This window comes from Streptomyces naganishii JCM 4654 (assembly GCF_014650575.1).
Classification (GTDB): domain Bacteria; phylum Actinomycetota; class Actinomycetes; order Streptomycetales; family Streptomycetaceae; genus Streptomyces; species Streptomyces naganishii.
Map to the genome: position 1 here is coordinate 173015 of NZ_BMVF01000012.1, position 56611 is coordinate 229625.

Consider the following 56611-nt stretch of genomic DNA (forward strand, 5'->3'; position numbering starts at 1 on the left):
CACATCCACCCGAGGCTCCCCGGCGACTGCTCCCTCACCGGGTCCCGCATGAAGTGCCGGGTGCCGAACGTGCAGTTCGGCAGGGTCGCCGAGGTCAGCCCCTTCTACGTGCTGCCCGGCCCCGGCGCGGTCCTCGGCCGGACCGGAACCATCCCCCTCACCGTGCGCGCCGCGAACGCCCCCGCCATCCGCCACACCACCCGCCTGGTCGTCGGCTCGCCGCAGCTGACCCTGCGCCCGAGCGGGAAGCGGCTCACCGGTGTGAGACCCGGCGACGCGATCCGGCTCACGCCCGCCTTCGGCAACAAGGGCGACACCGGCATCGACGGCGGCGTCAGCCTCCTGGTGACGGCCCAGGGCGCCACCCTGTCGACGCGCTACTCCAACTGCCGCTACGACAAGCCGACGGGGGCCACCAAGGCGCAGTGCGACTTCCCCGGCCCGCTGCCCGCGGGGACGGCCTTCGAGACCGACGGCCCGGTCACCGCCAAGACCGGCGCGGACGCGAGGAACGGGCTGATCCAGGACAGCGTGTGGCGCACCGCCGACATGCCTTACTTCACGGCGCTGCCCACCTCCGCCCCGCACGGCACCGGCGCTCCGCTCGGGCTGAGGCCCGTCGACGGCGGGGCCTTCGTCCGCAACGACGACGAGTACAGCGAGGTGGCGAGCGGTGACGCGCTGGCCTTCGAGACCTCGCTCCACGACGACGTGGCAGCGGTCGGCTTCACCATCCGGGGCAAGGTGGGCGCCACGGTGGACGTCACCGTGCCGTATCCGCAGGGCGACGGCTGGAGCGGGCCGGATGACCGGGGCACGCTCCACGTGACCCTCCCGGCGGGCGTCAGCCTCGTCGAGGTACCCCCGGAGCAGCACGAGAGCGACATCCTGTACTGCTACCCGAGCCCTCGGAAGGACGGCACGGTCGCCTGTCCCGGCCCCGCGCCGCCGGGCACCGTGATGCGCGTGCACATCGACAGGCGCGTCGACGGGGCCCGCGGCAGCGTCCGCGCCGACTCCGACCCGGCCCTCGACCCGGACCGCACCGACAACACGGCCCCGGTGACGGTCACTTACCTGCCGTGAGACCCAGGCCTTAGGGCCTCTCGTCTGGATCACGCCGGGCTCGCGGGGCCTGGCACCGCGCCTCGCGGCGTTGTCGTCGGTTGCCATGGCTCCGCCATGACGCCCTCCTCCGCCTTGCGATGCACGGCACCAGACCCCGCTCCCTGATCCGGCCTGATCCAGACGAAAGACCCTAACCGGCCTGGCCCATCCCCGCCGCGTCGGGCCAGTTCTGCGGGCTGGGCCAGCCCGTCGCCGGGGCCGGGGTGAGCGCGCCGGGGCCCCCGGGCGGCGGGGCCGTCATGCCGCGCACCTGGGCCGCGGTCAGGCCGCCGCGGGCCGGTACCCCGGGCGGGGTGAGCCCGGTCTGCGCGGCGGGGGCCGGAGCGGGCACAGGAGCCGGGGCCGGCATGGGAGCGGGGGCCGGCACGGGGGCGGGCGTGGGCATCGGCGCCGGGACCGGCACGGGTACGGGCATCGGGGCCGGCACCGGGGTCATCACGGCGGGCTGGGGCGGCAACTGGGCCGCCGGGGCGAGAGGCTGCATCGCCGGCTGGGGCGCGGGAGCCGGGGCGGGCGCCGGTACCGGCGCCGGCATCAGGGGCTGGGCCGGCGGCTGGGCCGGCGCCGGCATCATGGGCTGGGCTGCCGCCGGCATCGGCATCCCGGCGGCGGCCGGACGCGCTGCGGGCGCGGCGGACGCGGCTGCGGGGAGCGGCATGCCGTTGCCGGCGGCGAGCCCGGGAGCGGGACCGGCTGCGGCGGCCTCGGCGGCCAGCCCGCGGGTTCCGGCCCCGTTGGTCTCGCTCATCAGCCGGTCGATCGCCGCCGTACCCGAGCTGTAGCTGGTCCCAGTGCCCTGCTCGGGTACGGCGGCTCCCCTCCTGGTCCCGTAGAGCACCTGCTCCATGGCGGACACCAGGCGACGCACGTCCACCTCGGGGCGCACCACGAGCCGCAGGAAGCGGCTGGATGAACCGATCTTGTTTCCGCACTCGCGGACCAGGATCCGGTGCTCGGCGAGCAGCCGGTCGCGGACCACGGTGCCCTCGGCGCCCACGGGCAGGCGCACGAACAGGAAGTTGCCCTGGGACGGGTAGACCGTCAGACCGGGCAGCGCCGACAGACGGCTCGCCATCTCCAGGCGGTCCTGGCGCACCTGCTGAAGGCTCTGCCGGTACTCCGCGCCGTGCTCCTTCAGCATGAACACCACGTGCTCGACGAGGGAGTTGAGGTTCCACTTCGGCAGCATCGAGCGGATCCGGCCCGCGAGCGCCGGATTGGCGACCAGATAGCCGAAGCGTATGCCGTGCAGGCCGAAGCTCTTGCCGAGGCTGCGCAGCACCACCACGTTCGGCCGCAGCATGGCCTCCCGCACCACGCTCGGATCGGCCTCCGCGTCGGCGAACTCCAGGAACGACTCGTCGATCACGATCAGGTCCAGGTCGGCCATCGCGTCCATGAACTGCACCAGCGCGTGCTTGTGCAGGAAGCCGCCGTCGGGGTTGTTGGGGTTGCAGATCACCACGGCCCGGGTGCCGCGCTTGCGGATGAACTCGGCGTACTGCGCGAGGTCCAGGGCGAAGCCGCCGGCCTCCTGGAGCGGGAACATGTCGACCCGCTTGCCGGTCTCCATCGGCTGGTCGGTCCACCGGCCGAAGGTGGGGACGGGGACGGCCAGGGACTCGCGCACCAGCAGGTGGTCGATCCAGGTGATCAGCTCGGTGGAGCCGTTGCCCATCGCCACGCAGCTCGGCGGCAGTTGGAGCAGTTCGCACAGCTCGGCGGTGATGGTGTCGGCGCTCGAGGGGTAGTACGTGATGATGTCCCGCAGCCGCGCGGCCATGTCCTGGAACATGGCGGGGGTGGGGAAGTAGGGATTGCACGGAACGCAGAAGTCCACCGGTCCGGCCCCGTCGCCGCCCTCCCGCGTCAGCGCCGCCATCGACGGGCTGTGGGCCGCGCTGCCGCGGAACAGCGAGGTGACGTTGTCGGCCATGGAACCTCCGTGTGGGGCGGCCCCGGCCTCACGGACGGCCGGGCCCGTCGTCTTCGGGTGGCCCGCGCGGGGGAGCGCGGGCCACCCATGGATACGGAGGCGGGCGTGACGCCGTTCAACTCCTGTGTGGGGAGCGTGTGCGGCGGGTGGAGCCGCCCGTCAGGCGTCGAACGAGTGGATCGTCGTCGTCCGGTAGGTCTGCCACGGCCGCAGCACGGTCGAGGGGAACTTCGGGTGGTTCGGCGAGTCCGGGAAGTGCTGGGTCTCCAGCGCCACCGCGTCGCCCTGGCGGTAGGTGTGGCCGCCGGTGCCGACGAGGGTGCCGTCGAGGAAGTTGCCGGAGTAGAACTGCAGGCCCGGCTGGTCGGTGGCGATGCGCAGGGTGCGACCGGAGCGCGGGTCGCGCAGGGTCGCGACGTGCTCGGGCCGGGTGGTGATGCCCTTGTCCAGCACCCAGTTGTGGTCGAAGCCCTTGGCGGTGACCTGCTGGGGGTGGCCCGCGCGCAGGTCCCGGCCGATGGCCTTGGCGTGCCGGAAGTCGAAGGGGGTGCCCGCGACCTTCGCCAGCTCGCCGGTGGGGATGAGTCCCGCGTCGGTGGGGGTGTAGCGGGAGGCGGCGATCGTCAGCTCGTGGTCCTCGACCGTGCCGCTGCCCTCGCCGGCCAGGTTCCAGTAGGTGTGGTTGGTGAGGTTGACGACGGTGGCCTTGTCGGTGGTGGCCTCGTAGTCGATGCGCCAGTCGCCGTGCCGGTCCAGGGTGTACGTCACGGTCGAGCGCAGCGTGCCCGGGTAGCCCATCTCTCCGTCGACGCTGGTGTAGCGCATGCGCAGGCCGACGTCGGAGCCCCGGGTGAACGGCTCGATGTCCCACACGTGCTTGTCGAAGCCCTTGGCGCCGCCGTGCAGGCTGTTCTCGCCGTCGTTCACGGAGAGCTGGTAGGTCTTGCCGTCCAGGGTGAAGCGGCCCTTGGCGATGCGGTTGCCGTAGCGGCCGATGGTGGCGCCGAAGTACGGGCTGCTCTTGACGTAGTCCTCCAGGCGGGCGAAGCCCAGGGAGACGTTGGCGTAGCGCCCGCGCCGGTCGGGCAGCTCCAGGGACTGCACGATGCCGCCGTAGGAGAGGACCTTCAGCCGGGTGCCGCCGTTCTCCAGCGACCAGCGGTGGACCTTGGTGCCGTCGGCGAGCGTGCCGAACAGCTCCTTGACCGGCCTTCCGCGGCCGCCGGCCGAGCCCGGCGCGGCCTGGGCGGCGCCGGCCGGCGTGGCCGCCACGATCCCGGCGGCCGCGGCCCCCGCGATGACACTGCGTCTGTTCAGTTCCATTTGCGTCTCCTGTACCTGTACGGGAATACGAGGGATACGAGGAAGTCGAAGGCCCCCACCGGCCGGTGGGGGCCTTCCTTGCTCACGAACCGGACTTGCGCTTGTTCCACACGTCGAACCCGACCGCCACCAGCAGGGCCAGGCCCTTGATGACCTGCTGCCAGTCGGTGCCGACGCTCAGGAGGTTCATGCCGTTGTTCAGCACACCGAGCACGAGACCACCGATGATCGCGCCGAGGACGGTGCCGACACCGCCGCTCATGGACGCGCCGCCGATGAACGAGGAGGCGATCGCCTCGAGTTCGAAGTTCACGCCCGCCTTCGGCGAGGCCGCGTTCAGGCGGGCGGCGACCACCAGACCCGCCAGGGCCGCGAGCACGCCCATGTTCAGGAACACCTGGAAGGTGACGCGCTTGTCCTTCACACCGGACAGCTTCGCGGCCGGCAGGTTGCCGCCGATCGCGTAGATGTGGCGGCCGAAGACGGCGTTGCGCATCACGTAGCCGTAGCCCACCACCAGCGCGGCCAGCACGATCAGGATGACCGGGGCGCCCTTGTAGCTGGCGAGCAGCAGGGTGAGCACCAGGATCGCGGCGACGAGGGCGACCAGCTTCAGCGCGAACAGCCGCGCGGGCAGCACGTCCAGGGAGAACTCCTGCTGCCGGCGCCGGTCGCGCGCCTCCTGCCACACCACCGCGGCGATCAGGACGATGCCGAGGAGCAGGGTGAGGTTGTGGTAGTTGGTGTTCGGGCCGACCTCCGGCAGGAAGCCGTTGCCCATCTTCTGCAGCCCGTCCGGGAACGGGCCGAGGGTCTGCCCCTTGAGCAGGATCTCCGTCAGGCCGCGGAAGAGCAGCATCCCGGCGAGGGTGACGATGAACGACGGTATCCCGAGATACGCGATCAGGAATCCCTGTACGGACCCGGCGACCGCGCCCACCAGCAGGCACAGCACCACCGCCACCGGCCACGCGATGTGGTGACTGACCGTCAGCACCGCCGCGAAGGCGCCGACGAACGCGGTGAGCGAGCCGACCGACAGGTCGATGTGGCCCGCGATGATCACCAGCATCATGCCGATCGCGAGGATCAGGATGTAGCTGTTCTGGAGCACCAGGTTGGAGACGTTGCGCGGCAGCAGCAGGTCCCCGCCGGTCCAGATCTCGAAGAGGATCACGATCAGGCCGAGCGCGATCAGCATGCCGTACTGGCGCATGTTGCGCCGCAGGCCGCTCAGCACCAACCGGAGCAGGCCGTCGCCGGCGGCCGGTCCGCCCCCGCCCGGCGGCGCGGGGGCCGGGGTCTTGGCGGTCACATCCGTGCTCATCGGGTTACCTCTTTGTCCTTGGTCATCTGACGCATCAGCACTTCCTGCGTGGCCTCGGCCCGCGGCACCTCCCCGGTCAGCCGCCCGGCGGCCATGGTGTAGATGCGGTCGCACATGCCGAGCAGTTCGGGCAGCTCGGAGGAGATGAAGACGACCGCCTTGCCCTGGGCGGCCAGCTGGTCGATGACGGTGTAGATCTCGTACTTGGCGCCCACGTCGATGCCCCGCGTGGGCTCGTCCAGGATCAGCACGTCGGGACCCGAGAAGATCCACTTGCTCAGGACGACCTTCTGCTGGTTGCCGCCGGACAGCTTGCCCACCGGCTCGAACACGGTCGGCGCCTTGATGTTCATGGACTTGCGGAAGCCCTCGGCGACCTGCCGCTCCTCGTGCTCGTCCACCACGCCCCGCCTCGCGACCTTCTTCAGCGCGGTCAGCGAGATGTTGCGGTTGATGGTGTCGATGAGGTTGAGCCCGTAGTGCTTGCGGTCCTCGGTGACGTAGGCGATGCCGTGCCCGACCGCCTGTGCGACGGTCCTGGTGCGGATCTCCCGGCCGTCCTTGAGGACCGTGCCCGCCGCGTACCGGCCGTAGGTGCGGCCGAAGACGTTCATGGCGAGCTCGGTGCGGCCGGCGCCCATCAGGCCCGCGATGCCGACGATCTCCCCGCGCCGCACCTCGATCGACACGTCGTCGACGACCTTGCGCTGCTGGTCGATCGGGTGGAACACGGTCCAGCCCCGGATCTCCAGCGCCGGGGCCGCGCCCTCCTCCGCCTGGTGCGGGGTGCGCTCGGGGAAGCGGTGGTCGAGGTCGCGGCCCACCATGCCGGAGATGATCCGCTCCTCGGTCGTCTCCGGCGCCTTCACGTCGAGCGTCTCGATGGTGCGGCCGTCGCGCAGGATCGTCACCGAGTCGGCGACCCTGCGGATCTCGTTGAGCTTGTGGGAGATGATGATCGAGGTGATGCCCTGCTTCTTCAGCTCCAGGATCAGGTCCAGGAGCTTGCCGCTGTCCTCGTCGTTGAGGGCCGCGGTCGGCTCGTCCAGGATCAGCAGCTTCACGGACTTCGACAGCGCCTTGGCGATCTCCACCAACTGCTGCTTGCCGACGCCGATGTCGGCGACCCGGGTCTCGGGGTGCTCGCCGAGACCGACCCGGCGCAGCAGTTCGGTGGCGTGCTTGAGGGTGTCGTTCCAGTTGATGAAGCCGCGCCGGGCGTGCTCGTTGCCGAGGAAGATGTTCTCGGCGATGGACAGGAACGGCACCAGCGCCAGTTCCTGGTGGATGATGACGATGCCGCGCTGCTCGCTGGCCCGGATGTCCTTGAAGCGGCAGATCTCCCCCTCGAAGAGGATCTCGCCCTCGTAGGTGCCGTGCGGATGGACGCCGGAGAGCACCTTCATCAAGGTGGACTTTCCGGCGCCGTTCTCGCCGCAGATGGCGTGGACCTCGCCCTGACGGACCGTCAGGGTGACGTCCGACAGCGCCTTGACACCGGGAAAGGTCTTGACGATCGAGCGCATTTCCAGGACGGGTCCCGCCATGGTCGTGCCTTCCAGTCGTGTGCGGTCGGTGGGAGCGGGCCGTTACTTGAGCTGGGCGTCGGTGTAGTAGCCGCCCTTGACCAGGACGTCCTCGTAGTTGGACTTGTCCACGCTCACCGGCTGGAGCAGGTAGGCCGGCACGACCTTGGAGCCGTTGTCGTACGTCTTGGTGTCGTTGACCTGCGGCTTCTTGCCGTTGAGCACGTCGTCGACCATCGTCGAGGCGACCTCGGCGAGCTTGCGGGTGTCCTTGTAGACGGTCTGCGTCTGCTCGCCGGCGATGATCGACTTCACCGAGGCCAGCTCAGCGTCCTGGCCGGTGATGACCGGCAGCGGCTTGCTCTTGGAGCCGTAGCCGTCCGACTTCAGCGAGGAGAGCACACCGATGGAGATGCCGTCGTACGGGGAGAGGACCGCGTCGACCCGCTGGCTCTTGTAGGAGGAGGTCAGGATGTCGTCCATGCGCTTCTGCGCCGTGGCGCCGTCCCAGCGCAGCGTGGTGACCTGGTTGAGCGCGGTCTGCCCGGAGCGCACGACCAGCTTCTTGCTGTCGATGTACGGCTTGAGGACGCTCATCGCGCCGCCGAAGAAGTACTTGGTGTTGTTGTCGTCGTTGGAGCCGGCGAACAGCTCGATGTTGAAGGGGCCCTTGCCGTTCTTCAGGCCGAGCTTGTCGACGATGTAGTTGGCCTGGAGCTCGCCGACCTTGGTGTTGTCGAAGGAGGCGTAGTAGTCGACGTTCTTCGTGCCGAGGATCAGCCGGTCGTAGGCGATGACCGGGATGTGCGCGTCCGCGGCCTCCTGGAGCACGTTGTTCAGGGACTTGTTGTCGATGGCCGCGACGATGAGGCCCTTGACGCCCTGGGTGATCAGGTTCTCGATCTGCGAGACCTGGGTGTCGGGGTCGTCCTCGCCGTAGACCAGCTTGGTCTTGTAGCCCTTGGCCTTGAGGTTCTTCACGACGTTGTTGCCGTCGGCTATCCAGCGCTCGGAGGACTTGGTCGGCATCGCGATGCCGATGGTGCCGCCCTTGGCGCTGCCCTTGTCCTCCTTGCTGCCGCCCGAGCCGTTCTGGCCGCAGGCGGTCAGGGCGAGGGCGAGGGAGGCGGTGGTCGCCATGGCGGCGAGTGCGGCTCTGCGGTTGTGCATGGTCGTCATCCCTTGGTGAGTGCGGGGTCGGTCCGGGCGGTAGCGGTGGAGCGGGGTGGTGCCGTGGTGTGCCGTGGTGCCGGTGGTGCCGGTCGCGCTGCGCGGTGGGGCCGGTGGAGCCGAGTGGTCGACCGAGAACGGTTGTGTGGGATTGTGCGCGGCTGTGTGGGCTTCTGTGAAGCGCAGTTTCCGTAACGTTATGCCGGTGTTTCGAACCGGCTCAGTGCGCCCGGCAGCCGGGAGCCCAGCGGGGCCATGCCGGCGGCCGCTCCGTGGCGCTCCAGCAGGTCCAGCGCGAGCCGGCCGCGGCGCACCCGCTCACGGGCGGTGGCCAGCGCGACCTCGCGCAACTGGTGCCCGTACGGATAGATTCCGGGCGCCTTGGACAGGCCGAACTTCAGGTAGAGCGGGGCGCCGCGCCGGATCAGCTCGGCCACCTCGTACATCCGCACATAGCCGCCGAGGTCGTCGGGCGCCTCGATGTACATGTCCATCGGCGCCGCCGACACCCGCCGTATCTCGGTGAGGTGAGCGAGCGTCAGGTCGCTGGGGACGTTGATGGAGTCCGCGCCCAGGCGCTCGAAGACGGCGAACGCGGCCGGGTTGACCGGGCCGATCAGCGCGGACACCTTCAGCGTGGTGTCGGCCGGCAGGATGCCCGCCGTGCGCGCCCGGTGCAGCGTCCACAGCACGCCCTCGTCGGCCACCAGCAGGCATTTCACGCCCAGTTCGGTGGCCCGTACGGCGTCCTCGACGCACCCGGCGACCGCGTCGTGGCCGCGGGCCCGCAGCCCCGCACCGCGCGAGTCGGAGCGGACCGAGCCGCCGATGTCCCAGGTGCCGCGCGGGCCGGTGAACAGGCAGAGCTCGATGTCCTGTTCGGCCGTGGCGTCCACCATCTCGGTGATCTCGTCGTCGGTCAGCATCCACACGCCGCTGCCCTGACTGATCCGGTGGATCGGCACGTCGAGCCGTGCGGACTCCTTGAGCACCACGGCCAGCGCCTCGGGCCCCTCGCACGAGGGGAGTTCGGTGCGCCAGCGGCCGCCGCCCGGGAAGGAGTGCGGCGAGGCGTCGGCGGGGTCGGGGGCCGGTGCGCCCAGGCCGAGGGTGGTGAGCGCCTGCTCACCGGGCCTGCGGGCTGCCGTGGCGGAAGCGTCGGTCACGGGGTGTCCTTAGTGTCGCTTGTGGTCGTACGCGTTCGACATCTCGAACGAGGTTCGTGCCTTTGGGTACGGAGAAGGGCGGGCGGTGTGGAGAGGGCCGCGCGTGTGCGGAGAGGGCCGGGCGGTGCGCCGGACGCGGCGCCGTCGGGTCGCACCGCGCCCGGCGCGTGGTCCGGCGCAAGGTCAGGGCCGGAGCAGCACCTTGCCCACCTTCGGGTCGCCGGACCCGGCCAGGTCGATGGCGCGTGGGAAGTCGGTGAGCGGCAGCTCGTGGGTGACCAGCGGCAGCGGATCGAGCAGCCCCGTCGCGAACACCCGCACCGTGTGCGCCCAGGCGTCCGGCGGCGCCCCGAAGACGGTGTGCACCTCAAGCTGCCGTACGACGAGGTCGGTCGGGTCCAGGCCCTCGGCGCCCGGTGCCGGGATGCCGGTGAGGACCAGCCGCCCGCCGCGCCGGAGCAGCCCGGCCGCGGTACGGGCCGCGTCCGCCGAACCGGCGGTCTCGATCACCACGTCGAAGCCGCCGGGGAGGTCCTGGTCCTTGGTGCGGAAGTCCGTGGCGCCGAAGCGCCGGGACAGCTCCTCGCGGTCGTCGCGGGTGCCCACCACCAGCAGCTCGGCCGGGGAGTTCGCCCGCAGGAACTGCACGGCGAACATCCCGAGCGTGCCCGTGCCGACCACGGCGACCCGCTCACCCGGCCGGGCCTGCGCCTTCAGCGCTGCGGCCGCGACGCAGGCGGCGGGCTCCAGCAGGGCGGCGGCGGTGAGGTCGGCGTCGTCCGGCAGTACGTGCAGCAGCCGGGCCGGGAGCGTGAGGGTGCCGGCCATCGCGCCCGGCTGGGTGAAGCCCGTCTCCTCGTAGCCCGCGCTGCACAGGGTTGTCTCGCCCGCGTGGCAGCGGTCGCACACCTGGCAGTTGCGGAAGCCCTCGCCCACCACCTTGCGGCCGGCGAGGCCCCCGGGCACCCCGGGGCCCACCCGCAGCACCGTCCCCGACCACTCGTGGCCGGGCGTGAGCGGGTAACGGACGTACCCCTCGGGCCGGTTGCCCTGGTACACCTCGCGGTCGCTGCCGCAGATGCCGGCCGCGTGCACGGCGACCAGCGCCTCGCCGGGACCGGGCTCGCGCGGGGTGTGCGGCACGAGCCGGTGCGCGCCGGGGGCGTCGACGACGACGGCGGTGCCGGCCCCGGCCGGTTCGCGGCTCACCGGGCGTCCTTGGGGGCGCGCTTCTCCCAGCCCTCGGCCCACAGGTCGAAGTGGGCCCGCTGCTGCGGGAATTCGGCCGCCGCGTCGGTGTCCAGCTCCACGCCGAGGCCGGGCGCGTCGGAGAGGTGGAAGCAGCCGTCCTCCGGGTCCACCGCGGGGGCGCCCTTGACCACCTTCTTGATCTCCGCGTCCGCGAAGTCGTTGAAGTGCTCCAGGATCTTGAAGTTGGGGGAGGTGAAGCCGACCTGGAGGGAGGCGGCGGTGAGCACGGAGCCGCCGACGTTGTGCGGGGCGACGAGCATGTAGTGGGTCTCGGCCGTCGCGGCGAGCTTGCGGGTCTCCCAGATGCCGCCGATGTGGCCGACGTCCGGCTGGATGATGTCGACGGACTGGTCCTCGAACAGCTCGCGGAACTCGATCCGGTCGTGGACGCGCTCGCCGGTGGCGACCGGGATGTCCACCTTGGCGGCGACCTTCCGCAGCGCCTTGAGGTTCTCCGGCGGGCACGGCTCCTCCAGCCAGGCCGGCTTGAACGGCGCCATCTCCCTGGCCAGCCGCACGGCGGTGGCGGGGGAGAAGCGGCCGTGCATCTCCAGCATCAGCTCCGCGTCCGGTCCGATCGCGTCCCGTACGGCCTCGATGAGCGAGACGGCGTACAGGGTCTGCTCGTGGTCGAGTTCGAAGTGCCCGGTGCCGAACGGGTCGATCTTCAGCGCGCGGTAGCCGCGCTCCACGACCCCCTGGGCGGCCTTGTGGTAGGCCTCCGGGGTCCGCTCGGTGGTGTACCAGCCGTTGGCGTACGCCTTGACCTTGTCGGTCACCTTCCCGCCGAGCAGCTGCCAGACCGGGACGCCGAGGGCCTTGCCCTTGATGTCCCAGCAGGCCATCTCCACGACCGCGATGCCGGACATCACGATCTCACCCGCGCGGCCGTAGTCGCCGTACTTCATCCGGCGGACCAGGTCCTCGACGGCGAACGGGTCGGATCCGAGAATGTGGTTGGCCTCGGCCTCCCGGAGGTAGCCGATCAGAGCGTCGGTGTGGCCCAGCATCCGGGTCTCGCCGACTCCCGTGATGCCCTCGTCGGTGTGCACCTGGACGTAGGTCAGGTTGCGCCACGGCGTACCGACCACGTGCGTGCTGATTCCGGTGATGCGCACGGCAGTTGCCCCTCAGCTGTTCGATATTTCGTCACACGTTCGAAATGCTGGCGTGACATTAAGGATGGGGCGCGGGGGGTGTCAATGGGGCGAACAGGTAACGGTTTCGGCAAGGCTTTCGAGAACTCTTCCGGTCCCCCACAGAATCTCCACAGGGGGCCCTAGGAACGCCGTACGCGCGGAACTTACTCTTCCGGCGTCATGAACTACTGCCACCCGTGCCGCCGCCACCTCAACGGCGCCCTGGTCTGCCCAGGCTGCGGAACACCGGCCGAAGCCCGGTCCCTTCCCACCGAGGGGGCACACGCCTCGGCCCAAGCGGGTGCGCCGGGCGGGAACTTCGGCTACGGGGGCGGAGCCGAGGCCGGGGCATGGGGCGGGCCCGAGGCCGGAGTCGAGGCCGGGGCCTGGGGCGGCGACTGGGCCGGAACGGGGGCCGTGGCCCGGGCCGGGGCCGAGTTCTGGGCCGGGGGCGAGGCCACGGAGGCGGAGGCCGGGCGCGGCGGCGCTGACGCGCACCGGACGTCGCCGACCCGCGCGGAACGACGCCGGGGGGCCGGCGCGGAGGGCACTCCCCACGCCGTGCCCCCTTCGCACGCCACCGGCCCTCCCCACACCGCGGGCGCGCACCACGCGGGTTCGGTGGGCCACGCGGATGCCGGGGGCTACGGCGGTCCCGTGGGCCACGCGGGTGCCGGGGGCTACGGCGGTCCCGTGGGTCCGGCGGGCGCCGACGGTTTCACCGGTCCCGCAGGTGCCGGGGGCTACGCCGGTCCCACGGATCCTGCGGGTGCCGGGGACTACGGCGGCTCTGCGGATGCCGGGGGCTACGGCGGTCCCGCGGGCCCCGGGCGTCCCGCGGGCAACGAGGTCGCCGCGGGCCACGCGGGTGCCGCGCATCCTGCGGGTGCCGGGGGCTACGGCGGTCCCGCAGGTCCTGCCGGTGCCGAGGGTTTCACGGGTTCTGCGGACGCCGGGGGCTACGGCGGCCCTGCGGATCCTGAGGGCGCCGAGGGCTACGGCGGTCCCGCGGGCCCCGGGCGTCCCGCGGGCAACGAGGTCGCCGCGGGCCATGCGGACGCCGTGGACCATGCGGACGCCGTGGATCACGCGGGCGCCGCGGGGTCGGGGCGGGGCGCGGCCGGTGCGAGTCGGCGGGATCGGAAGGCGGCGGCTCATCGCAGGCGCAGACGCCGCACGCTGCTGATCACCGCGGGGTTCGCGCTGGCGGCGGGTGGGCTGAGCCTGGCCGAGCTGGGCGTGGACGCCCCGGGCCTGCCCGGCTTCTCCAGCCCGCGGTCGGCCGAGGCCGGCGCGGCCGCGGACGGCGCCGCGACGGCATCCCCGGGGACGGGGGAGGGCGGGACCGCGCGGCCGGTGGGCGGCGCCTCCGGCGGCGGTACGGCGGGCGCCCCGAACGCCTCGAAGTCCGCGTCCCCCTCCGCCTCCGCGAAGGGCAGGAAGCCCGAGCCGGGCAAGAGCGGGTCGAGCTCACCCGGGCCGTCGGCCCCGGCGAGCGGGGGCGCCGTCACGGGCACCGGCGGCGGCTCGTCCCCCACGGCCCCGGCGGGGTCCCGCCCGACACCCACCCCGAGTACAGGGCCCAGCTCACCGAACCAGACCCCGGCCCCGAAGCCCACCCGGACCTGCAAACAGTTCCTGTGGTGGTGCACGTGACCCGCCCCGCGGGCGGCGCGGACCCGCGCACGCGGGCCCCCGGGACTACGTGGTCAGCATGCGCCGCAGCAGGTCCCGCAGCGACAGGCGTTCCTCGTCGGTCAGGCCGGCCAGGGGCTCGCGGGCGAAGCGGAGGCCGTCCCTGAGTTCCCGGGCCACGCGGCTGCCCTCCTCCGTGGCCGCCGCCAGCTTCACGCGCCGGTCGGCCGGGTCGGGGCGCCGCTCCACCAGCCCGCGCGCCTCCAGCCGGTCCACGATTCCCGTCACGTTCGACGGCTCGCACTTCAGCTTCTGCGCCAGCTTCCGCATCGGCAGCGGCTCCAGCGACAGCATGCTCAGCAGCCGCGCCTGCGCGCCGGTCAGCGCGTGCTCCCCGGCGGCCTCCTCGTAGTCCTCGTAGAACCGGGCCACGACGTCCCCGATCAGCTCGACGACCTCGAGGGTCAGTGCGTCCGGACGGCGGATGTTGGGTGCGGTGGCCATGGGTCCAGGGTACCCCTTTACTTGACATCCTGAAATATTCAGGCGCATGTTGTTTCAGGTACTGAAGTATTTGCTCCGTGCGGCGGTACACCCGAAGAGAGGCACCACCATGTCCGACACCCCCACCCTCCCTGCCACGAGCCGCGAATGGCACCTGCTCAGCCGGCCGGTGGGCTGGCCGAAGCCGGAGGACTTCGCCCTGGTCGAGGCCGCGCTCCCGCAGCCGGCCGAGGGCCAGGTCCTCGTACGCAATGAGTACCTCTCCGTCGACCCGTACATGCGCGGAAGGATGAGCGCGGCGAAGTCGTACGCGGCGCCCTACGAGCTGAACAAGCCCATGCAGGGCGGCGCCGTGGGCCAGGTCGTCGCCTCGAACGCCGAGGGCGTCGCGGTCGGCGACCACGTGCTGCACTTCGGCGGCTGGCGCGAGTACGCCGCCGTCGACGCCGCCCAGGCCGTCAAGGTCGATCCCGACGCCGCCCCCCTGTCGGCGTACCTCGGCGTACTCGGCATGACCGGCCTCACCGCCTACGCGGGCCTGCTGCGCACCGCCTCCTTCAAGGAGGGCGACGCCGTCTTCGTCTCCGGCGCCGCCGGCGCGGTGGGCAGCCAGGTCGGCCAGATCGCCAGGCTCAAGGGCGCCTCACGCGTCATCGGCTCGGCCGGCTCCGACGAGAAGGTCAAGCTGCTCGTCGACGAGTACGGCTTCGACGCGGCCTTCAACTACAAGAACGGCCCGGTCTCCGAGCAGCTGCGCGCCGCCGCCCCCGACGGCATCGACGTCTACTTCGACAACGTCGGCGGCGACCACCTCGAGGCCGCCATCGGCTCCCTGAACCAGGGCGGCCGCATCGCGGTCTGCGGCATGATCTCGGTCTACAACAACACCGAGCCCGCCCCCGGCCCGCGCAACCTCGCCCGCCTGATCCAGACCCGCGGCCGCATCGAGGGCTTCCTGGTCGGCGACCACTACGACCTTCAGCCCCAGTTCGTGCGGGAGGTCGGCCCCTGGGTCCGCGAGGGCCGCCTGAAGTACCGCGAGACCGTCGTCGAGGGCGTCGAGAACACCCTGGAGGCGTTCCTCGGAGTGCTGCGCGGCGACAACACCGGCAAGATGATCGTCAAGCTGGGCTGACGCCGGCCCCCGCACCGGGCCGGCGCCCGCACCGGGCCGGCGCCCCCCGCCCCGGCCCCGTCAGCCGCCCAGGGCCGCCTCGTGGACGGCCCGGGCCAGCCGGTCGTTCTCCGTGGCGGCCCCGCCCGGGAAGGCCGGGGCCGCCCCGCCCGGGAAGGCGAAGCGGCGCCTGGTGTAGCCGTAGGCGAGGCCCGTGGCCGGGTCGGCGAAGGCCTGCGACCCGGCCTCGCCGCTGTGGCCGATCGCGCCCGCGCCCAGGAACGGGTGCCAGGTGTCCGCGGTGGCCTGGAAGCCGAGGCCGTACGACCGGTGGCCGCGCGCCACCACGTCGTACCCCACGGAGTGCAACTGCCCGAACTCCGCGACCGTGTCCGGCTTCAGCAGCGGCGCCTTGCCGTCCACCTCGCTGATCGCCGCCGCGTACAGGCCCGCGAGCCCGCGCGCGGAGGCCACCCCGCCCACCGAGGCCGGCCCCCCGGCCCGGACCGCCCGCTCGTTCGGCAGGCTCTCCAGGCCGGTCGGCTCGGCGCCCTGCCGGTTGAAGGCGACCGACGGCAGCGAGTGCGGCCCGCCCGGCGGCTCCTCCAGCAGCGCCCGCTGCGTGGGCGTCGGCGCCATCGGCCGCACGCTGCGGAAACGGGGCTCCAGGGCGGCGGGCAGCCCCAGGAAGAAGTCCAGGCCGTAGGGGACGCGGACGCGCTCCTCGTGCAGCTCCTGGATCGTCCGGCCGGTCGCCCGCCGTACGATCTCGCCGGCGAGCGCGCCGATGACCAGGGCGTGGTAGCCGAAGGCCGTCCCCGGGCGCCAGAACGGCCGCTGGTCGGCCAGGCGCTCGGCGATCACCCGGTCGTCGGCCAGCTCCGCCGCCGTGAACCCGGTGTCCGTGCCGACCACCCCCGCCCGCTGCGCCAGCAGCTCGCGCAGTGTCAGCGAGCCCTTGCCCTCGGCGGCGAACTCCGGCCAGTAGTACGTCACCTTGCGGTCCAGCTCGAGCGTGCCGTCCTGCACGAGCAGCGCGACCACGAGGTACGCGGCCCCCTTGGTGGAGGAGTACGCCGCGTACAACGCGTCCCGGCCGGCCCCCGCCCACAGGTCGACCACCGGCCGCCCGTGCACGTAGGCGCACAACTGGCCCTCGTAGTCGGGCCGCTGGGCCGCCACGAACGCGGCGAACTCCTCCCGCACCGGCTCGTAGCCGTCGGCGACGGTGCCGTGGATCTCCTGGGTCTGGCTCATGCGCTCTCCTCGACCTGACCGCTGACCACTGGTGGGACTTGCGTGGATCGGTACGGCGGGCCCGGCCCGTTCGACTCAACGCCCGGCCCGAACCGTGGCGCGAAACCCTCGGTAAAGTGTGACCATGCGTGATCTCGGGGCGGGTTTCGGTCAGCTGCTGAAGGGCCAGCGCTGGATGGCCCGGCACGGCAGGTCCTACGGCTTCGGCCTGCTCCCCGGCCTCATCGCACTCGTCCTGTACGCGGCGGCCCTCACCTCGCTCGCCCTGTGGGGCGAGGACGCCGTCACCTGGGCCACCCCCTTCGCGGACGGCTGGGACAGTCCCTGGGCCGGCCTCTTCCGCGGCTTCCTCACCGCCGTGCTGTTCGCCCTCGGCCTGCTGCTCGCCGTCATCACCTTCACCGCGGTCACCCTGCTGATCGGCCAGCCGTTCTACGAGAGCCTCTCCGAGCGGGTCGACCGGGACGTCTCCCCGGACGGCACCGCGCCCGTGTCCGGGCTGCCGCCCTGGCGCGAGCTGTGGATCTCCGCCCGCGACAGCCTGCGCGTCCTCGTGCGGGCCGCGGTGTGGGGCGTGCTGCTGTTCGCCCTCGGCTTCCTGCCGTTCGTCGGGCAGACCGCCGTACCGGTGATCGGCCTCTTCGTCACCGGCTTCTTCCTCACCGAGGAGCTGACCGCGGTCGCCCTCCAGCGCCGGGGCGTGGAACTGCGCGAGCGGCTGGCCCTGCTGCGCTCGCGCCGGATGCTGGTCTGGGGCTTCGGCACCCCGCTCGCCCTGGCCTTCCTGGTGCCCTTCGTCGCCGTGTTCCTCATGCCGGGCGCGGTCGCGGGCGCCACCCTGCTCGCCCGCGACCTGCTCGGCGAGGACACCGACGAGGGCGCGCTCACCTCGCCGCCGCAGTCACCGCCACCGTCAGAATCGCCCGCACCTGCGCGATGATGTCCAGCCGGTTGCGCACGAAGCCCGGATCGGTGACCGTGCCCGTCGCCGGATCGGTGTTGCCGGGCCCGAACTCCAGCACCGGAGTGTGCACATGGCCGCCCGGGAGCACGTCGTGCAGGCCCAGGCGGTCGCGCAGCAGGGTCGCCCGGTAGGCGATCTCGTTCGACAGGTAGTCGCCGCCGGAGCCCGCCCGGGCCGTGGAGCCCGGGGTCGGGCCGTCCGGCCGTACGACCGGGGCGGTGCCGCCCGCCGGGATCTCGGTCACCTCCGTGTGGTCGAAGACGGGGAACCGGCCGGTGCCGGCGGTCACGATGTCCCCGTACGGCAGGGTCGTCGTCGTCCACTGCGGCTGGGAGGCCGGGTCGGTCACCGGGACGGTCCCGGTGCTGCTCACCCGGTCGTTGTCCGGGAAGCCGCCGCGCCAGGCGCCGTTGGTGCGCTCCACGTCGAAGCGGCCCACGCGGCCCTGGCTCACGGTGGTGAAGAGGGCGGCGGCGGGCAGGTACGGCCGCAGCGTGCGCTCCACCGTCCCCCGGGCGAAGTCCCCCCAGCGGACCGGGAAGACGACGGTCTCCACGCGCGCGGGACCCCGCGGAGTCCGGATCACCGTGCCGTCGAGCGCCAGGGCCGCGGCCCCGGAGGGGTTGGAGATCCGGATGTCCCGGTCCAGCGTGAACGGGTCGAACCCGGTGAGCAGGACGAGCCTCGGCGCGCGAGGCGCCCGCGGGCGGCCGAGGTCGGTGGCGCCGCGCGAGGTGCGCTCCAACTCATCGAGGAGCGCGGCCCGTTGACCCTCGCTGAGCGCGAACGGCGGCTGCCAGGTGCGCACCTGCCGGGTCATGCCCAGGCGCGCCCAGTACAGCGGCCGGTCGTCGTCGCGGCTGAGGTCGCCGCCCGCCGGACCGCGCCCCTGGGCACGGTCCACCGCCCGCCGCCACAGCGCGGTGCCCTGCCGTACGACGACGCGCCGGGCCTGCGCGTAGGAGCGGGCGTCGCTCAGCGCCCGGCGGAAGCCGGCGGGCACGGCGTCGAACCCGGAGCGGCGGAGTATCTCCTGGGGGACCGGCTGGTCGAGGCGCTGCTCCTCGACGGTGGGCGGGGGAGCGGGGGCGGGGGCCGGGCCGGCCGTCGTCGCGGTCGCCGCCGTGACGGGGGCGGCGCACAGGCCGGCCACCAGGGCCAGCCCCACCGCTGCGATCCGAACACGCAGGGAAGTCAAGGGAGTTCAGGTCCTTCCGTCGCCGTGGGGGGAAGCGTGGTGCCGGGACGCGCGCAGTATCGCGTGACGGAAGTGACGTACGCCATGGGGCAGGGGTCGTTTGTGAAGGGTTCGTACGAGGTTGCCCGCGGTCCGCTCGAACGCCGGGCACCGGATGCCCGCGCCGATTAACGTCTGGGACGGGACGACCCTCCCCACGAGCAGCCCCGGCCCGGGACCTGACCCTGGGCCGGGGCTTGTCGCGTCGCGGGACTTTGCGGTATTCCGTCCTCTTTGTCAAGCCCCGAATTCGTGGGTCATGACCGGGTGGGACCGCCGACGGTTCAGTTGTAGCCAGATCCCGAGAACGGCTCGGGACGAACCGCACCACGGTGCGAGCCACTACCGACCGGAGGCGATTCCCATGACTGCTGCCAACCGTTCTTCCTTCAAGCGCCGCCTGACCATGCTGGCCACCGCCACCACCCTCGCCGGCGGCGCGGTCCTCCTGCCCACCAGCGCCTTCGCCGCCCCCATGGCAGCCCCCCAGACCGCCCACCACATGCCCACCCACCACGGCCACGGCCTGGGCAATGTGCAGGGGGGTAATGGTGCGGGCGCCGGGGCTGGTGCCGGGGCTGGTGCCGGGGCTGGTGCCGGGGCTGGGGCTGGTGCGGGCGCTGGGGCTGGTGCGGGCGCTGGTGCTGGTGCGGGCGCTGGGGCCGGTGCTGGTGCGGGTGCCGGTGCTGGTGCGGGTGCCGGGGCTGGGGCGGGCGCGGGTGCTGGTGCTGGTGCCGGTGCGGGTGCCGGGGCTGGGGCTGGTGCGGGCGCTGGTGCTGGTGCGGGCGCTGGGGCCGGTGCTGGTGCGGGTGCCGGGGCTGGGGCGGGCGCGGGTGCTGGTGCTGGTGCTGGTGCTGGTGCGGGTGCCGGGGCCGGTGCGGGTGCTGGTGCGGGCGCCGGTGCGGGTGCCGGGGCCGGTGCGGGCGCTGGTGCGGGCGCTGGTGCGGGCGCGGGTGCGGGCGCTGGTGCGGGCGCGGGTGCCGGGGCGGGTGCTGGTGCGGGCGCGGGTGCCGGTGCTGGTGCAGGGGCCGGGGCTGGTGCCGGAGCCGGCGCCGGCGCCGGGGCCTGAGTGACAGGTCGGCCGTGAGCGCACCCGCGCTCACGGCCGGCACCCCCGCCGCGGAGGCCTCCGTGCGGCTGAGGACACCGGTCCTCACCCGCACGGAGGCCTTCGCACGTCTCAGCCCCGTACCGAGAAGCCGTACACGGTCTCCGAGCGGAACACCTCGCCCGGCCGCAGCTCGGTGGCCGGGAAGGCGGGGTGGTTGGGGGAGTCCGGGAAGTGCTGGGTCTCCAGCGCGACGGCGTCACCGGGCGAGAAGGGCTCACCGAGGTGATCGGCGGTGTAGAACTGCAGGCCCGGCTCGGTCGTGGCCACCGTGAGGACCCGCCCCGAGACCGGATCGCGCAGCTCGGCGACCTCCTCGGCGGCCTGGGTCACGCCCTTGTCGAGCACGAAGTTGTGGTCGTAGCCCGAGCCCGTCCGGCGGCCCTGCCGGAAGTCGAAGCGCGTCCCGGACACGTCCTCCAGGACCCCGGTCGGGATGAGGTCCGCGTCCACCGGGGTGTAGCGCGAGGCGGCCAGCCGCAGCTCGTGCCCGCGCGCGCTCCCCGACCCGCCCAGGTTCCAGTACGAGTGATTGGTCAGGTTGATCACGGTGGGCGCGTCGGTCGTCGCCTCGTAGGCGATGCGCAGGGCGCCCGACTCCTCCAGGCGGTAGGTCGCCGAGACCTCCAGCCGGCCCGGGAAGCCCTCCTCGCCGTGCGGGCTGACCCGCGTCAGCCGCACCCCGTGCTCGACGGGCACGGCGTCCCACACCCGCTTGTCGAAGCCGCGGTTGCCGCCGTGCAGCGAGTTGCGCCCCTCGTTGCGCTCCAGGGCGTACGTCCGCCCGTCCAGCGGGAAGCGGCCGCCCGCGATCCGGTTGGCGTAGCGCCCGATCAGCGCGCCGAGGAACGGCTCGGGGTGGGCCAGGTAGCCGTCCAGGTCCGGGAAGCCCAGCACCACGTCCGCCGTGCGCCCCTCGCGGTCCGGCACCTCGGCCGACTGCACGATCCCGCCGTACGTCAGCACCCGCACCCGCACCCCACCGCGCTCCAGCGTCCAGCGGTGGACCGGGGTTCCGTCGGAAAGTGTGCCGAAAAGTTCGCTCATGTGGGAAACCCTAGGGGACGGCCCGGCTCACGGGTTCTTCGCGGTCACCGTGCGGTAGGCGATCTCGGCGAGGCGGGCCTGGCCGTTGCGGCTGGGGTGGAACCAGTCCCAGTGACTGAGCTGCTCCGTGCCGAAGCGGTAGTCGAATACCGCGTTGTGGTCGAAGCGGCAGCGGCGGTCCTTGGCGCACACCTGAGCCAGCACCTCGTTGTACGCCTCCACCCGCTTCTGCACCGTGTCGCGCCGCCGGACCGCCGCGGAGTCCAGCGCGTCGGCGTCGCCCAGCATCGAGGGGCAGATGCCCAGCTTCCAGATCTGCCTGCCCAGCGGGTCGCCCCGCCCCTGCGACCACAGCCGCTTCAGGTTCGGCACACTCGCGACGTACACCTGGGTCTTGGGCAGCGCCTGACGCAGTGTTTCCATCGCCTCCTGGAACTGCGCGCGGAAGTCCGCCACCGACGTCATCGCGCCCGCCGTGGCCCGGCAGGCGTCGTTGGCGCCCGCCATCACCGTCACCAACTGCGGCTTGCGCAGCACCGCCTGCGTCACCTGTCCGGTCAGATCGGCCATCCGGGCGCCCGTCACCGCGTAGTTCCAGCTGCGCTGCGCCGCCCCGGTCACCCCGAGCAGCCGTACCGCCAGGGAGTTCACGGCGGCGTCGCTGCCGGTCGCCCACGACACCTCCGGGCAGTCCGACAGCACCGCACACGCGTCGAAGCCGCGGGTGATGGAGTCCCCGACCGCGGCGATCGAGTCCGGGCTGCGGTCCCACACCGGCGCGGCCGACGCGGACGGGCGGCCCGCTCTCTGGCCCGGATCCCGCGCGCCCGACGTGCTGTCGCCGGCGGCGTCGCAGCCGGCGACGGCCAGAACGGCCGCCACCGCCACGGCGCCGGCGGCCCGGTTGCGGTGACTTCGCTTCCGCATCCCCTGGTGTTCCCCTCGGTCGTCGTGCGGTACCCCCCTCCATGAGAACGCGCGGGAGTTCCCGCCCCCACTCGATGGCCCTCCCGGCACCCGTACAAGCGTCCCACCGGGTGAATGGGAGGCGTTTCCTTACACCGGGACGGACGGTACGTCACACTCCTTGCGCCGTCGCACGGTAGCCTCGCCATCAACGTGGCGGCCGCGCCACTTCCGTCCGCCCGCCCGCACCATGTACCGCTCTGCCCGGAGGTCCCGGTGACGACACGTGGAGTTCTGTACGTGCACTCCGCGCCGCGCGCGCTGTGCCCGCACGTCGAGTGGGCCGTCGCCGGGGTGCTCGGCACGCGCGTCGGCCTGGACTGGATCCGCCAGCCCGCCGCGCCCGGCACCTGGCGCTCGGAGTTCTCCTGGCAGGGCGAGGCCGGCACCGCCTCCAAGCTCGCCTCCGCGCTGCGCGGCTGGCACCTGCTGCGCTTCGAGGTCACCGCCGAGCCCAGCGCCGCCGCCGAGGGCGAGCGCTACAGCTGCACCCCCGACCTCGGCATCTTCCACGCCGTCACCGGCATCCACGGCGACATCCTCATCCCCGAGGACCGCCTGCGCGCCGCCCTGACCCGCTCCCAGCGCGACGAGACGGACCTGGAGGCGGAGATCGCCCGCCTCCTCGGCAAGCCCTGGGACGACGAGCTGGAGCCCTTCCGCTACGCCGGCGAGGGCGCCCCCGTCCGCTGGCTGCACCAGGTGGTCTGAGAACCGCCCGGGACACACCGACGGCGCCGGCCCGGACCCCACGAGGGGTCCGGGCCGGCGCCGTGTGCGAGGAACTCAGATCGTGCGGAAGGCCAGCACCACGTTGTGCCCGCCGAACCCGAACGAGTCGTTGAGAGCCGCGATACGGCCCTCCACGGGCAGCTTGCGGGCCTCGCCGCGCACCACGTCCGCGTTCGCCTCGGCCTCGGGGTCGATGTTCTCGACGTTGATGGTCGGCGGGGCCAACCGGTGGTACAGGGCCAGCACGGTCGCCACCGACTCCACACCGCCGGCGCCGCCGAGCAGGTGACCCGTCATCGACTTGGTCGCCGAGACCGCCATGTGGTCGGCGTCGTCGCCGAAGACCTTGCGCAGCGCCTTCAGCTCCGCCACGTCACCGGCCGGCGTGGAGGTGGCGTGCGCGTTGACGTGCACGATCTCGGCCGGGTCCAGGTCGGTGCGCTCCAGCAGGTTCTGCAGCGCGTGCGAGATGCCGCGGCCCTCGGGCTCCGGCTGCACGATGTCGTGGGCGTCGGCGGAGATGCCCTGGCCGACGGCCTCCGCGTAGACGCGGGCGCCGCGCTTGGCGGCGTGCTCGGCGGACTCCAGCACGAGCACGCCCGCGCCCTCGCCGAGGACGAAGCCGTCCCGGTCGACGTCGTAGGGCCGTGAGGCGCCCGCGGGGTTCTCGTTGTTCTTCGACATCGCCATCATGTTGCCGAACGCGGCGATCGGCAGCGGGTGGATCGCCGCCTCCGTGCCGCCGGCGACGACCACGTCGGCGCGGCCGGTGCGGATCATCTCGATGGCGTAGCCGATGGCCTCGGCGCCCGAGGCGCACGCGGAGACCGGCGTGTGCACGCCCGCACGGGCGCCCACGAGCAGGCCCACGTTGGCCGAGGGGCCGTTCGGCATCAGCATGGGGACGGTGTGCGGGGAGACACGGCGTACGCCCTTGTCCTTCAGCACGTCGTACTGGTCCAGCAGGGTCGTCACACCGCCGATGCCGGAGGCGATGACCGCGCCGAGCCGGTCGGGGTCGACGGCGCCGTCCTCACCGGCCTTGGCGGTGAAACCGGCGTCCTTCCAGGCCTCCTGGGCTGCGATCAGCGCGAACTGCGCCGAGCGGTCCAGGCGGCGGGCCTGCGGCCGCGGGATGGTCTCGGTCGGCTCCACGGCGACCGGGGCCGCGATGCGGACGGCCTGCTCGGCCGCCCAGTCCTGCTCCAGGGCCCTGACACCGGACTTGCCGGCGACCAGACCCTCCCAGGTAGAGGCTGCGTCGCCACCCAGCGGTGTGGTTGCGCCGATACCGGTGACGACCACGGTGCGATTGGTCGAGCTCACGGGAATTCTTTCTCCAACGGTTACGAGGAGGACCATCCCCGCCCGAGCGGGGAACGGCGCCACCGCCGGGTGGCGGGGCAGTCAGCCCAAGACGGTGATCGGTGGATCAGCCCTGGTGCTTGAGGATGTAGTCGGTCGCGTCGCCGACCGTCTTGAGGTTCTTGACGTCCTCGTCGGGGATCTTGACGTCGAAGCGCTCTTCGGCGGCGACGACGACCTCGACCATGGACAGCGAGTCGACGTCCAGGTCGTCGGTGAAGGACTTGTCCAGCTGGACGTCCTCGACCGGGATCCCGGCGATCTCGTTCACGATCTCGGCGAGACCGGCGACGATCTCTTCCTGAGTGGCGGCCATGTCGGCGCTCCTTCGTTGGTGTTCCAGAGGGTGTGGCGCCCGCCGCGGCAGCGGCAGGTGTTGCGTTCCCGTACCGGATGCATGATCCGGCACGGAGTGCCTAGGGGAGGGTAACGACCGTCGCGGCGTACACGAGACCCGCCCCGAAGCCGATGACGAGCGCGGTGTCGCCGCTCTTCGCCTCGCCGGTCGCCAGGAGCCGCTCCATCGCGAGCGGGATCGAGGCGGCCGAGGTGTTGCCGGTGGTGCGGATGTCACGGGCGACCGTGACGTGCTCCGGCAGTTTCAGCGTCTTCACCATCGAGTCGATGATCCGCACGTTGGCCTGGTGCGGGATGAAGACGTCCAGGTCGCCCGGGCTGATCCCGGCCGCGTCCAGCGCCTGCTGGGCGACCTTCGCCATCTCGAACACGGCCCAGCGGAAGACCGCCTGGCCCTCCTGCGTGATCGCGGGGAACTTCACGTTGCCCGCGCTGTCCAGGGGCAGCTCCGAAAGGTCGCCGGTCCGGAAGCGGTCCCACGACACGGTCTGCTTGATCGTCTGGGCCTTGTCGCCCTCCGAGCCCCACACCGTGGGGCCGATCGCCGGCTCCTGCGAGGGGCCGACCACGACCGCGCCGGCGCCGTCGCCGAACAGGAAGGCCGTGGCCCGGTCCTCCAGGTCGGTCAGGTCGCTCAGCCGCTCCACGCCGATGACCAGCACGTACTCCGCGGAGCCCTCGACGATCATGCCCTTGGCGAGGGTCAGCCCGTAGCCGAAGCCGGCGCAGCCCGCCGAGATGTCGAAGGCGGCCGCCTTGTTCGTGCCCAGCCTGTCGGCGATCTCGGTCGCCACCGCCGGGGTCTGGCTGAAGTGCGACACGGTCGAGACGACCACCGCGCCGATCTGCCCGGCGTCGATGCCGGCGTCCGCGATCGCCTTGCCGGAGGCCTCCACGGACATCGCCGCCACGGTCTCCTCCGGCGACGCCCAGTGCCGGGTCTCGATGCCGGAGCGCGACCGGATCCACTCGTCGGACGAGTCGATCTTCTCGAGGATCACCTCGTTGGGCACCACCCGCGTGGGGCGGTAGCCGCCCACACCGAGGATGCGCGCGTACGGGGCGCCCTTGCTGGGCTTGATCTTCGACATGATCGTCGGCTCCTTCGGGCGTCAGGCGTTCGCGTGGTCGGCGATGAGCTCGCGGGCCGCGTCGAGGTCGTCGGGGGTCTTCAGCGCCAGCGTCTTCACACCGGGCAGCGCGCGCTTGGCGAGTCCGGTGAGCGTGCCGCCGGGGCACACCTCGAGGAGCGCGGTCACGCCGAGCTCCTTGAAGGTCTCCATGCACAGGTCCCAGCGGACCGGGTTGGCCACCTGGCCCACCAGCCGCTCGACGACCTCGGCGCCGCTGTGCACCGCCCGGCCGTCCTTGTTGGAGACGTAGGTGACCTTCGGGTCGGACGGCTGGAGCGCCTTGGCGGCCTCGGCCAGCTTGTCGACCGCGGGGGCCATGTGGTGGGTGTGGAAGGCGCCCGCCACCTTCAGCGGCACCACCTTGCGCACGCCCTCGGGCTTGTCCTCGTTCAGCGCGGCGAGCTGCGCCATGGTGCCGGCGGCCACGATCTGGCCCGCGCCGTTGACGTTCGCCGGGGTCAGGCCCAGCTTGCGCAGGTGCTCGACGGACACCTCCGGGTCGCCGCCGAGCAGCGCCGACATGCCGGTCTCGGTGATCGCGGCGGCCTCGGCCATCGCCAGGCCCCGCCTGCGGACCAGGGTCAGGGCGGCGGTGTCGTCCAGCACGCCCGCGAAGGCGGCCGCGGTGATCTCACCCACGCTGTGGCCCGCCACGGCACCGGGTGCCACGTCACCGAGCGCCGACGCCGACAGGATCCCGGCGGCGACGAGCAGCGGCTGGGCCACGGCCGTGTCGCGGATCGCGTCCGCGTCGGCCTGCGTCCCGAAGTGGACGAGGTCCAGGCCGATGGCGTCCGACCAGGCCGCCACGCGGTCGGCGGCACCGGGCAGTTCGAGCCAGGGAGTCAGGAAGCCGGGCGTCTGGGCGCCCTGGCCGGGAGCGACGAGTACGAGCACTCTCACACTCTCTCTTGGGGACGGGCACGGCCGCCCGTGGGGACAGGGACGAAGAACACGGAGGGGTTTTGTGGACCCCCGACAAAAGCCTAGGCCTGAGGATCTCCATCGGCCAGACGCCCCAGGATCAGCGCGATCCTCAGTGTGAACGCGGATCGTACATCGGAAGGCGACCATCCGGTGACGTCAGTCACACGTCGGAGCCGGTAGCGCACGGTGTTCGGGTGAACGAAGAGCATTCTGGCCGCGCCTTCCAGACTGCTCGCCTGCTCCAGATAAACACTCAAGGTTTCCAGGAGCGCGGAGCCGGCCTCCTCCAGCGGTCTGTAGATCTCCTCTACCAACTGCTCCCGCGCGCCCGGATCCCCGGCGATCGCGCGCTCCGGCAGCAGATCGTCCGCCAGCACCGGTCGCGGGGCGTCCTGCCAGGCGAAACACGCCTTCAGGCCGGCCGCGGCGGCCTGCGCGGAGCGGGTCGCGGCCAGCAGGTCCGGCACGATGGGCCCGGCCACCACCGGCCCGGCCGCGTACGGCCCGATCAGCGACTTGGCCACCGCCAGCGGGTTGTCGCTGCCGCCCGCGATCACCACCAGCCGGTCCCCGAGCACCCCGGTGAGCACCTGGAGCTTGGCGTGCCGGGCGGCCCGCCGGATCGCCTCCACCGTCAACTCCGAGTCACCGTCGGGCGCGGTCCCGAGCACCACGCACACGTGCTCCGGCGAGTTCCAGCCGAGCGCCGCCGCCCGCGACACCGCGCCCTCGTCGGCCTCCCCGCTGAGCACGGCGTTCACCACCAGCGACTCCAGCCGCGCGTCCCAGGCACCGCGTGCCTCGGCGGCCTGGGCGTAGACCTGCGCCGTGGCGAAGGCGATCTCCCGGGCGTACACCAGCAGCGCCTCGCGCAGCACGCTCTCGTCGCCCGGCGCCGCGACCTCGTCGATCGCGGACTCCATGACCTCGATCGTGGTGCGCACCATCTCCACGGTCTGCCGCAGCGTGATCGCCCGGGTCAGCTCGCGCGGTGCGGTACCGAACACGTCGGTGGAGATCGCCTGCGGGGCGTCCGGGTGCCGGAACCACTCGGTGAACGCGGCGATGCCCGCCTGGGCGACGAGCCCGATCCAGGAACGGTTCTCCGGGGGCATGGCCCGGTACCACGGCAGCGTCTCGTCCATCCGCGCGATGGCCTGGGCGGCCAGCGACCCGGAGGACTTCTCCAGCCGTTTCAGGGTCGCGGCGTGCGGATGGGCGGGCCGAGCGGCGGCTTCGGACGTGTGGGATTCGGGTTCGGGCACGGGACAAGACTGCCTTATCCGGACTCCAGTGCGTGCCGCCGGGTCACAGGTGGGGCCTCAGCGGCCCGCCCGCCGGGGTCTACGGTGTCCTGTGTGACCACGGACGTACGGCGCGCGGCGGAGCGCTACCAGGGCGGCGACCCGGCCGCCGGGATCACCACCCGGCACGCCTTCTCCTTCGGCCCGCACTACGACCCCGGCAACCTCCGCTTCGGCGCCCTGATCGCCTGCAACGAGGAGCGCCTGGCCCCCGGCGCCGGCTTCGGCGAGCACCCGCACAGCCACACCGAGATCGTCACCTGGGTCGTCGAGGGCGAGCTGACCCACCGCGACTCCGCCGGCCACGAGACGGTCGTCCGCCCCGGCGACGTGCAGCACCTGAGCTCGGCGGCCGGCGTCCGCCACGTCGAACGCAACGACACCGACGCCCCCCTGACGTTCGTCCAGATGTGGCTGGCCCCCCTTCAGCCCGGCGGCGACCCCCGCTACGAGATCGTCCACGGCATCGCCGACGCCACCCCGTACGCCGTCCCCGAGGCCGCCGCCATGCTCCACGTCCGCCGCCTGACACCCGGCGAACGCACCGCGATCCCGGACGCGCCCCACGTCTACCTCCACGTGGTACGCGGCGAAGTCACCCTCTCCGAAACCCACTTGACCCCAGGCGACGCGGCCCGCCTCACGAACACCGAGGATGCGGAGGCGGTGGCGGTGACGGCCGCGGAACTCCTGGTGTGGGAGATGACGGCGGCCTGAACGACCCGGCGCGACCCCCGAGTGGCCGGACTGGTTCAGCCCGCGGACGTTCAGCGCCCTTCAGCGTTGAACTCGGCGATCCTCTCCGCCAGTTCCGCGAGCGAGTCGATACGCATCGTCGTGATCGCGTCCGCGTCCGGGTCGCGCCGCTGGATCGTGCCCCAGGGGCCGCGCCGGATCAGGGCGGTCAGAAGCCCGGCCCGCACGGCCGGGCGGATGTCGTTGTCGAGCCGGTCACCGACGTACAGGATCTCTCCCGGCTCGGCGGGCGTCGCCTCGATGACGTGCTCGAAGAACCTCACGTCGGGCCTCGACGCCCCCCAGTCACAGTGCGAATCCCGTTCGAGCAGGCCCGTCGACTACCGCAGGCCGTCGACGAACGCCTGCAAGGCCCCCGCGCCGATCGTGACCACGGGACCGGCCGGGTCCTTGCCGTCGCGCACCGGCACGGCGCCGGAATCAACGTTCCTCAGTGCTGTGCGGGGCCGCATGGCGTTCCTCCTTGCCGCCAGGGGTGTCAGCGGATTTCCGCCAGTACCGCGTCCGTGAAGGCCGGCCACGCCTCGACGGCCCACGGGCCGAAGGCGCGGTCCGTCAGGGCGACGCAGGCCGCGCCCGCGGCCGGGTCGGTCCACAGGAACGTGCCGGACTGGCCGAAGTGGCCGAAGGTGCGGGGGGAGGAGGAAGCGCCCGTCCAGTGGGGGGACTTGGAGTCGCGGATCTCGAAGCCGAGGCCCCAGTCGTTGGGGTTCTGGTGGCCGTAGCCGGGCAGGACGCCCTTCGTGCCCGGGTACTGGACCGTCATCGCCTCGGCGACCGTGCGCGGGTCCAGCAGGCGGGGCGCCTGGATCTCGGCGGCGAAGCGGAGGAGGTCCTCGACCGTGGAGGCGCCGTCCTTGGCGGGGGAGCCGTCCAGGGACGTGCTCGTCATGCCCAGCGGCTCCAGCACCGCCTGGCGCAGGTACTGCGCGAACGGGATGTCCGTGGCCTTGGCCACATGGTCGCCCAGGACCTCGAAACCGGCGTTGGAGTACAGCCGGCGCTCGCCGGGCGGGGCCGTCACCCGGTGCTCGTCGAAGGCCAGGCCCGAGGTGTGGGCCAGCAGGTGGCGGACGGTGGCGCCGGGCGGGCCGGCCGGCTCGTCCAGCTCGACCGCGCCCTCCTCGTAGGCGACGAGCACCGCGTAGGCCGCCAGCGGCTTGGTGACCGAGGCGAGCGGGAAGCGGTGGCCGGCCGGGCCGTGGGTGCCCAGTACCGTGCCGTCCGCGCGGACCACGCCCGCCGCGGCGGTGGGGACGGGCCAGTTCTCGATCGAGGCCAGGCTGTGCAGCGACATGGCACCGAGCCTAAGCGGTCACAGCCACAGCTCCAGCAACGGGTCGGGCTTGGGGCGGAAGCCCAGGGAGGTGTAGAGCGGCCGGCCCTGCGCGGACGTGGTGAGCTGCACGCGGTCGGCGCCGCGCTCGCGGAACCACTCCAGCAGCGCGTCCATGCACGCGCGCGCGTACCCGCGCCGGCGGGTGCCGGGGTCGGTGGCGACGCTGAAGACGTAGCCGACCGTGCCCAGCGGGTTGCCGGCCCGGCCGATGCGGTAGTCGAGCGTGCCCGCCACCAGCGCGGCCAGCGCCCCCGGCCGCTCCGGGTGGTCCACGACGAACGCCGCGAAGGTGCCGTCGGCCTCGGCGAGCCTGGCCCGCAGCGTCGGCAGGGACCGCGCGTGCCAGTCCGTGGAGCCGTCGGCCGTGGCCATCGAGTCGATCATCACCTGGCGAAGCCGCAGCACCTCACCGGCGTCCTCGGGCACGGCACGTCGTACGAGACTCATGGCGCGCAGGCTAGCCAGCGCGCCCCGGCGGCGTCGCGCGTTTTTCTTACCGGCTCACCGGATTCCGCTTGCTTGGAGTGCACTCCAAGGCCATAGCGTTAAGGCCATGACGGTGACGCAGACCACGGCCGTGGCCACCGAGGAGACCGAAGCGACCGGCGCGACCGACATCTGCTCCGCCCCGCCGCGGCGCCACCCGCGCCCCGACGGGCAGGACAGCTACACGATCAGCGAGGTCGTCGCCTTCACCGGGCTCACCGCGCACACGCTGCGCTGGTACGAGCGGATCGGGCTGATGGCCCACGTCGACCGCTCGCACACCGGCCAGCGCCGCTACACCAACCGCGACCTGGACTGGCTCGACCTCGTCGGCAAGCTCCGGCTGACCGGCATGCCGGTGGCCGACATGGTGCGGTACGCGGAGCTGGTGCGCGCGGGCGAGAGCACGTACGGCGAGCGGTACGAGCTGCTGGAGGCGACCCGCCGGGACGTCCTGGCCCGCATCGACGAGCTCCGGGACACCCTCGCCGTCCTGGACTACAAGATCGGCATCTACGCGAACGCCGGCCGCCGGTACGAGACGAGCCGCGCCCGCTGACCCGCGCCCGCCGGCCGGTGCCCGGTCCGCGCCCGCTGGCCCGCGCCCGCTCACAGCTCGGCCAGGAGCTCCGCCTTCTTCACCGAGAACTCCTCGTCCGTGACCAGGCCCGCCTGGTGGAGTTCGCCGAGGTGGCGGATGCGGTCGGCGATGTCGGCCGGGTCGCGGCGCGGCGCCGGGACCGGCGCCGGGGTCGCCGGGCCCGCGGCCCGCACCGCGGCCAGCACGGCGGCCGCGAACGGCAGCGACTCGTGCACCGGTCCGTACCCGAGCCCGAACACCACCGCGGCCGGATCCTGGTCCGGCTGCGGCGGCCGGGACCGGTCGGCGGCGCCCTGCGAGCCGCCCGCCTCGCGGGGCAGCAGCCGCAGGTGGCCCTCGAGGATCTCCGGCGAGCGCCACTCCACCCCGCCGAGCCCGGCCACGGGGAAGCTCTGGTCGCCGGCCTTCCACTTGGCCGAGGACGCGCCGGTCCACGACCAGCGGAACCGCACCGCGCTGCCGTCGAAGGACGCCTTCCCGTCGTACGCCTTGAACTGCAGCGGCGGCTCGGGCGGCGCCACCAGGTGGCGTTCGGCCGGGCCGGCGTCCGTGAGCCGTGCGCGCAGCTCGTCGGCGTAGTACTCGGCCAGGGTCGCGCGCTCGGCGGGCACGACCAGGCGGTAGGGGTCGCAGCCCTCCTTGAGCTGGCCGTCGGCCGCGTCCATCAGCGGGTCGGCGCCCGGTCTGGGCTCGGCCCGCAGGACCACGGTCCCGCGCCGGCCGGGGGTGAGCGTCACGCTCGCGAGGGCGGTCAGCGGGACCCGGCGTTCGCCGAGCGTCTGGAAGAGCTTCGGTGTCCGTATCCCCCGTTCGTAGCGGATGAGCACGGAATCGGACGCGAACTCCCAGGCAGCGTGAAATCCGGTCAGTACGTCACCCATGCGGCTCATCGTAGGCGGCACGAGCTGCTTCGTCCCTCCCCGCGCGGACCGCACTTCCTGCTGTCTCTACGCGCGTCCGGCCTTCATCGTGCGGGCAGATCCGCCCGGCACCCGTCGTCGTCGTGGGCGCAGCGCACCGAGTCGTAGGCGCCGACGCCGATCCGCGCGAAGTTGGCCAGGCTGTCGGTGCCCGGCTCGAAGTAGCCCGCGTGGCCCTTCGCGCCCCGGGCCGACAGCACGCGCGCGCCGAACGCCGAGGAGACCGGGTCGGCGCCGTGGCCGAGCCCGCCGAGCTCGAGGTAGGGCACGTCCTGGATCCAGTCGGTGGCGTCCCGCATCGCCCACACGTTCGCGGAGGTGTGCAGGTGGGAGGCCTCGCGCACGCGCATGCCCGGGCTCGCGGCCACCGCTATGTCGAAGACCCGGCCGGGCAGCGAGCGCGCGGCCACCCCGCACAGCACCGAGCCGTAGCTGTGGCAGAACAGCGAGATGGGGGAGCGGCCGGGCAGCCCGCGCAGCAGCGCGTTCAGCCGGACGGCGCCCTCCTCGGCGCGCATCGCGGTGGCCGCGTCGACGCCGAGCCCGCTGGGCGCGGTGTAGTCGGCCCAGGCGATCACGGCCGTACGGACGCCGGGCTTCGCGGTGCGCTCCGCCGCGTACAGCGACTTCGCCATGCCGTACGGCGCCGAGTAGGGGCGGTAGCTCTTCTCGAAGGTGAGCAGGTCGGTGTCGACGCCGGGGACGACGACGGAGATCCGCCCGGCCCTCGGCAGGTCGCCGAAGACCTCGGCGATCCGGCCCGAGCCCTCGGGGTCGAAGGCGAGGATCTGGCGGTCCCCGGCCATCAGCGTGGTGAAGCGGTGCATGCGGCGGCCCGCGTCCTGCTGCCCGGCCGGGGTGAGCCGGGGGTCGTGCATGCGCTTGAGCTCGGCCTCGCGGGCCTGGCCGAGCGCGACGCGGTTGGCCTCGTAGCGCAGGGGGACGGGGGCGCCGTTCATGTTGCCGACCGCGAGCGGGTAGCGGTGGGCGAGGCGGGCGCGGTCCTGCGCCGTCAGCGAGGCGAAGAAGCGGGTCAGCCGGGCGGGAGCGGCGTCCGCGTCGGGCAGCCGGTGGCCGTGCAGCCGGCCGTGGTCCCAGGCGGACAGGGAGGTCTGGAGGGCGGTGGACCCGCGGTGGCTGCGCACGGCCGTCCAGCCGGTGGTCGCCAGCATCACGAAGACCACGGCCAGCGCGAGCAGCGCGCGCCAGACGTTGAGCTGCGGGGAGGAGGTTTCGAAGGAAGTCACTGGGAGGACACACTAGGAGAACGAGAGGGTCTCGCGTTAACCGAGTGACAGGGATCACGTTTCAATCCCTGTGACGGGGGCCTCAGTCCGCACGCCTGTTCAAGATCGGTCAGCCGTACGCCAGTTCAGCACCCGCCGGCGCGGCCGTCCCGCCGCCCCTGCTCAGGACCCCGCGCTCGTACGCCAGTTCCCGGTCAGCGCCGGACCCACCTGGTCGAGGTGGGCGGCCGTGAGGGCGCGGATCGCCTCCGGGCTGAAGTCCTCGCCCGTGCTCCACTGACGGCCCGTCACCCGCATCACCGCGCCGAAGACGGCGACCGCCAGCCGGGGCCGCGGATCGGTGTCCACGTCCAGGCCCTCGCGCGCGGCGAGCAGGCGGGCGATCTCCTCCTCGGTCTCCGCCGAGCGGCGCAGGTGCGCGGCCAGCAGCACGGGCGTCGACTCGATCAGCCGGAACATCCGCAGGTACAGCTCGACCGGCACCACCGAGGCGACCGCCTCGTTGATCGTGTCCCAGCCGTCCAGCACCGCCCGGCGCAGCGCCTCCAGCGGGGCCTCCCCGGGCGGGCGGCCGCGCAGGGAGCGTACGAAGTGCTCCTCGACCATCTCCTGGACGGCGAGGGCGACGTCCTCCTTGCCGGCGAAGTAGCGGAAGAAGGTGCGCTGCGAGACGTCGACGGCCTCGGCGATCTCGTCGACCGTGGTGCGCTCGTAACCCTGGGTGGTGAACAGCTCGAGCGCGGCCCGCAGCAGGGCGTCCCGGGTGCGCCGCTTCTTGCGCTCACGCAGACCCGGCCGCGGCACCGCCTCGGCGGCTCCCGCCGTCTCCATCAACTTCCCGGACCTCTTTCGTGCGGGGTTCGCCCAGTTCAGACTATAGGGACATGACGCGTCAGTTACCGACTAGTGAATCGGTTTGTCGTTTGTCAGTAGCTGACATTAGCCTCGAAGGTATGACTAGTCAGACCACCATCGACACGACCGGGCCGGGGGACAAGGCCTCAGGAGCCCCGTCGGACCCCGCACCCTCCGGCGGGCTGCGCGGCCATCCGTGGTTCACCCTGATCACCGTCGCCGTGGGCGTCATGATGGTGGCCCTGGACGGCACCATCGTGGCCATCGCCAACCCGGCCATCCAGAAGGACCTCGGCGCGAGCTTCGCCGACGTCCAGTGGATCACCAACGGCTACTTCCTCGCCCTCGCGGTCTCCCTGATCACCGCGGGCAAGCTCGGTGACCGCTTCGGGCACCGGCAGACCTTCCTCATCGGCGTGACCGGCTTCGCCGCCGCCTCCGGCGCCATCGGCCTGTCCCACAGCATCGCCGCGGTCGTCACCTTCCGCGTCTTCCAGGGCGTGTTCGGCGCGCTGCTGATGCCGGCCGCGCTCGGCCTGCTGCGGGCCACCTTCCCGGCCGAGAAGCTCAACATGGCCATCGGCATCTGGGGCATGGTCATCGGCGCCTCCACCGCGGGCGGCCCGATCCTCGGCGGCGTGCTCGTCGAGCACGTCAACTGGCAGTCGGTGTTCTTCATCAACGTGCCGGTCGGTGTCCTCGCCCTCGTCCTCGGCCTGCTGATCCTCACCGACCACCGCGCCGAGAACGCGCCGCGCTCCTTCGACGTCCTCGGCATAGTCCTGCTGTCCGGCGCGATGTTCTGCCTGGTGTGGGCCCTGATCAAGGCGCCGTCCTGGGGCTGGGGCGACGGCAGGACCTGGACGTTCATCGCCGCCTCCCTGCTCGGCTTCGCGCTCTTCGCCTTCTGGGAGACCAAGGTCCGCGAGCCGCTGATCCCGCTCGGCCTGTTCCGCTCCGTCCCGCTGTCCGCGGGCGTGGTGCTGATGGTCCTGATGGCCATCGCCTTCATGGGCGGCCTGTTCTTCGTCACCTTCTACCTGCAGAACGTGCACGGGATGAGCCCGATCGACGCCGGCCTGCACCTGCTGCCGCTCACCGGCATGATGATCGTCGGCTCCCCGCTCGCGGGCGCCATGATCACCAAGTTCGGCCCGCGCATCCCGCTGGCCGGCGGCATGCTCGCCACCGCGATCGCCATGTACGGCATGTCCACCCTCAAGGCGGGCACGGGCAGCCTCACCATGTCCATCTGGTTCGCCCTGCTCGGCCTCGGCCTCGCGCCCGTCATGGTCGGCGCCACCGAGGTCATCGTCGGCAACGCCCCGCTGGAGCTGTCCGGCGTGGCCGGCGGTCTCCAGCAGGCCGCCATGCAGATCGGCGGCAGCCTCGGTACGGCCGTGCTGGGCGCCGTGATGGCCTCCAAGGTCGACCACGACCTGGCCGGCAACTGGAAGGACGCGGGACTCCCGCCGCTCAGCCAGGCCCAGCTGGACCAGGCCTCCGAGGCGGTCCAGGTCGGCGTGGCCCCGGTGCCGAAGGGCACGCCCGAGGCGTTCGCCGCGAAGATCACCTCCGTCGCGCACGACACCTTCATCTCCGGCATGAGCCTGGCCTCGCTGGTCGCCGCCGGGGTGGCCGCCGTGGCCGTCCTGGTCGCGCTGCTCACCAAGCGCGGGCAGAACGCGGACGCCGGCGCGGGCGTCGGCCACATCTGACCGGCGCGGTTTCGCCCATCAGGGTGACGCGGCCGGGGATCTCTCGCCCCGGCGCGCGCCCCGGGGTCACAGTGGGTCACGTCCTCCGCAGGGGACGGAGGACGTGCACGCTGCGGCGCGCTGCCGGAGGGGGGCAGCGCGCAGGCAGCGGACCCGGCCCGGGACATGTCCGGTACGGCTCCTCGGATACGGCCCGAAGGCCCGGCCGATACGGCCCGCAGGTCCGGGAATTGACGTCCGCAACCGGGGTACCCGCGTACACGAACCCCGACAGAACCCCAACTCGACACAGGGTTCAAGGAGTTGATGATGGCGGGCTTCGGACAAGGTACGCGCCGACACCCTGGTTCACGTGGCCGGACGTGGTCATGGAACCGGCCGGACAGCGCGACGCTCGGAATCATCGGAACCATCTGCGCGATCGCCGGATTCTTCGTGCTGGGCATCATCCTCGGCCCGGTGGCGGTCGTCTGCGGCTGGCTCGCGATGGGCCGCAGCTGGGCGGGCGCCAACCGCTCGGTCCCGGCCCTGGTCGCCCTCGTACTGGGCGCCATCGACACGCTCCTGGCCGTCATCTGGCTGGCAGGAGCGGCAACCTGGGGCAACGGCGTGTTCTGACCCCGGGCGGTGCGGGAAAGGGCCTCCGGCGCTCGGCCGGGGGCCCTTCTCGGCACCCACCACGCGGGACGCCGGCGCACCGTCGCCCGGCGCCCCCGCGCCCGGCGCCCCCGCGCCCGGCGCCCCCGCGCCCGGCGCCCTCGCGCCCGGCGCCCTCGCGCTCAGCGCCCTCGCGCCCGGCGCCCTCGCGCTCAGCGCCCTCGCGCCCGGCGCCCTCGCGCCCGGCGCACTCGCGCTCAGCGCACTCGCGCTCAGCGCACTCGCGCTCAGCGCACTCGCGCTCAGCGCACTCGCGCTCAGCGCACTCGCGCTCAGCGCACTCGCGCTCAGCGCACTCGCGCTCAGCGCGCCGACCTCCGCGCGCAGCCGGCGCACCTCCTCGGTCAGCAGCTCGATGGCCTCGGTCTGCCGCCGCTCCTCCACGTCGTCCCGCTCGAACCGGGCGATGAACCACGCGGCGATGTTCGCGGTCACCACACCGAGCAGCGCGATGCCCGACAGCATCAGACCGACGGCGAGCATCCGCCCGAGCCCGGTGGTCGGCGCGTGGTCGCCGTACCCCACGGTGGTTATCGTGGTGAACGACCACCACACCGCGTCACCCAGTGTCCTGATGTTCCCGTGGGGCGAGTCGCGCTCCACCGACAGCACGGCCAGCGAGCCGAACATCAGCAGTCCGACCACCGCGCCGGCGACGTACGTCGTCAGCCGGATCTGCTCGGCCATCCGCGCCCGCCGGCCCACCAGCATCAGCGTGGACACCAGCCGCAGCAGCCGCAGCGGCTGGAGGATGGGCAGCACCACCGCGCACAGGTCCATCCAGTGCGTACGGACGAACTCCCGGCGCCCGTGGGCGAGTCCGAGCCTCATGAGGTAGTCGGCCGCGAACGCGCCCCACACCACCCACTCCACCACCGTGCACCCGAGGGTCAGGGACGGGCCGGCGGAGCTGTTCACGATCGGCACGGCGTACGCGGCGGCGAAGGCGAGCGCGAGCAGCAGCAAGGGCCGCTGCGTCCGCCGTTCCCACCGCGTCTGTGCCGGAAGTTCCTCCATGTCCGCATCGTAGGGAGTGGGCAGGCCGGAGGAGCCCTAGGCGTCGCCGCCCGCGACCCCGGGGTCCGCCGCCGCCACGTCGAGGAGCTGGTAGCGGTCGATGGCCTGCTTGAGCACCGAGCGATCGAGGCGGCCCTCGCGGGCCAGCTCGGTCAGCACGGCCACCACGATCGACTGCGCGTCGATGTGGAAGAACCGCCGCGCCGCGCCCCGGGTGTCGGCGAAGCCGAAGCCGTCCGCGCCCAGCGACTGGTACGTGCCCGGTACCCAGCGCGCGATCTGGTCCGGCACCGAGCGCATCCAGTCGGAGACGGCCACGAACGGCCCCTCCGCCCCGCTCAGCTTGCGCGTCACCCACGGCACCCGCTGCTCCTCCTCCGGGTGCAGCAGGTTGTGCTGCTCGCAGTCCACGGCCTCGCGCCGCAGCTCGTTCCAGGAGGTCGCCGACCAGACGTCCGCCTTGACGTTCCAGTCCGCGGCGAGGATCTTCTGCGCCTCCAGCGCCCACGGCACCGCCACGCCCGAGGCCATGATCTGCGCCGGGATCTCGCCCGCGCCGCCCGCGGAGATCCGGTGCACGCCCTTGAGGATGCCCTCGACGTCCACGTCCGCCGGCTCGGCCGGCTGCTGGATGGGCTCGTTGTAGACGGTGAGGTAGTAGAAGACGTCCTCGCCGTGCGGGTGCTGCTCGTCGCCGCCGTACATCCGGCGCAGGCCGTCCTGCACGATGTGCGCGATCTCGTAGCCGTACGCCGGGTCGTAGGCGACGCACGCCGGGTTGGTCGAGGCCAGCAGCTGCGAGTGGCCGTCCGCGTGCTGCAGACCCTCACCGGTCAGGGTCGTGCGTCCGGCGGTCGCGCCCAGTACGAACCCGCGCGCCAGCTGGTCGGCCATCTGCCAGAACTGGTCGCCGGTGCGCTGGAAGCCGAACATCGAGTAGAAGACGTACACCGGGATCAGCGGCTCGCCGTGCGTGGCGTAGGCCGAGCCGGCGGCGATCGCCGACGCGGTGCAGCCCGCCTCGGAGATGCCGTCGTGCAGCATCTGGCCGGTGGGCGACTCCTTGTAGGCGAGCAGCAGATCGCGGTCGACGGACTCGTACTGCTGGCCCAGCGGGTTGTAGATCTTCGCGCTCGGGAAGAAGGAGTCCATGCCGAAGGTGCGGTACTCGTCGGGCGCGATCAGCACGAAGCGCTTGCCGAGCTCCTTGTCCCGCATGAGGTCCTTCAGGAGCCGTACGAAGGCCATGGTGGTCGCGATGGACTGCTGGCCCGAGCCCTTCTTCACGGACGCGTACGTCTTGTCGTCCGGCAGCGCGAGCGGCTTGGCGCGCACGATCCGGGTCGGCACGTAGCCACCGCAGCCCTTGCGGCGGTCGTGCATGTACTGGATCTCCTCCGAGTCGCGGCCCGGGTGGTAGTACGGCGGGGCGCCGGACTCCAGCTCCTTGTCGCTGATCGGCAGGTGCAGGCGGTCGCGGAAGCGCTTGAGGTCCTCGACCGTCAGCTTCTTCATCTGGTGGGTCGCGTTGCGGCCCTCGAAGTTCGGGCCGAGCGTCCAGCCCTTGACGGTCTTGGCCAGGATCACCGTCGGCTGGCCCTTGTGCTCCACGGCCGCCTTGAACGCCGCGTAGATCTTGCGGTGGTCGTGACCGCCGCGGCCCAGCATCAGGATCTGGTGGTCGGTCATGTTCTCGACCATCGCGCGCAGCCGGTGGTCGTCGCCGAAGAAGTGCTCGCGGATGTACGCGCCCGACTCTGTGGCGTACGTCTGGAACTGGCCGTCCGGCGTGGTGTTCATCTTGTTGACCAGCACGCCGTCGCGGTCCTGGGCGAGCAGCGGGTCCCAGGAGCGGTCCCAGATCAGCTTGATCACGTTCCAGCCGGCGCCGCGGAAGACCGACTCCAGCTCCTGGATGATCTTGCCGTTGCCGCGCACCGGGCCGTCCAGGCGCTGGAGGTTGCAGTTGACCACGAAGGTCAGGTTGTCCAGGCCTTCGCGGGCGGCGATGGACAGCTGGCCCAGCGACTCCGGCTCGTCCATCTCGCCGTCGCCGAGGAAGGCCCACACGTGCGAGTCGGAGGTGTCCGCGAGGCCGCGCGCCTGCATGTACCGGTTCATCCGGGCCTGGTAGATCGCGCCGATCGGGCCGAGGCCCATGGAGACGGTCGGGAACTCCCAGAAGTCCGGCATCGAGCGCGGGTGCGGGTAGCTGGAGAGGGCGTACGGCGCCTTGGACTTCTCCTGGCGGAAGCCGTCCAGGTGGCGCTCGGTGAGCCGGTCCAGCAGGTACGCGCGCGCGTAGATGCCCGGTGAGGCGTGGCCCTGGAAGAAGACCTGGTCGCCGCCGCGGCCGTCGTCCTTGCCGCGGAAGAAGTGGTTGAAGCCCACGTCGTAGAGCGAGGCGGAGGAGGCGAAGGTGGCGATGTGGCCGCCGACCCCGATGCCCGGGCGCTGGGCGCGGGAGACCATCACCGCGGCGTTCCAGCGGGTGGCGTTGAGGATCCGGCGCTCGATCTCCTCGTTGCCGGGGAAGAAGGGCTCGCTCTTGGTCGGGATCGTGTTGACGTAGTCCGTGCTGCGCATCTCCGGGACGGCCACGCGCTTCTCCCGTGCGCGTTCGATCAGCCGGAGCATGAGGTAGCGGGCCCGTTCCCGGCCCCGCTCGTCGACGGCCGCGTCGAGCGAGTCCAGCCACTCCTGGGTCTCTTCGGGATCGAAGTCAGGAACCTGACTCGGAAGGCCGCCAATGATGATCGGGTTTCGATCGGATCCGGAAGCCACGCTGTTCCTTACCTGTCAGAGGACGACATTTTTGAGCTATGCCCGGGATCCTCCCGGGTTTTCGGTCTGTGCCTGCACCGTTCCCCATCGTGTACCTCGGAACAGGCAAAGTCATCTCTACCGAGGGGTAATCGGGGGTACTCGGGACCAATGGCCCTCGTGGCGGCGGTTCCCAAGAGGACAAAGCGGGCAGAAAGGTGTGGTGTGCGTCACCTCTGATCGCGATACCGTGTCAGGAGTTGCGGCGACACAGCCGGGATCGTCACCGTTTCGGCGGTCCGGACCGCCGGGTACTTGCGCGATCGGGCCCGCCCGTGTGGACTACGGCCAATGCTTCGCGCACGCGCGTGGCTGAAGACCCATATCGCAACACCATCAGGAGGCAACCCGTGAGCGCGACCGCGGACCACGCGGAGGAGCGGACTAACCCGGCCGGCAGGCTGGGATTCCAGCCCGGACAGGTGGTCCAGGAGATCGGCTACGACGACGACGTCGACCAGGAGCTCCGCGAGGCCATCGAGGAGGAGATCGGCAGCGAGCTCGTCGACGAGGACTACGACGACGTGGCCGACGCCGCGGTGCTGTGGTTCCGCGACGAGGACGGCGACCTGACGGACGCGCTGGTCGACGCCACCACGTACATCGAGGAGGGCGGCGCCATCCTCCTCCTCACGCCGAAGACCGGCCGTACGGGATACGTGGAGCCGAGCGACATCTCCGAAGCCGCGACGACGGCGGGTCTGTCGGCCAGCAAGAGCGTCAGCGTGGGCAAGGACTGGAGCGGCAGCCGGCTGGCGACGCCCAAGGCGGCCAAGTCCAAGAAGTAGCCGTCCACGCACGACCGGACGGGCCGATTGTCGTCGGCCCGTCCGCGGACCTGCGGTGATCGCTGCGTAGGGTGGTAGCACCCGAACAGCCCCACCGAAGGGAAGCAGAACGATGGCGATCCAGGTCGGAGACAAGGCGCCCGACTTCGAGCTCAAGGACAACCACGGCCGGACCGTGCGGCTGTCCGACTTCCGCGGTGAGAAGAACGTGGTGCTGCTGTTCTACCCGTTCGCCTTCACCGGCGTGTGCACCGGCGAGCTGTGCGCGCTGCGCGACAACCTGCCCCGGTTCGTCAACGACGACACCCAGCTGCTCGCCGTCTCCAACGACTCCGTCCCCACCCTGCGCGTCTTCGCCGAGCAGGAGTGCCTGGAGTACCCCCTGCTGAGCGACTTCTGGCCGCACGGGAACACCTCGCGCGACTACGGCGTCTTCGCCGAGGACAAGGGTTGCGCCGTGCGCGGGACCTTCATCATCGACAAGGAGGGCGTCGTGCGCTGGACCGTGGTCAACGACCTGCCGGACGCCCGTGACCTGAACGAGTACGTGAAGGCGCTCGACACCCTGTGATTCTTCGGCTCCACGCCCTGCGGGGTGCGGGAACCCGTCACTAGGATCGACACGTTGATCCCATATCCGATGCACGACGGGGCTCCCCGCCCCCGGACACCAATGGAGGACTCGTGGGAGTCAGCCTCAGCAAGGGCGGCAACGTATCGCTGACGAAGGAGGCCCCGGGCCTGACCGCGGTCCTCGTCGGCCTGGGCTGGGACGCCCGCACCACCACGGGCACCGACTTCGACCTCGACGCCAGCGCGCTGCTGCTGAACAGTTCCGGCAAGGTCGGCAACGACCAGAACTTCGTCTTCTTCAACAACCTCAAGAGCCCGGACGGCTCCGTGGAGCACACCGGCGACAACCTCACCGGTGAGGGCGAGGGCGACGACGAGGTGATCAAGGTCAACCTCGCGGCGGTCCCCGCGGACGTCGACAAGATCGTCTTCCCGGTCTCGATCTACGAGGCCGAGAACCGCCAGCAGTCCTTCGGCCAGGTCCGCAACGCCTACATCCGCGTGGTGAACCAGGCCGGCGGCGCGGAGATCGCCCGCTACGACCTGAGCGAGGACGCCTCGACCGAGACCGCCATGGTCTTCGGCGAGCTCTACCGCAACGGCGCGGAGTGGAAGTTCCGCGCCATCGGCCAGGGGTACGCCTCGGGCCTGCGCGGCATCGCCCAGGACTTCGGTGTGAACGTCTGAGCCACCCGGCGAAGCCGGCCCGGTCGCACCGTCCGGGCCGAACGCACGACCGTCCGGCGCCGCGCGGGTTTCCGCGCGGCGCCTGGCGGTGCTCCCTCCGGGGGAGCGCAGGACAACCAGAGAAGCACCATCTCGGGGAGGACCAGCATCATGGGCGTCACGCTCGCCAAGGGGGGCAACGTCTCCCTGTCCAAGGCCGCACCCAACCTGACCAACGTCATGGTCGGACTCGGCTGGGACGCGCGCTCCACCACCGGAGCCCCCTTCGACCTGGACGCGAGCGCGCTGCTGTGCGGCGCGGGCAACCGGGTGCTGGGCGACGAGTGGTTCGTCTTCTACAACCAGCTCAAGAGCCCGGACGGCTCGGTGGAGCACACCGGCGACAACCTCACCGGTGAGGGCGAGGGCGACGACGAGTCGATCCTGGTCGACCTCACCAAGGTGCCGCCGCACTGCGAGAAGATCGTCTTCCCGGTCTCCATCCACATGGCCGACGAGCGCGGGCAGACCTTCGGCCAGGTCTCCAACGCCTTCATCCGGGTCGTCAACCAGGCCGACGGCCAGGAGCTCGCCCGCTACGACCTGAGCGAGGACGCCAGCACCGAGACCGCCATGATCTTCGGCGAGCTCTACCGCTACCAGGGCGAATGGAAGTTCCGGGCCGTGGGGCAGGGGTACGCGTCCGGACTGCGGGGTATCGCTCTAGACTTCGGAGTCAACGTTTCGTAAAGCCCAGCGTGGCGCGGGGGACAACCTCCCCCCAGCCCCGCCCGGGGGACCCCCAGCAGACGGATTGGGTAGCCAGTGCTTCTGAAAACCTTCGGCTGGTCGTTCGCGATTACCGCGCTCGGCCTGGCCGCCGCGGTCTTCTACGGGGGGTGGACCGCTTTCGGCATCGTGGCGATCCTGTCCATCCTCGAGATCTCGCTGTCCTTCGACAACGCGGTCGTCAACGCCGGGATCCTGAAGAAGATGACCGCCTTCTGGCAGAAGATCTTCCTCACGGTCGGCGTGCTCATCGCGGTCTTCGGCATGCGGCTGGTCTTCCCCGTCGTGATCGTCGCCATCAGCGCCAAGATGGGGCCGGTCCAGGCCGTCGACCTCGCGCTCAACAACAAGGACCGCTACCAGCAGCTGGTGACCGACGCCCATCCGGCGATCGCCGCCTTCGGTGGCATGTTCCTGCTGATGATCTTCCTCGACTTCATCTTCGAGGACCGGGACATCCAGTGGCTGCACTGGATCGAGCGGCCGCTGGCCAAGCTCGGCAAGGTCGACATGCTGTCGGTCTGCATCTCCCTGGTCGTCCTGCTGATCACCTCCTTCACCTTCGCCACCCACGCCCACCAGCACGGCGGCGCGCACGCCGACAAGGCGCAGACGGTGCTGATCGCCGGCATCGCCGGCCTGATCACCTACATGGTCGTCGGCGGCCTGTCCGGCTACTTCGAGGACAGGCTCGAGGAAGAGGAGGAGCGCGAGCACGAGGAGGAGGAAGAGGCCGCGCGCACCGGGCGTAAACGCTCGGCGGCCGTCCTGGTCGGCAAGGCCGCGTTCTTCATGTTCCTCTACCTCGAGGTCCTGGACGCGTCCTTCTCCTTCGACGGCGTGATCGGCGCCTTCGCCATCACCAACGACATCGTCCTGATGGCCCTCGGCCTCGGCATCGGCGCCATGTACGTCCGTTCGCTCACGGTCTACCTGGTCCGCCAGGGCACCCTCGACGACTACGTCTACCTGGAGCACGGCGCGCACTACGCCATCGGCGCCCTGGCCGTGATCCTCATGGTCACCATCCAATACCAGATCAACGAGGTCATCACGGGCCTGGTCGGCGTCGTCCTGATCGCCTGGTCCTTCTGGTCCTCGGTGCGCCGCAACCGCGCGCTCGCGGCCGCCGAGGAGGCCGCGGGCTCGGAGGCCAAGACGGAAGTGTCCTCCAAGGTGTGACGCCCCCCGGGGCGAGGAACGCTCTGAGCGGGGCGGCCCAGCGGGAGGGACGGCGAGCCGCCGTCCGTGCCCCGGGCCGCCCCGCGGCATGTGTGCGGGGCAGCGGGTGTGGTCGAGCGTAGGGGCGGGAGATGGGCTTTTTCGACGGACTGCTGGGCGGGCGCGCACACGACTTCGACTCGGGCAGCGCCGCGAGCAACGCGATCGAGCTGACCAAGCGGCACCACCAGGTGTCGCTGACCAAGCAGGGCGCGGCCACCGGGCATCTGCGCATCAACCTGACCTGGCGGATGCGCACCTCCGACATCGGCGGCGCCACCCGGGAGAGCCTGCTGCGCCACCCCTTCAGGGCGCTCAAGCCGCCGGAGGTGATGGGCCACAGCCAGTCCATGGTCAACGTCGACCTCGACCTCGGCTGCCTGTACGAGCTGGCCGACGGCACCAAGGGCGTGGTCCAGCCGCTCGGCGGCTTCCTCGGGGACGTCAACGCCCCGCCGTACGTGAAGCTCAGCGGCGACGACCGGTTCGGCTCGGCCTCCGGTGAGACGATCTACGTCAACCTCGACCACCGCGACGACATCAAGCGCCTGCTGGTCTTCGTCTACATCTACGACCAGACCCCGGCCTTCGACCGCACCCACGCGATCGTCACGCTCTACCCGAGCAACGGCCCGCGCATCGAGATCGGCCTCGACGAGCGCCATCCGCAGGCCCGCTCCTGCGCGGTCGTCCTGATCGAGAACGTCAAGGGCGAACTGGTCGTGCGCCGCGAGGTCAAGTTCGTCTACGGCTTCCAGTCGGAACTGGACCGGCTGTACGGCTGGGGACTGCAGTGGGGCCGCGGCTACAAGACCGCCGACCGGTGAGCCGGGCGGCCCGGTGCCGGGTTACCGCCCGATGAACTGCGGACCCTGCGGCGGCAGCCGGAACTCCGGGTCGGGCGCGGGTCCCACGGGCGGCGGGTAGCCGTACCCCGTCTGCGGATAGCCGTACGCCGGCTGGCCGGACGGATACGGGTACCCGTAGGCCGGCTGGGCCGTCACGGCGGCGGGCTGGACCGGCTGCGGCACCGGCTGCACGGGCAGCTCCGGGGGCAGCGGCTGGGCCGTCGTGGGCGCCGCGTCCGGCGCGGTGGACCCGGGTGCCGTCGCCGGCGGCGCGGACGGCTCCCCGGCCCCCTCGGCGCCCTCCGCCTCCTCCGACTCGTCCACCGAGATGCCGAAGTCGGTCGCGAGGCCCTTCAGGCCGTTGGAGTAGCCCTCGCCGAGCGCCCGGAACTTCCAGCCCTCCCCGCGCCGGTACAGCTCCCCGCAGATCAGGGCCGTCTCCTGGCCGGTCTCCGGCTTGATGTCGAAGTGGGCGAGCGGCTCGCCGTCGGCGACGGCCGCGTCGTACAGCGCGATCCGCAGGTCCCGTACGCGGTCGAAGGTCACGCCGTCCGCCGAGGCGACCAGCAGGATCCGGCCGACCCCCGGCTCCAGGCCCGAAAGGTCGGCCTGGACGGTGTCGGTCAGGCCGTCCGCGACCCGCTTCTTGCCCAGCCGCCAGACCTTCCCGGAGGGATGCCGGGGCTGGTTGTAGAAGACGAAGTCCTCGTCGGAGCGCACACGGCCGTCGGGGCCGAGCAGCAGCGCGGAGGCGTCGACGTCGGGGACCTGCTGCCCGGGCGTCCAGCGCAGCACGGCCCGTACCGTGGCGGCCTCCAGCGGGACGTTGGATCCCTTCAGCATCGCGTGCGTCATGCGGTCATCCTGCCTTCTCGGTCCTGGTCACGACAATGCGGGTGGTGGGGGAACGGAGGGAGTCCGACAGGTGCCGACACGGCCGGGTTACCAGAAGTTCATGCCCGGAGGGAACTTCTGACCGGGAATTGTACGTACTATTACCGGCCACCCTTTCCAGAATCCGACCGGCCGCTCGCGTCGCAACGGGGGAGCTATATGCGTCATTTCGGGCACCTCGCTCCTGAGGTGCGGCAGCGACTGTTCCACCGGGAGCCGTGCGAGTTCACCGCGGACTCCCCGGCCCGGCTCCTCTCCGCGGCCCTGGGCGCCACGCTGTACAGCCCGGCCACCCGGCCCCGCCTCGCCGACGACATCGTCAAGCGGGCCCGGAGCGGCGTGGTCTCCATGGTGCTGTGCCTGGAGGACTCCATCGACGACGCGGACGTGGCCGCCGGCGAGGCCAACCTCGTCGACCAGTTCGCCGACCTGGCCGCCCGCCCGGGCGCCGGACTCCCGCTGCTGTTCATCCGGGTCCGCGTCCCCGGGCAGATACCCGACCTGGTGCGCCGCCTCGGACCCGCCGTGCGGCTGCTGTCCGGCTTCGTGCTGCCCAAGTTCACCGCGGAGCGCGGACTGCCGTTCCTGGAGGCCGTCGAGGCCGCGGAGGCGGCCAGCGGGCGGCGGCTGTTCGCCATGCCGGTGCTGGAGTCGCCCGAGCTGCTCTACCGCGAGTCGCGGGTGGAGACGCTGGAGGGCATCTTCCGCGCGGTCGACAAGCACCGGGAGCGGGTGCTCGCCCTGCGCCTGGGCGTCACCGACTTCTGCTCCTCCTACGGGCTGCGCCGTGCCCCCGACATGACCGCCTACGACGTCCAGGTCGTCGCCTCCGTGATCGCCGACGTGGTGAACATGCTGGCCCGCGCGGACGGCACCGGCTTCACCGTGACCGGTCCGGTCTGGGAGTACTTCCGCATGCCGGAGCGGATGTTCAAGCCGCAGCTGCGGCAGAGCCCCTTCCTGCAGGTGCAGGCCGTGGAGCTGCGCGAGAGACTGATCGAGCACGCGATGGACGGGCTGCTGCGGGAGATCTCCCTCGACCACGCCAACGGCCTGCTCGGCAAGACCTGCATCCACCCCTCCCACGTCCTGCCGGTGCACGCGCTGTCGGTCGTCAGCCACGAGGAGTTCAGCGACGCGGCGGACATCCTCAGACCCGAGCGGGGCGGCGGGGGCGTGCTGAGATCGGCGTACACCAACAAGATGAACGAGGTGAAGCCGCACCGCGCCTGGGCCGAGCGGACCCTGCAGCGCGCCGAGGTCTTCGGCGTCGCCCGGGAGGACGTCGGTTTCGTGGAGCTGCTCGCCGCCGCCATCCCCAGCTGAAGGAACGCATGAACAAGGCAGTCAACGACGCGGTCTGGTCCGGCACCTGGGTCGCCGAGCGGCTCGGGGTCGAGCTGCGGGGCGACGAGGAGCTGACGGGCCTGCTGGGCCTCGCGCTGCGCCGCAACCCCAAGCGCGCGCACCTGCTCGTGTCCAACGTGCTCGGCAAGCACGTACCGCAGTCGCCCTCGGTGGTGTACGGGCACGGGTTCGCGCTGGGCCGCCGGGTGCGGGACCTGCTGGGCCCGGCCGAGGCCGCCGAGGCGGTCGTCCTGGGGTACGCGGAGACCGCGACCGGCCTCGGCCACTCGGTGGCCGACGGTCTGGGCACCGCCTGCTGCCTGCACTCCACCCGCCGCCCGGTCGCCGGGGTCGCGCGGGCCGGCGGCTTCGAGGAGTCCCACTCGCACGCCACCTCCCACCTGCTGCTGCCCGAGGACCCGGCGCTGCTCGCCGGGGACGGCCCGCTGGTCCTGGTGGACGACGAGTTCTCCACCGGCAACACCGTCCTGAACACCATCCGCGACCTGCACGCCCGCCATCCGCGCCGGCGGTACGTCGTGGTCGCCCTCGTCGACATGCGCTCCCCGGCCGACGCCGGCCGCCTGCACGGCCTCGCCCGCGAGATCGGTGCCCGCGTCGACCTGGTCGCCGCCGCCTCGGGCACGGTCGAGCTGCCCGAGCACGTCCTGGAGAAGGGCCGCGAACTCGTCGCCCGCTACGAGCGGCCGGCCGTCCCCGCCCAGCGCGCCCGCGGCCGGATCACCCGGGTCGCCCTCCGCTGGCCCCGGGGCCTCCCGGACGGCGGACGGCACGGGTTCACGCCCGCCCACCGCGACCGCCTGGAGCGCGCGCTGCCCGCCATGGCCGCCCGGCTCGCCGAGGCGCTGCCCCAGGGCGCCCGCCGGGTGCTGGTGCTCGGCTTCGAGGAGCTGATGTACGCCCCGCTGCGGCTGGCCCGGGAGCTGGAGCACGTCACCGCCGCCGAGGTGCGCTACTCCACCACCACCCGCTCGCCCGTCCTCGCCGTCGACGACCCCGGCTACGCCATCCGCACCCGCCTGGTCTTCCCCGCCCACGACGACCCGGCCGACGGGCCCGGCGAGCGGTACGCGTACAACGTCGCCGGCGCCGGCTTCGACGCGATCGTCGCCGTGGTCGACTCCGTCGCCGACACGCCCGGGCTGCACGCGCCCGACGGGCTGCTCGCGCAGCTCGCCGCGCACACCCCGCACGTCCTGCTCGCGGTCGTGCCCTCGTACGTCCCCGCCCGCCCGCACGCCCACGAAAGGCCCCCCATGCTGCCCGAGCCCCTGCGCGGCCCCGCCTTCTCCTCGTACGCGCCGCAGGAGGTCGGCTGGCTGCTGCGGGACCTGTCGGAGGTGACGCTGGAGGCGCCGACCGAGGAGCGCGAGGAGGCGATCCAGAGCGGCGGCGCGCACTACGCCGAGTCGCTGCCGGTGGAGTACCAGCCCAGCGAGCAGTACCAGCGGTTGTTCCACGCGGCCCTGGAGGTCTCCGCCGCCCGGATCGCCCACGCCGTCGGCGTGGTCACCGAGACGGTCCTCACCGAGCGGACACCGGCCCCGGTACTGGTCTCGCTGGCCCGCGCGGGCACCCCGGTCGGCGTGCTGATGCGCCGCTGGGCCCGTTTCCGCCACGGCCGCGAACTGCCGCACTACGCCGTGTCGATCGTGCGCGGCCGCGGCATCGACGCCAACGCGCTGCGCTGGCTGGCCGCCCACCACGATCCCGCCGACGTCGTCTTCGTCGACGGCTGGACCGGCAAGGGCGCCATCACCCGCGAACTGGCCGACGCGATCGCCCGGTTCGAGCGGGAGGAGGGCGTCACCGGCTTCGACCCGGAGATCGCGGTGCTCGCCGACCCGGGGTCCTGCGTGCGCACCTACGGCACCCGCGAGGACTTCCTCATCCCCTCGGCCTGCCTCAACTCCACCGTCTCCGGCCTGATCTCGCGCACGGTGCTGCGCGCCGACCTGGTCGGGCCGCACGACTTCCACGGCGCGAAGTTCTACCGCGAGCTGGCCGGCTCCGACCTGTCGAACGTCTTCCTCGACGCGGTCGGCGCGCGCTTCGCCGAGGTCGCCGACTCCGTCGACATGGCGGTCAAGGAGCTGCTGTCCGCCGACCGCACGCCCACCTGGGAGGGCTGGGCGGCCGTGGAGCGCATCAGCGAGGAGTACGGCATCCACGACGTGAACCTGGTCAAGCCGGGCGTCGGCGAGACCACGCGCGTGCTGCTGCGCCGGGTGCCGTGGCGGATCCTCGCCCGTGCGGGGGCGGGTGCCGACCTGGATCACGTGCGCCTGCTGGCCGAGCAGAGAGGGGTCCCGGTCGAGGAGGTGGACGAACTGCCGTACACCTGCGTGGGGCTGATCCATCCGCGCTTCACGCGCGGGGCGACCGGCGCGGACGGCCGGGCGGTGAACCACTGATGCCGGTGCTGGTGGCCAGCGACCTCGACCGTACGCTCATCTACTCCGCCGCCGCGCTGGCGCTGACCATGCCGGACGCGCGGGCGCCCAGGCTGCTGTGCGTGGAGGTGCACGAGAGCCGGCCGCTGTCCTACATGACGGAGACGGCGGCCCAGAAACTCGCCGACCTCGCCGACACGGCGGTGTTCGTGCCCACCACGACCCGCACGCGCAAGCAGTACCTGCGCATCAACCTGCCGGGCCCCACGCCCGCGTACGCGATCTGCGCCAACGGCGGCCATCTGCTCGTGGACGGGGTGTCCGACCCCGACTGGCACCGGCGGGTCACCGCACGGCTGGCCGGCGAGTGCGCGCCGCTGGCGCAGGTGCAGGAGCATCTGCTGCGCACCGCCGACCCGGTGTGGGTGCGCAAGCACCGCAGCGCCGAGGACCTGTTCGCCTACCTGGTGGTGGAGCGCGAACTGCTCCCCGACGACTGGGTGAAGGAGCTCGGCGCGTGGGCGGAGAACCTGGGCTGGACGGTGTCGCTCCAGGGCCGCAAGGTCTACGCGGTGCCCAAGCCGCTCACCAAGAGCGCCGCGGTCCACGAGGTGGCCCGGCGCACCGGCGCGGACCTCGTCCTGGGCGCCGGCGACTCGCTGCTCGACGCCGACCTGCTGCTCGCCGTGGACCGGGGCTGGCGTCCCGCCCACGGCGAACTGGCCGAGACGGGCTGGACGGCCCCCGGCATCACCGCCCTCCCGGAGCGCGGGGTGCTCGCCGGCGAGCGGATCGTCCGCGAATTCCTGCGCACCGCCCGGGGAACGGCCGACGGAGCCCCGTAGCCCGTAGGGAGCGCCGGGCGGGTCAGCCGCAGCAGCCGCCTCCGCAGCAGCCGCCCCCACCGCCCGAGGCGCCCCGGGGCGCGGAGGACGGGGCGCTCGCGGAGCCGCCGACCGCCACCGTGGACAGCAGCTTGACCGTGTCGTCGTGGCCCGCGGGGCAGGTGGCGGGGGCGGAGGACTCCGCCATCGGACGGCTCAGTTCGAACGTGTCACCGCAACTGCGGCACCGGTACTCGTAGCGAGGCATGGCCCCAGGTTAACCGGCGTGACGTGGCACACAGAGCTCTGCGTTTCTCATGTGTTGGTTTCTGTCCCGTTATTGTGCGGAGGAATTGAAAAGACGGCTGATAATTTTATAGCGCCGCGAGGGCCGCGAGGCGGCTGGGAACCAGGGGGCTGGCGGCCGCGACCGCGGCGGCTGTGTCGACCCGCGCAGGCAACACGGAGTGCGGAGGGAGACGCAGTCGTGACCGAGGCAGGGCAGGGGGAGGGCCTCCCGGAGGAGGCCCAAGGGCCCCGCGAGCGCCGCCCGGCGCCCAGGCGCGCACCCGACACCGGTCCGCCACGCGCGGACGAGACCATGCAGCTCAACGTCGACGCCCTGCGGGAGCGCAACCGCGAGCTGACCCGCGACCAGGACCGTGACGGGGACCGGGCCGAGCGGCAGGCCGCCGACGCCCCGCCGCGCGCGGACGAGACGATGCAGCTCAACGTCGACGCGCTGCGCAAGCAGCGCGAGGCCGCCAGGACGGGCGAGCCGGGCGGCGACCCGGAGCCGACCATGCAGTTGCGCGTCTTCCGGCCGAAGTCCGGGCCGAGGCCCGGGGGCACGGGCGCCGGCCGGCCGGCCGGCCGCCGGGGCCGCCGCAAGCCGCGCAGCCGCCCCGCCCTGCCCCCGCGGCTCGCCCGGCTCACCGCCGCCACCGCGAGCCGCCTCTCCCCGCTGCTGAGCCGCCTCGCGCCCCTGGCCACCCTCCTCGCGCCCTACGCCCGCAAGCTGAAACCGGTCTACCCGCGCCCCGGCCGCACCGGCTGGCGCCGCTGGATGCCCTCCTGGCGGCAGTGGACAGGCGCCGTCTTCTCGGCCTTCGGCCTCACCGGCCTGTTCCTGGTCGTCGCCTACGCCGCCACGGACATACCGTCCAACCTCAACACGTACGCCACCCAGCAGGACAACGTGTACTTCTGGTCGGACGGCACCCCGATGGCCCGCACCGGCTGGGTGCAGCGCCAGGCCATGCCGCTGAAGGACATACCCGAGGACGTCCGCTGGGCCGTCCTCGCCGCCGAGAACGAGAGCTTCTACAGCGACCCCGGCATCTCCTTCAAGGGCATCAGCCGCGCCCTGTGGCGCACGGTCGGCAAGGGCGACACCCAGGGCGGCTCCACCATCACCCAGCAGTACGTCAAGAACGTCTACCTGACCCAGAACCAGACGGTGAGCCGCAAGTTCACCGAGGCGATGATCGCCCTCAAGCTCGACAACCGGATGAGCAAGGACAAGATCCTCGAGGGCTACCTCAACACCAGCTGGTTCGGCCGCGGCACCTACGGCATCCAGCGCGCCGCCCAGGCCTACTACGGCAAGGACGTCAGCCAGCTCAACGCGAGCGAGGCCGCCTTCCTCGCCTCCCTGCTCAAGGGCGCCGGCCTGTACGACCCCACGCTCAACCAGGCCAACCACCACCGCGCCGAGGAGCGCTGGAAGTGGATCCTCGACCGCATGGTCAAGATCGGCAAGCTGTCGCCGGCCGAGCGCGCCAAGTTCAGGACCTTCCCCGAGCCGCTCAAGCGCAACCCGCTCTACGACACCGGCCAGCAGAGCGACTACCTGGTCGAACTCGCCTCCCAGTACGCCAAGAAGGCCGGGAACATCTCCGACCGGGACTTCGACATGGGCGGCTACCAGATCTACACGACCTTCGACCGCGAGCGCGAGAGCACCCTCACCGACGCCGTCACCAAGGCCCGCAAGAGGGCCAGGTCCACCGACGCGGCCGCCGCGAAGACCGCGCACTACGGGGCCGCCTCGGTGGCCGCCGACGGCCGCATCCTCGCCGTCTACGGCGGCCCCGACCACCGCACCCAGGGCTACAACGAGTCCAACGCCTCCACCGTGCCCGCCGGTTCGGCGTTCCAGCCCTTCGTGTACGCGGCCGGGCTCGAGTCCGGCGTCACCAAGCGCCGCGGCGCCGCCCGCGAGCCGGTCACCCCCGAGACGCTCTACAACGGCGACGACGCCGTTCCCGTCACCACCCCCGAGGGCCCCTACTGGGACCGCAGCGGCCGCAAGGTCGCCGCCCACAACGACGGCAAGAAGTCCTGGGGGCGGATCAGCCTGCGCAAGGCGCTCGCCGAGTCCGTGAACACCCCGTTCATGCAGCTCGGCATGGACACCGGCCTGGACAAGGTCAAACAGACCGCCATCGCGGCAGGACTGCTGCCCTCCACCATGGGCCCGCAGGTCCCCGCGCTGTCCCTGGGCAGCTCCACCCCCAGCGCCATCCGCATGGCCAACGGCTACGCCACCTTCGCCGCCGGCGGCATGCACACCGAGCCGTACTCGGTGCGCCGCATCACCCGCAACGGCTCCACCGTGCGCCTGGACGACCCGGCCCGCGAACGCGCGGTCACCGCCCAGGTGGCGCAGCAGGTCACCGAGGCCCTCGGCGACGCCTTCCGCGGCGCCCACCCGGCCGCCGTGCCCGCCGCGAACTCCGTACCCACGGCCACCGCCCCCACCGTGGCGGGCAAGGCCGGCACCACCGAGGACGACACGGCCGCCTGGTACGTCGGCACCGCCAGGTCGGTGTCCACGGCCGTCGTGGTCTACCGCATGGATCTCGCCAAGAGCCTCGAACCGCTCCCGCTGAAGGGACTGGCCGGCGCCGGCCCCGACAACGTTCCCTACGGCATCTGGGCCCGCGCCATGGACCCACTCGGCTGACCGAAGGCGGCCCGGGGCCGCACCGCACCCGCACCCGCACCGACCACCACCCAATGTGAGCCGCCCATGAAGCCGACACCCGGCCGCCGACGCAAGGCCCGCGCGCGCCGCCACACCACCCGCCCCGAGTTCGTGACCCTGGCCGCCCTCCTGGTCGTCGCGTCCGTCGTGGCGGGCTTCCTGGCGCTGACCCGCCCCGACTCCACCGCGCCGACCGCCTCCGCCGGGTCCAAGGGCGGCGCCAAGAGCGGCGCCAAGGACCCCGGCGCCGCGGCCACCGCCGAGCCCAAGTGGGACGGCAGGACCCAGGTGCTCGGCGACGGCTCCACCTCGTACACGGGGCCGCAGAAGGGCGAGTTGAAGCCCGTACCCCTCAAACCGGGCGAGAAGCCCCCGCAGTTCGTGGTCTTCTCCTGGGACGGCGCCCTCGAGGGCAGCGACCACCTGTTCTCGCACTACCGGGAGCTGGCCAGGGAGTACAACGCCCACATGACCTTCTTCCTCACGGGCATCTACCTGCTGCCCAAGGACAAGAAGACCCTCTACCACCCGCCCATGCACTCCCCGGGCGCCGCCGCCATCGACTACGCCACCGACGAGCACATACGCGACACCCTGGGGCAGCTCCGCCTCGCCTACGAGCAGGGCAACGAGATAGGCACCCACTTCAACGGCCACTTCTGCGGCGCCAAGGGCGGCGGCGACTGGAGCGTCGAGGAGTGGAAGAGCGAGATCGACCAGTTCTACTCGTTCGTGGAGAAGTGGAAGACCAACACCGGCTTCACCGACATCCCCCCGCTGCCCTTCGACTTCCGCAAGGAGGTCACCGGCGGACGCGCCCCCTGCCTCGAGGGACAGCCCAACCTCCTGAAGGCCATCAAGAGTTACGGCTGGCGCTACGACGCCTCCTCGCCGGGCGACTTCCAGATCTGGCCCGCCAAGAAGAACGGCATCTGGGACTTCCCGCTGCAGATGCTCCCTTACGAGGACGGCAAGTACCAGGGCCTGTCCATGGACTTCAACTTCCTCTACAACCAGTCCGGCGGCGAGACCAAGGGCGACCCCGCCAAGTACCCCCAGTGGGAACAGCAGACCGTCGCCTCCTACATGGCCGGCTTCAACCGCGCCTACTACGGCAGCCGCGCGCCCCTGTTCATCGGCAACCACTTCGAGGACTGGAACGGCGGCATCTACATGAAGTCCATCGACCAGGTCATCAAGAACGTCTGCACCAAAAAGGGCGTCAAGTGCGTGTCGTTCAAGGAGCTCGCCGACTGGATGGACGTGCAGAAGCCCGAGACGCTCCAGGCCCTGCGCGGACTCGACCCGGCGCAGTCACCGGACTGGTCCACGGTGGTCAAGTGACGCCTTTAACCACCTGATTCCACTTCTGCACACCCTCTTCACAACCGGGGCTCCCGTCGTGGGAGGATGCCAACTGCCCGGTAGGTGTACCGGCGTAGAGGGGAACGAAGATTGAAATCAAGAAAACTGAGCCGTAAGCGGCGCCGCGTCACCATAGTGTCGGCGGCCGCCGCCTCCCTGGTGGCCGGCGTGGCCCTCGTGCCCAACTGGAGCGCGGGCGCGGCCGTCACCGATGACCCGACGGTGGACGCGGCGACCAAGGCCACCTTCCAGAAGCTGGCCGACGCGGTCTTCACCGACCGCACCCAGGCCCTGGTCGACGACGGCAGCGGGAAGAAGGACCGGCACCGGCACACCTCCGGCTTCTCCGGCAAGGTGCGGCTGTCCGGCACCCAGACCCGCCAGGAGAGCTCCGCGCTCACCCAGCTGCGCGGCCGCAAGTCCCGTCTCGCCCAGCTCGGCGAGAAGTACAGCGCGGGCAGCACCACCGTCACGCTGGACGCCACCCAGGTCAAGGGCCGCAACGCCAAGGTCGCCGTCACCGAGAGCACGACCCTGACCTACGAGAAGGTCCGCGGCAACGAGCCCAAGACCACCGGGTTCCAGGCCCACCACGAGCTGTCGTTCAGGGCCGACGACCACGGCAACTGGCAGCTCACCGGCATCCGCGACACCGACGACGGCGTGGCCGTCAACCAGGTCGCCGCGCCGAAGCCGGCCGTCGCCGCCACCGGCAACGACGACAACCCGCCGGAGGCACCCCGCGCGTCCACCGCGCGCTACGCCCCCGCGAACGCGAAGAACACCACTTCCGGCACGTACGACTACAAGGCCATGGTCGCGTACGCGCAGAAGTACTGGAACAACTACAACCCGGACTACCCGGACTTCAACGGGCAGGGAGCCGGCGGCGACTGCACCAACTTCGTCAGCCAGACCCTGAAGGCCGGCGGCTGGAAGCACGTGCCCGGCTACACGTACGACTTCCACAAGTGGTTCGGCAACGCCGACATCCAGTCCGACTCGTTCGTCGGCGTGAACGAGTTCTCCTGGTTCGCCCTGTCCTCCAAGCGAGTCACCCCGCTCGCCTACGTCTACCAGGCGGACATCGGCGACGTGATCCAGATGGACTTCAACAGGGACGGGTCCAAGGACCACACCATGATCGTCACGTACCGCAGCCCGCAGGGCGTGCCGTACGTGTCGTACCACTCCACCAACACCTACAACAGGTCGGTGGCGAGCCTCATCGCGTCGTACCCGAACGCCGCGTACTACGCCTACCGCACCTGACGCGGACACCGGCGAGCGGGGAGCGGGCCCTCAGTGACCGGCTCCCCGCTCCTCGCGGATCCGCGTCACCACCCGGGCCGCCGTCTCCCGCACCGCACCGGTCTCCGTCAGGAAACTCCAGTAGTCCGGGTGGCGGCCCTCCAGGGCGGCGACCGCTCGCTCCAGCCGCGCCACCGCCTCGTCCAGCGGACGGGCATGGCGCGGATCCGGCGTCGTACGGCCCGTCATCGCCAGCCGCTGCGCGTCGCGCACCGCGAACCGCGTCCGCTCGATCTCCGCCTGCGGATCCTTCTGCACCGCGTTCAGCCGCGCCAGCCGGTCACCGGCCGCCGACACCGCCTCGTCCGTCGAGTTCAGCAGCGCCCGCACCGTCGACAGCAGCGCCGTCGCGTCCGCCCAGCGCTGCGCGTCCCGGGCGGCCTGCGCGTCCCTCAGCTTCGCCTCCGCCTGCCGCACACTCTGCGCGGCCTGCTCCGGCACCTGCTGCAGATCCTGCCAGCACGCGGCCGTGAACCGCCGCCGCAGCTCACTGAGGACCGGCTCCACCTGCCCCGCCCGCGTGGTCAGCGCCTGCGCCCTGGTCCGC

Annotated in this window: 50 protein-coding genes and 3 pseudogenes (2 of these 53 cut by a window edge); 22 read left to right on the forward strand and 31 right to left on the reverse strand. The window is 72.0% G+C overall.

All coding sequences use genetic code 11. The features are described from left to right. Positions 1-1086: the 3' portion of a hypothetical protein gene (locus IE217_RS22465; RefSeq protein WP_190179710.1), read on the forward strand. Its footprint begins 333 nt before the window's first position; only the last 1086 of its 1419 coding nucleotides appear in the window; its start codon lies off the left edge, out of view; the stop codon is at positions 1084-1086. 172 nt (positions 1087-1258) lie between these two features. Here IE217_RS22465 and IE217_RS22470 read toward each other — a convergent pair whose 3' ends face one another. The 8 genes from IE217_RS22470 to IE217_RS22505 all read right to left on the reverse strand — a co-directional run bounded on the left by IE217_RS22470 (position 1259) and on the right by IE217_RS22505 (position 11945). Continuing rightward, the gene (locus tag IE217_RS22470; protein ID WP_190179711.1) at positions 1259-3064 is read right to left on the reverse strand and encodes a pyridoxal phosphate-dependent aminotransferase; all 1806 of its coding nucleotides are present in this window, start codon (positions 3062-3064) and stop codon (positions 1259-1261) included. A gap of 159 nt (positions 3065-3223) precedes the next feature. Beyond that, the gene (locus IE217_RS22475) at positions 3224-4387 is read right to left on the reverse strand and encodes an aldose epimerase family protein (RefSeq protein WP_190179712.1); all 1164 of its coding nucleotides are present in this window, start codon (positions 4385-4387) and stop codon (positions 3224-3226) included. 82 nt (positions 4388-4469) lie between these two features. Beyond that, complete coding sequence (gene mmsB / locus IE217_RS22480) at positions 4470-5714, reverse strand: multiple monosaccharide ABC transporter permease (RefSeq protein ID WP_190179713.1); 1245 nt, start codon at positions 5712-5714, stop codon at positions 4470-4472. Further along, positions 5711-7261, reverse strand: a complete 1551-nt coding sequence (gene mmsA, locus IE217_RS22485) for a multiple monosaccharide ABC transporter ATP-binding protein (RefSeq protein ID WP_190179714.1) — start codon at positions 7259-7261, stop codon at positions 5711-5713. Before mmsA ends, mmsB begins: the two co-directional genes overlap by 4 nt. Before the next feature lie 42 nt (positions 7262-7303). After that, positions 7304-8410 (reverse strand): multiple monosaccharide ABC transporter substrate-binding protein, encoded by a 1107-nt coding sequence (gene chvE, locus IE217_RS22490; protein ID WP_190179715.1) that lies wholly within the window; start codon positions 8408-8410, stop codon positions 7304-7306. A gap of 197 nt (positions 8411-8607) precedes the next feature. Then, a complete protein-coding gene (locus IE217_RS22495; protein ID WP_190179716.1) occupies positions 8608-9576 on the reverse strand; it encodes a glycosyltransferase family protein in 969 nt (322 codons plus the stop codon). Positions 9577-9759: 183 nt separating this feature from the next. Then, positions 9760-10785 carry a zinc-dependent alcohol dehydrogenase gene (locus tag IE217_RS22500; RefSeq protein ID WP_190179717.1) on the reverse strand — a complete coding sequence of 342 codons (1026 nt, stop codon included), beginning with the start codon at positions 10783-10785 and terminating at the stop codon, positions 9760-9762. After that, complete coding sequence (locus tag IE217_RS22505) at positions 10782-11945, reverse strand: mandelate racemase/muconate lactonizing enzyme family protein (RefSeq protein ID WP_190179718.1); 1164 nt, start codon at positions 11943-11945, stop codon at positions 10782-10784. Before IE217_RS22505 ends, IE217_RS22500 begins: the two co-directional genes overlap by 4 nt. A gap of 201 nt (positions 11946-12146) precedes the next feature. Between IE217_RS22505 and IE217_RS35545 the strand changes: the two are divergent. Continuing rightward, positions 12147-12482: pseudogene (locus IE217_RS35545) on the forward strand (SCO2400 family protein); the annotation flags it as partial. 638 nt (positions 12483-13120) lie between these two features. Here IE217_RS35545 and IE217_RS22510 read toward each other — a convergent pair. Next, entirely contained in the window at positions 13121-13597 is a 477-nt protein-coding gene (locus IE217_RS22510; protein WP_190179719.1) for a hypothetical protein, read from the reverse strand. A 70-nt stretch (positions 13598-13667) separates the two neighbouring features. Next, the gene (locus IE217_RS22515; protein WP_190179720.1) at positions 13668-14105 is read right to left on the reverse strand and encodes a MarR family winged helix-turn-helix transcriptional regulator; all 438 of its coding nucleotides are present in this window, start codon (positions 14103-14105) and stop codon (positions 13668-13670) included. A gap of 109 nt (positions 14106-14214) precedes the next feature. Here IE217_RS22515 and IE217_RS22520 point away from each other — a divergent pair, with 109 nt between their 5' ends. Beyond that, positions 14215-15240, forward strand: coding sequence for an NADP-dependent oxidoreductase (locus tag IE217_RS22520; protein ID WP_190179721.1), 1026 nt, complete (start codon positions 14215-14217; stop codon positions 15238-15240). 60 nt (positions 15241-15300) lie between these two features. On the opposite strand, the gene IE217_RS22525 is transcribed toward IE217_RS22520, so the two are convergent. Then, positions 15301-16476 (reverse strand): serine hydrolase domain-containing protein, encoded by a 1176-nt coding sequence (locus tag IE217_RS22525; RefSeq protein WP_190179722.1) that lies wholly within the window; start codon positions 16474-16476, stop codon positions 15301-15303. Positions 16477-16600: 124 nt separating this feature from the next. Between IE217_RS22525 and IE217_RS22530 the strand changes: the two genes are divergently transcribed. Beyond that, a complete protein-coding gene (locus tag IE217_RS22530) occupies positions 16601-17416 on the forward strand; it encodes an EI24 domain-containing protein (RefSeq protein WP_190179723.1) in 816 nt (271 codons plus the stop codon). On the opposite strand, the gene IE217_RS22535 is transcribed toward IE217_RS22530, so the two are convergent. After that, positions 17361-18638 (reverse strand): pyroglutamyl-peptidase I, encoded by a 1278-nt coding sequence (locus IE217_RS22535; RefSeq protein ID WP_190179724.1) that lies wholly within the window; start codon positions 18636-18638, stop codon positions 17361-17363. The genes IE217_RS22530 and IE217_RS22535 overlap by 56 nt on opposite strands. Positions 18639-19210: 572 nt before the next feature. On the opposite strand from IE217_RS22535, the gene IE217_RS22540 reads away from it, so the two are divergent. Next, entirely contained in the window at positions 19211-19750 is a 540-nt protein-coding gene (locus IE217_RS22540) for a hypothetical protein (protein ID WP_190179725.1), read from the forward strand. Positions 19751-19857: 107 nt separating this feature from the next. Here the strand turns inward: IE217_RS22540 and IE217_RS22545 are convergent, their stop codons facing one another. Then, positions 19858-20832: an aldose epimerase family protein gene (locus IE217_RS22545; protein WP_190179726.1), complete on the reverse strand. Its 975-nt coding sequence runs from the start codon at positions 20830-20832 to the stop codon at positions 19858-19860. Positions 20833-20859: 27 nt separating this feature from the next. Then, complete coding sequence (locus tag IE217_RS22550) at positions 20860-21759, reverse strand: SGNH/GDSL hydrolase family protein (RefSeq protein WP_190179727.1); 900 nt, start codon at positions 21757-21759, stop codon at positions 20860-20862. A 255-nt stretch (positions 21760-22014) separates the two neighbouring features. Between IE217_RS22550 and IE217_RS22555 the strand changes: the two genes are divergently transcribed. Continuing rightward, a complete protein-coding gene (locus IE217_RS22555; RefSeq protein WP_189702805.1) occupies positions 22015-22509 on the forward strand; it encodes a DUF3145 domain-containing protein in 495 nt (164 codons plus the stop codon). A 75-nt stretch (positions 22510-22584) separates the two neighbouring features. Here IE217_RS22555 and IE217_RS22560 read toward each other — a convergent pair whose 3' ends face one another. From IE217_RS22560 to fasR, 5 genes are all read right to left on the reverse strand, one after another. After that, positions 22585-23856: a beta-ketoacyl-[acyl-carrier-protein] synthase family protein gene (locus IE217_RS22560; RefSeq protein ID WP_190179728.1), complete on the reverse strand. Its 1272-nt coding sequence runs from the start codon at positions 23854-23856 to the stop codon at positions 22585-22587. Positions 23857-23962: 106 nt separating this feature from the next. Further along, a complete protein-coding gene (locus IE217_RS22565) occupies positions 23963-24211 on the reverse strand; it encodes an acyl carrier protein (RefSeq protein ID WP_003989952.1) in 249 nt (82 codons plus the stop codon). Between the two features lie 100 nt (positions 24212-24311). Beyond that, the gene (locus IE217_RS22570; RefSeq protein WP_190179729.1) at positions 24312-25343 is read right to left on the reverse strand and encodes a ketoacyl-ACP synthase III; all 1032 of its coding nucleotides are present in this window, start codon (positions 25341-25343) and stop codon (positions 24312-24314) included. A 21-nt stretch (positions 25344-25364) separates the two neighbouring features. Next, positions 25365-26282: an ACP S-malonyltransferase gene (locus IE217_RS22575; RefSeq protein WP_190179730.1), complete on the reverse strand. Its 918-nt coding sequence runs from the start codon at positions 26280-26282 to the stop codon at positions 25365-25367. Between the two features lie 89 nt (positions 26283-26371). Further along, positions 26372-27577: a fatty acid biosynthesis transcriptional regulator FasR gene (gene fasR / locus IE217_RS22580; RefSeq protein WP_190179731.1), complete on the reverse strand. Its 1206-nt coding sequence runs from the start codon at positions 27575-27577 to the stop codon at positions 26372-26374. Positions 27578-27670: 93 nt separating this feature from the next. Here fasR and IE217_RS22585 point away from each other — a divergent pair, with 93 nt between their 5' ends. Beyond that, positions 27671-28333 (forward strand): pirin family protein, encoded by a 663-nt coding sequence (locus IE217_RS22585; protein WP_229865497.1) that lies wholly within the window; start codon positions 27671-27673, stop codon positions 28331-28333. A gap of 50 nt (positions 28334-28383) precedes the next feature. Here the strand turns inward: IE217_RS22585 and IE217_RS22590 are convergent, their stop codons facing one another. The 4 genes from IE217_RS22590 to IE217_RS22605 are packed head-to-tail and all read right to left on the reverse strand — an operon-like array spanning position 28384 to position 30158. Then, complete coding sequence (locus tag IE217_RS22590) at positions 28384-28635, reverse strand: HAD family hydrolase (RefSeq protein WP_308432761.1); 252 nt, start codon at positions 28633-28635, stop codon at positions 28384-28386. 57 nt (positions 28636-28692) lie between these two features. Beyond that, positions 28693-28824, reverse strand: coding sequence for a DUF397 domain-containing protein (locus IE217_RS22595; protein ID WP_190179733.1), 132 nt, complete (start codon positions 28822-28824; stop codon positions 28693-28695). Between the two features lie 26 nt (positions 28825-28850). Next, positions 28851-29669 carry a serine hydrolase domain-containing protein gene (locus tag IE217_RS22600; protein ID WP_190179734.1) on the reverse strand — a complete coding sequence of 273 codons (819 nt, stop codon included), beginning with the start codon at positions 29667-29669 and terminating at the stop codon, positions 28851-28853. Positions 29670-29687: 18 nt separating this feature from the next. Next, positions 29688-30158 (reverse strand): GNAT family N-acetyltransferase, encoded by a 471-nt coding sequence (locus IE217_RS22605; protein ID WP_190179735.1) that lies wholly within the window; start codon positions 30156-30158, stop codon positions 29688-29690. A 106-nt stretch (positions 30159-30264) separates the two neighbouring features. Between IE217_RS22605 and IE217_RS22610 the strand changes: the two genes are divergently transcribed. After that, a complete protein-coding gene (locus IE217_RS22610) occupies positions 30265-30756 on the forward strand; it encodes a MerR family transcriptional regulator (RefSeq protein WP_190179736.1) in 492 nt (163 codons plus the stop codon). Between the two features lie 50 nt (positions 30757-30806). Here IE217_RS22610 and IE217_RS22615 read toward each other — a convergent pair whose 3' ends face one another. The 3 genes and pseudogenes from IE217_RS22615 to IE217_RS22625 all read right to left on the reverse strand — a co-directional run bounded on the left by IE217_RS22615 (position 30807) and on the right by IE217_RS22625 (position 33796). Further along, positions 30807-31679, reverse strand: a complete 873-nt coding sequence (locus IE217_RS22615) for a DUF4429 domain-containing protein (protein ID WP_190179737.1) — start codon at positions 31677-31679, stop codon at positions 30807-30809. A 66-nt stretch (positions 31680-31745) separates the two neighbouring features. Beyond that, a pseudogene (locus IE217_RS22620) lies at positions 31746-32965 on the reverse strand (alpha/beta hydrolase). A gap of 162 nt (positions 32966-33127) precedes the next feature. Beyond that, positions 33128-33796: a TetR family transcriptional regulator gene (locus IE217_RS22625; RefSeq protein ID WP_190179739.1), complete on the reverse strand. Its 669-nt coding sequence runs from the start codon at positions 33794-33796 to the stop codon at positions 33128-33130. A 122-nt stretch (positions 33797-33918) separates the two neighbouring features. On the opposite strand from IE217_RS22625, the gene IE217_RS22630 reads away from it, so the two are divergent. Together IE217_RS22630 and IE217_RS34840 are read left to right on the forward strand one after the other, a co-directional pair. Continuing rightward, positions 33919-35538, forward strand: coding sequence for an MFS transporter (locus tag IE217_RS22630; RefSeq protein WP_190179740.1), 1620 nt, complete (start codon positions 33919-33921; stop codon positions 35536-35538). Positions 35539-35844: 306 nt separating this feature from the next. After that, positions 35845-36156, forward strand: a complete 312-nt coding sequence (locus IE217_RS34840; RefSeq protein WP_229865499.1) for a small hydrophobic protein — start codon at positions 35845-35847, stop codon at positions 36154-36156. 333 nt (positions 36157-36489) lie between these two features. Here the strand turns inward: IE217_RS34840 and IE217_RS22635 are convergent. Then, positions 36490-37212 (reverse strand): annotated as a pseudogene (locus tag IE217_RS22635) (potassium channel family protein); the annotation flags it as partial. Positions 37213-37248: 36 nt separating this feature from the next. Then, entirely contained in the window at positions 37249-39996 is a 2748-nt protein-coding gene (gene aceE, locus IE217_RS22640) for a pyruvate dehydrogenase (acetyl-transferring), homodimeric type (RefSeq protein ID WP_190179741.1), read from the reverse strand. A 389-nt stretch (positions 39997-40385) separates the two neighbouring features. On the opposite strand from aceE, the gene IE217_RS22645 reads away from it, so the two are divergent. The 6 genes from IE217_RS22645 (at position 40386) to IE217_RS22670 (ending at position 44899) form a co-directional block, all read left to right on the forward strand. Further along, complete coding sequence (locus IE217_RS22645) at positions 40386-40823, forward strand: DUF3052 domain-containing protein (protein WP_190179742.1); 438 nt, start codon at positions 40386-40388, stop codon at positions 40821-40823. Between the two features lie 112 nt (positions 40824-40935). Continuing rightward, positions 40936-41394 (forward strand): peroxiredoxin, encoded by a 459-nt coding sequence (locus IE217_RS22650; protein ID WP_190179743.1) that lies wholly within the window; start codon positions 40936-40938, stop codon positions 41392-41394. A gap of 113 nt (positions 41395-41507) precedes the next feature. Beyond that, positions 41508-42083 carry a TerD family protein gene (locus IE217_RS22655; RefSeq protein ID WP_190179744.1) on the forward strand — a complete coding sequence of 192 codons (576 nt, stop codon included), beginning with the start codon at positions 41508-41510 and terminating at the stop codon, positions 42081-42083. A gap of 150 nt (positions 42084-42233) precedes the next feature. Next, entirely contained in the window at positions 42234-42812 is a 579-nt protein-coding gene (locus IE217_RS22660; protein ID WP_190179745.1) for a TerD family protein, read from the forward strand. Between the two features lie 75 nt (positions 42813-42887). After that, entirely contained in the window at positions 42888-44033 is a 1146-nt protein-coding gene (locus IE217_RS22665) for a DUF475 domain-containing protein (protein WP_190179746.1), read from the forward strand. 131 nt (positions 44034-44164) lie between these two features. Continuing rightward, positions 44165-44899 (forward strand): TerD family protein, encoded by a 735-nt coding sequence (locus IE217_RS22670; protein WP_190179747.1) that lies wholly within the window; start codon positions 44165-44167, stop codon positions 44897-44899. A 21-nt stretch (positions 44900-44920) separates the two neighbouring features. On the opposite strand, the gene IE217_RS22675 is transcribed toward IE217_RS22670, so the two are convergent. Next, positions 44921-45775 (reverse strand): TerD family protein, encoded by an 855-nt coding sequence (locus IE217_RS22675; RefSeq protein WP_190179748.1) that lies wholly within the window; start codon positions 45773-45775, stop codon positions 44921-44923. 198 nt (positions 45776-45973) lie between these two features. Between IE217_RS22675 and IE217_RS22680 the strand changes: the two genes are divergently transcribed. The 3 genes from IE217_RS22680 to IE217_RS22690 are packed head-to-tail and all read left to right on the forward strand — an operon-like array spanning position 45974 to position 50420. Then, complete coding sequence (locus IE217_RS22680) at positions 45974-47140, forward strand: HpcH/HpaI aldolase/citrate lyase family protein (protein ID WP_190179749.1); 1167 nt, start codon at positions 45974-45976, stop codon at positions 47138-47140. An 8-nt stretch (positions 47141-47148) separates the two neighbouring features. Continuing rightward, complete coding sequence (locus tag IE217_RS22685; RefSeq protein WP_190179750.1) at positions 47149-49596, forward strand: phosphoribosyltransferase; 2448 nt, start codon at positions 47149-47151, stop codon at positions 49594-49596. Beyond that, positions 49596-50420: an HAD family hydrolase gene (locus IE217_RS22690; RefSeq protein WP_190179751.1), complete on the forward strand. Its 825-nt coding sequence runs from the start codon at positions 49596-49598 to the stop codon at positions 50418-50420. The genes IE217_RS22685 and IE217_RS22690 overlap by 1 nt, the downstream gene beginning before the upstream one ends. Positions 50421-50442: 22 nt before the next feature. Here the strand turns inward: IE217_RS22690 and IE217_RS22695 are convergent, their stop codons facing one another. Next, positions 50443-50667 (reverse strand): FmdB family zinc ribbon protein, encoded by a 225-nt coding sequence (locus IE217_RS22695; protein WP_190179752.1) that lies wholly within the window; start codon positions 50665-50667, stop codon positions 50443-50445. 219 nt (positions 50668-50886) lie between these two features. Here IE217_RS22695 and IE217_RS22700 point away from each other — a divergent pair, with 219 nt between their 5' ends. The 3 genes from IE217_RS22700 to IE217_RS22710 all read left to right on the forward strand — a co-directional run bounded on the left by IE217_RS22700 (position 50887) and on the right by IE217_RS22710 (position 56025). Beyond that, positions 50887-53367 carry a transglycosylase domain-containing protein gene (locus IE217_RS22700; protein ID WP_373298102.1) on the forward strand — a complete coding sequence of 827 codons (2481 nt, stop codon included), beginning with the start codon at positions 50887-50889 and terminating at the stop codon, positions 53365-53367. 66 nt (positions 53368-53433) lie between these two features. Next, the gene (locus IE217_RS22705; RefSeq protein ID WP_190179753.1) at positions 53434-54732 is read left to right on the forward strand and encodes a polysaccharide deacetylase family protein; all 1299 of its coding nucleotides are present in this window, start codon (positions 53434-53436) and stop codon (positions 54730-54732) included. 177 nt (positions 54733-54909) lie between these two features. Next, entirely contained in the window at positions 54910-56025 is a 1116-nt protein-coding gene (locus tag IE217_RS22710) for an amidase domain-containing protein (RefSeq protein WP_229865511.1), read from the forward strand. A 30-nt stretch (positions 56026-56055) separates the two neighbouring features. Here the strand turns inward: IE217_RS22710 and IE217_RS22715 are convergent, their stop codons facing one another. Then, on the reverse strand, positions 56056-56611 hold the 3' portion of the coding sequence (locus tag IE217_RS22715; RefSeq protein ID WP_229865500.1) for a hypothetical protein. 737 nt of this gene lie beyond the right edge of the window; only the last 556 of its 1293 coding nucleotides appear in the window; its start codon lies beyond the right edge, outside the window — the gene reads right to left on this strand; its stop codon occupies positions 56056-56058.

Bases quoted from the DNA above. Each gene is read 5' to 3' on its own strand.
- IE217_RS22470 (WP_190179711.1), bottom strand. From the start codon at position 3,064: ATGGCCGACAACGTCACCTCGCTGTTCCGCGGCAGCGCGGCCCACAGC.
- IE217_RS22475 (WP_190179712.1), bottom strand. From the start codon at position 4,387: ATGGAACTGAACAGACGCAGTGTCATCGCGGGGGCCGCGGCCGCCGGG.
- mmsB (WP_190179713.1), bottom strand. From the start codon at position 5,714: ATGAGCACGGATGTGACCGCCAAGACCCCGGCCCCCGCGCCGCCGGGC.
- mmsA (WP_190179714.1), bottom strand. From the start codon at position 7,261: ATGGCGGGACCCGTCCTGGAAATGCGCTCGATCGTCAAGACCTTTCCC.
- chvE (WP_190179715.1), bottom strand. From the start codon at position 8,410: ATGCACAACCGCAGAGCCGCACTCGCCGCCATGGCGACCACCGCCTCC.
- IE217_RS22515 (WP_190179720.1), bottom strand. From the start codon at position 14,105: ATGGCCACCGCACCCAACATCCGCCGTCCGGACGCACTGACCCTCGAG.
- IE217_RS22520 (WP_190179721.1), top strand. From the start codon at position 14,215: ATGTCCGACACCCCCACCCTCCCTGCCACGAGCCGCGAATGGCACCTG.
- IE217_RS22525 (WP_190179722.1), bottom strand. From the start codon at position 16,476: ATGAGCCAGACCCAGGAGATCCACGGCACCGTCGCCGACGGCTACGAG.
- IE217_RS22530 (WP_190179723.1), top strand. From the start codon at position 16,601: ATGCGTGATCTCGGGGCGGGTTTCGGTCAGCTGCTGAAGGGCCAGCGC.
- IE217_RS22540 (WP_190179725.1), top strand. From the start codon at position 19,211: ATGTGCAGGGGGGTAATGGTGCGGGCGCCGGGGCTGGTGCCGGGGCTG.
- IE217_RS22545 (WP_190179726.1), bottom strand. From the start codon at position 20,832: ATGAGCGAACTTTTCGGCACACTTTCCGACGGAACCCCGGTCCACCGC.
- IE217_RS22550 (WP_190179727.1), bottom strand. From the start codon at position 21,759: ATGCGGAAGCGAAGTCACCGCAACCGGGCCGCCGGCGCCGTGGCGGTG.
- IE217_RS22565 (WP_003989952.1), bottom strand. From the start codon at position 24,211: ATGGCCGCCACTCAGGAAGAGATCGTCGCCGGTCTCGCCGAGATCGTG.
- IE217_RS22570 (WP_190179729.1), bottom strand. From the start codon at position 25,343: ATGTCGAAGATCAAGCCCAGCAAGGGCGCCCCGTACGCGCGCATCCTC.
- IE217_RS22595 (WP_190179733.1), bottom strand. From the start codon at position 28,824: ATGCGGCCCCGCACAGCACTGAGGAACGTTGATTCCGGCGCCGTGCCG.
- IE217_RS22600 (WP_190179734.1), bottom strand. From the start codon at position 29,669: ATGTCGCTGCACAGCCTGGCCTCGATCGAGAACTGGCCCGTCCCCACC.
- IE217_RS22605 (WP_190179735.1), bottom strand. From the start codon at position 30,158: ATGAGTCTCGTACGACGTGCCGTGCCCGAGGACGCCGGTGAGGTGCTG.
- IE217_RS22610 (WP_190179736.1), top strand. From the start codon at position 30,265: ATGACGGTGACGCAGACCACGGCCGTGGCCACCGAGGAGACCGAAGCG.
- IE217_RS22615 (WP_190179737.1), bottom strand. From the start codon at position 31,679: ATGGGTGACGTACTGACCGGATTTCACGCTGCCTGGGAGTTCGCGTCC.
- IE217_RS22625 (WP_190179739.1), bottom strand. From the start codon at position 33,796: ATGGAGACGGCGGGAGCCGCCGAGGCGGTGCCGCGGCCGGGTCTGCGT.
- IE217_RS22630 (WP_190179740.1), top strand. From the start codon at position 33,919: ATGACTAGTCAGACCACCATCGACACGACCGGGCCGGGGGACAAGGCC.
- IE217_RS34840 (WP_229865499.1), top strand. From the start codon at position 35,845: ATGATGGCGGGCTTCGGACAAGGTACGCGCCGACACCCTGGTTCACGT.
- IE217_RS22650 (WP_190179743.1), top strand. From the start codon at position 40,936: ATGGCGATCCAGGTCGGAGACAAGGCGCCCGACTTCGAGCTCAAGGAC.
- IE217_RS22660 (WP_190179745.1), top strand. From the start codon at position 42,234: ATGGGCGTCACGCTCGCCAAGGGGGGCAACGTCTCCCTGTCCAAGGCC.
- IE217_RS22670 (WP_190179747.1), top strand. From the start codon at position 44,165: ATGGGCTTTTTCGACGGACTGCTGGGCGGGCGCGCACACGACTTCGAC.
- IE217_RS22675 (WP_190179748.1), bottom strand. From the start codon at position 45,775: ATGACGCACGCGATGCTGAAGGGATCCAACGTCCCGCTGGAGGCCGCC.
- IE217_RS22680 (WP_190179749.1), top strand. From the start codon at position 45,974: ATGCGTCATTTCGGGCACCTCGCTCCTGAGGTGCGGCAGCGACTGTTC.
- IE217_RS22685 (WP_190179750.1), top strand. From the start codon at position 47,149: ATGAACAAGGCAGTCAACGACGCGGTCTGGTCCGGCACCTGGGTCGCC.
- IE217_RS22690 (WP_190179751.1), top strand. From the start codon at position 49,596: ATGCCGGTGCTGGTGGCCAGCGACCTCGACCGTACGCTCATCTACTCC.
- IE217_RS22695 (WP_190179752.1), bottom strand. From the start codon at position 50,667: ATGCCTCGCTACGAGTACCGGTGCCGCAGTTGCGGTGACACGTTCGAA.
- IE217_RS22705 (WP_190179753.1), top strand. From the start codon at position 53,434: ATGAAGCCGACACCCGGCCGCCGACGCAAGGCCCGCGCGCGCCGCCAC.